At 54.4% G+C, this 55624-nt stretch carries 61 protein-coding genes (1 of these 61 cut by a window edge); 45 read left to right on the top strand and 16 right to left on the bottom strand.

Annotated features, from left to right (window positions below):
- The 3 genes from EKM90_RS03695 to EKM90_RS03685 form a co-directional block, all read left to right on the top strand.
- Positions 1-51 carry the final stretch of a WxL domain-containing protein gene (locus tag EKM90_RS03695; RefSeq protein ID WP_125579796.1) on the top strand. Its footprint begins 627 nt before the window's first position, so only the last 51 of its 678 coding nucleotides appear in the window; its start codon lies off the left edge, out of view; its stop codon occupies positions 49-51.
- 89 nt (positions 52-140) lie between these two features.
- Entirely contained in the window at positions 141-1109 is a 969-nt protein-coding gene (locus EKM90_RS03690) for a DUF916 and DUF3324 domain-containing protein (protein ID WP_125579794.1), read from the top strand.
- Positions 1110-1112: 3 nt separating this feature from the next.
- Entirely contained in the window at positions 1113-1412 is a 300-nt protein-coding gene (locus tag EKM90_RS03685) for an LPXTG cell wall anchor domain-containing protein (RefSeq protein ID WP_125579792.1), read from the top strand.
- Positions 1413-1468: 56 nt separating this feature from the next.
- Here EKM90_RS03685 and EKM90_RS03680 read toward each other — a convergent pair whose 3' ends face one another.
- Positions 1469-2065 (bottom strand): TVP38/TMEM64 family protein, encoded by a 597-nt coding sequence (locus tag EKM90_RS03680; RefSeq protein ID WP_125579790.1) that lies wholly within the window; start codon positions 2063-2065, stop codon positions 1469-1471.
- 196 nt (positions 2066-2261) lie between these two features.
- On the opposite strand from EKM90_RS03680, the gene ruvA reads away from it, so the two are divergent.
- The 22 genes from ruvA (at position 2262) to trxA (ending at position 26586) form a co-directional block, all read left to right on the top strand.
- On the top strand, positions 2262-2840 hold the full coding sequence (ruvA, locus tag EKM90_RS03675; RefSeq protein ID WP_125579788.1) for a Holliday junction branch migration protein RuvA: 579 nt from the start codon (positions 2262-2264) through the stop codon (positions 2838-2840).
- A gap of 10 nt (positions 2841-2850) precedes the next feature.
- The gene (gene ruvB, locus EKM90_RS03670; RefSeq protein ID WP_125579786.1) at positions 2851-3849 is read left to right on the top strand and encodes a Holliday junction branch migration DNA helicase RuvB; all 999 of its coding nucleotides are present in this window, start codon (positions 2851-2853) and stop codon (positions 3847-3849) included.
- A 17-nt stretch (positions 3850-3866) separates the two neighbouring features.
- Positions 3867-4901 (top strand): tRNA preQ1(34) S-adenosylmethionine ribosyltransferase-isomerase QueA, encoded by a 1035-nt coding sequence (gene queA / locus EKM90_RS03665; RefSeq protein WP_125579784.1) that lies wholly within the window; start codon positions 3867-3869, stop codon positions 4899-4901.
- Between the two features lie 360 nt (positions 4902-5261).
- On the top strand, positions 5262-6404 hold the full coding sequence (gene tgt / locus EKM90_RS03660; protein ID WP_125579781.1) for a tRNA guanosine(34) transglycosylase Tgt: 1143 nt from the start codon (positions 5262-5264) through the stop codon (positions 6402-6404).
- 84 nt (positions 6405-6488) lie between these two features.
- On the top strand, positions 6489-6884 hold the full coding sequence (gene yajC, locus EKM90_RS03655; RefSeq protein WP_125579779.1) for a preprotein translocase subunit YajC: 396 nt from the start codon (positions 6489-6491) through the stop codon (positions 6882-6884).
- A gap of 378 nt (positions 6885-7262) precedes the next feature.
- The gene (gene adhE / locus EKM90_RS03650) at positions 7263-9869 is read left to right on the top strand and encodes a bifunctional acetaldehyde-CoA/alcohol dehydrogenase (RefSeq protein ID WP_125579777.1); all 2607 of its coding nucleotides are present in this window, start codon (positions 7263-7265) and stop codon (positions 9867-9869) included.
- A 112-nt stretch (positions 9870-9981) separates the two neighbouring features.
- Entirely contained in the window at positions 9982-10626 is a 645-nt protein-coding gene (locus EKM90_RS03645) for a metal-dependent transcriptional regulator (protein ID WP_125579775.1), read from the top strand.
- A 33-nt stretch (positions 10627-10659) separates the two neighbouring features.
- Positions 10660-12138, top strand: coding sequence for a glucose-6-phosphate dehydrogenase (zwf, locus tag EKM90_RS03640; RefSeq protein ID WP_125579773.1), 1479 nt, complete (start codon positions 10660-10662; stop codon positions 12136-12138).
- A 190-nt stretch (positions 12139-12328) separates the two neighbouring features.
- Positions 12329-13426, top strand: a complete 1098-nt coding sequence (gene dinB, locus EKM90_RS03635) for a DNA polymerase IV (protein WP_125579771.1) — start codon at positions 12329-12331, stop codon at positions 13424-13426.
- A gap of 91 nt (positions 13427-13517) precedes the next feature.
- The gene (locus tag EKM90_RS03630) at positions 13518-14843 is read left to right on the top strand and encodes a DRTGG domain-containing protein (protein WP_125579769.1); all 1326 of its coding nucleotides are present in this window, start codon (positions 13518-13520) and stop codon (positions 14841-14843) included.
- Positions 14840-15787, top strand: coding sequence for a DHH family phosphoesterase (locus EKM90_RS03625; protein ID WP_125579955.1), 948 nt, complete (start codon positions 14840-14842; stop codon positions 15785-15787). Before EKM90_RS03630 ends, EKM90_RS03625 begins: the two co-directional genes overlap by 4 nt.
- Before the next feature lie 4 nt (positions 15788-15791).
- On the top strand, positions 15792-17132 hold the full coding sequence (locus tag EKM90_RS03620; RefSeq protein ID WP_125579767.1) for a DEAD/DEAH box helicase: 1341 nt from the start codon (positions 15792-15794) through the stop codon (positions 17130-17132).
- An 18-nt stretch (positions 17133-17150) separates the two neighbouring features.
- Complete coding sequence (locus tag EKM90_RS03615; protein WP_125579765.1) at positions 17151-18071, top strand: hypothetical protein; 921 nt, start codon at positions 17151-17153, stop codon at positions 18069-18071.
- A gap of 15 nt (positions 18072-18086) precedes the next feature.
- Entirely contained in the window at positions 18087-18242 is a 156-nt protein-coding gene (locus EKM90_RS12750; RefSeq protein WP_164507838.1) for a hypothetical protein, read from the top strand.
- Between the two features lie 303 nt (positions 18243-18545).
- Complete coding sequence (gene alaS / locus EKM90_RS03610; protein WP_125579763.1) at positions 18546-21185, top strand: alanine--tRNA ligase; 2640 nt, start codon at positions 18546-18548, stop codon at positions 21183-21185.
- A gap of 229 nt (positions 21186-21414) precedes the next feature.
- A complete protein-coding gene (locus EKM90_RS03605; protein WP_125579761.1) occupies positions 21415-21675 on the top strand; it encodes an IreB family regulatory phosphoprotein in 261 nt (86 codons plus the stop codon).
- Positions 21675-22100, top strand: a complete 426-nt coding sequence (ruvX, locus tag EKM90_RS03600; protein WP_125579759.1) for a Holliday junction resolvase RuvX — start codon at positions 21675-21677, stop codon at positions 22098-22100. Before EKM90_RS03605 ends, ruvX begins: the two co-directional genes overlap by 1 nt.
- A gap of 16 nt (positions 22101-22116) precedes the next feature.
- On the top strand, positions 22117-22434 hold the full coding sequence (locus tag EKM90_RS03595) for a DUF1292 domain-containing protein (RefSeq protein ID WP_125579757.1): 318 nt from the start codon (positions 22117-22119) through the stop codon (positions 22432-22434).
- A gap of 331 nt (positions 22435-22765) precedes the next feature.
- Positions 22766-23011 carry a cell division protein ZapA gene (zapA, locus tag EKM90_RS03590; RefSeq protein WP_125579755.1) on the top strand — a complete coding sequence of 82 codons (246 nt, stop codon included), beginning with the start codon at positions 22766-22768 and terminating at the stop codon, positions 23009-23011.
- Entirely contained in the window at positions 23004-23537 is a 534-nt protein-coding gene (locus EKM90_RS03585) for a CvpA family protein (RefSeq protein WP_125579753.1), read from the top strand. The genes zapA and EKM90_RS03585 overlap by 8 nt, the downstream gene beginning before the upstream one ends.
- A 240-nt stretch (positions 23538-23777) precedes the next feature.
- Positions 23778-26135, top strand: coding sequence for an endonuclease MutS2 (locus EKM90_RS03580; protein ID WP_125579751.1), 2358 nt, complete (start codon positions 23778-23780; stop codon positions 26133-26135).
- A gap of 136 nt (positions 26136-26271) precedes the next feature.
- Positions 26272-26586 (top strand): thioredoxin, encoded by a 315-nt coding sequence (gene trxA, locus EKM90_RS03575; RefSeq protein ID WP_125579749.1) that lies wholly within the window; start codon positions 26272-26274, stop codon positions 26584-26586.
- Between the two features lie 77 nt (positions 26587-26663).
- Here trxA and EKM90_RS03570 read toward each other — a convergent pair whose 3' ends face one another.
- Positions 26664-27131, bottom strand: coding sequence for a DUF2507 domain-containing protein (locus EKM90_RS03570; RefSeq protein WP_125579747.1), 468 nt, complete (start codon positions 27129-27131; stop codon positions 26664-26666).
- Positions 27132-27294: 163 nt separating this feature from the next.
- Here EKM90_RS03570 and racE point away from each other — a divergent pair, with 163 nt between their 5' ends.
- From racE to EKM90_RS03555, 3 genes are read left to right on the top strand one after another with little or no spacing between them, the layout of a single operon-like run.
- Entirely contained in the window at positions 27295-28761 is a 1467-nt protein-coding gene (gene racE / locus EKM90_RS03565; RefSeq protein WP_125579745.1) for a glutamate racemase, read from the top strand.
- Positions 28739-29257: a YfcE family phosphodiesterase gene (locus EKM90_RS03560; RefSeq protein WP_125579743.1), complete on the top strand. Its 519-nt coding sequence runs from the start codon at positions 28739-28741 to the stop codon at positions 29255-29257. Before racE ends, EKM90_RS03560 begins: the two co-directional genes overlap by 23 nt.
- A gap of 28 nt (positions 29258-29285) precedes the next feature.
- Entirely contained in the window at positions 29286-29645 is a 360-nt protein-coding gene (locus EKM90_RS03555; protein ID WP_125579741.1) for a PASTA domain-containing protein, read from the top strand.
- 88 nt (positions 29646-29733) lie between these two features.
- Here the strand turns inward: EKM90_RS03555 and EKM90_RS03550 are convergent, their stop codons facing one another.
- Complete coding sequence (locus EKM90_RS03550; protein WP_125579739.1) at positions 29734-30465, bottom strand: MIP/aquaporin family protein; 732 nt, start codon at positions 30463-30465, stop codon at positions 29734-29736.
- A gap of 352 nt (positions 30466-30817) precedes the next feature.
- Between EKM90_RS03550 and cbpB the strand changes: the two genes are divergently transcribed.
- A complete protein-coding gene (gene cbpB / locus EKM90_RS03545; RefSeq protein WP_125579737.1) occupies positions 30818-31300 on the top strand; it encodes a cyclic-di-AMP-binding protein CbpB in 483 nt (160 codons plus the stop codon).
- A gap of 58 nt (positions 31301-31358) precedes the next feature.
- Here the strand turns inward: cbpB and EKM90_RS03540 are convergent, their stop codons facing one another.
- From EKM90_RS03540 to EKM90_RS03530, 3 genes are read right to left on the bottom strand one after another with little or no spacing between them, the layout of a single operon-like run.
- A complete protein-coding gene (locus EKM90_RS03540) occupies positions 31359-31853 on the bottom strand; it encodes a GNAT family N-acetyltransferase (RefSeq protein WP_125579735.1) in 495 nt (164 codons plus the stop codon).
- Positions 31854-31883: 30 nt separating this feature from the next.
- Positions 31884-32789 carry a DUF368 domain-containing protein gene (locus EKM90_RS03535; RefSeq protein ID WP_125579733.1) on the bottom strand — a complete coding sequence of 302 codons (906 nt, stop codon included), beginning with the start codon at positions 32787-32789 and terminating at the stop codon, positions 31884-31886.
- A gap of 24 nt (positions 32790-32813) precedes the next feature.
- Positions 32814-33695: a mechanosensitive ion channel family protein gene (locus tag EKM90_RS03530; RefSeq protein ID WP_125579731.1), complete on the bottom strand. Its 882-nt coding sequence runs from the start codon at positions 33693-33695 to the stop codon at positions 32814-32816.
- Positions 33696-33803: 108 nt separating this feature from the next.
- Between EKM90_RS03530 and EKM90_RS03525 the strand changes: the two genes are divergently transcribed.
- The 3 genes from EKM90_RS03525 to EKM90_RS03515 all read left to right on the top strand — a co-directional run bounded on the left by EKM90_RS03525 (position 33804) and on the right by EKM90_RS03515 (position 35630).
- Complete coding sequence (locus tag EKM90_RS03525) at positions 33804-34547, top strand: GNAT family N-acetyltransferase (protein WP_164507837.1); 744 nt, start codon at positions 33804-33806, stop codon at positions 34545-34547.
- A gap of 93 nt (positions 34548-34640) precedes the next feature.
- The gene (locus EKM90_RS03520; protein ID WP_125579727.1) at positions 34641-35072 is read left to right on the top strand and encodes a DUF948 domain-containing protein; all 432 of its coding nucleotides are present in this window, start codon (positions 34641-34643) and stop codon (positions 35070-35072) included.
- A gap of 12 nt (positions 35073-35084) precedes the next feature.
- Positions 35085-35630 carry a YtxH domain-containing protein gene (locus EKM90_RS03515; RefSeq protein WP_125579725.1) on the top strand — a complete coding sequence of 182 codons (546 nt, stop codon included), beginning with the start codon at positions 35085-35087 and terminating at the stop codon, positions 35628-35630.
- A gap of 146 nt (positions 35631-35776) precedes the next feature.
- Here the strand turns inward: EKM90_RS03515 and EKM90_RS12745 are convergent, their stop codons facing one another.
- Together EKM90_RS12745 and EKM90_RS03510 are read right to left on the bottom strand one after the other, a co-directional pair.
- A complete protein-coding gene (locus EKM90_RS12745; protein WP_164507836.1) occupies positions 35777-35920 on the bottom strand; it encodes a hypothetical protein in 144 nt (47 codons plus the stop codon).
- Positions 35921-36318: 398 nt separating this feature from the next.
- Complete coding sequence (locus tag EKM90_RS03510) at positions 36319-37422, bottom strand: M24 family metallopeptidase (protein WP_125579723.1); 1104 nt, start codon at positions 37420-37422, stop codon at positions 36319-36321.
- A 212-nt stretch (positions 37423-37634) separates the two neighbouring features.
- Here EKM90_RS03510 and ccpA point away from each other — a divergent pair, with 212 nt between their 5' ends.
- Positions 37635-38636 (top strand): catabolite control protein A, encoded by a 1002-nt coding sequence (gene ccpA / locus EKM90_RS03505; protein ID WP_125579721.1) that lies wholly within the window; start codon positions 37635-37637, stop codon positions 38634-38636.
- Between the two features lie 94 nt (positions 38637-38730).
- On the opposite strand, the gene EKM90_RS03500 is transcribed toward ccpA, so the two are convergent.
- Positions 38731-41247: a transglycosylase domain-containing protein gene (locus EKM90_RS03500; protein ID WP_125579719.1), complete on the bottom strand. Its 2517-nt coding sequence runs from the start codon at positions 41245-41247 to the stop codon at positions 38731-38733.
- Between the two features lie 140 nt (positions 41248-41387).
- Here EKM90_RS03500 and EKM90_RS03495 point away from each other — a divergent pair, with 140 nt between their 5' ends.
- Positions 41388-42068: a YjjG family noncanonical pyrimidine nucleotidase gene (locus EKM90_RS03495; RefSeq protein ID WP_125579717.1), complete on the top strand. Its 681-nt coding sequence runs from the start codon at positions 41388-41390 to the stop codon at positions 42066-42068.
- Positions 42069-42118: 50 nt separating this feature from the next.
- Here EKM90_RS03495 and EKM90_RS03490 read toward each other — a convergent pair whose 3' ends face one another.
- The 3 genes from EKM90_RS03490 to EKM90_RS03480 all read right to left on the bottom strand — a co-directional run bounded on the left by EKM90_RS03490 (position 42119) and on the right by EKM90_RS03480 (position 45706).
- Positions 42119-42868, bottom strand: coding sequence for a biotin--[acetyl-CoA-carboxylase] ligase (locus EKM90_RS03490; RefSeq protein ID WP_125579715.1), 750 nt, complete (start codon positions 42866-42868; stop codon positions 42119-42121).
- Between the two features lie 48 nt (positions 42869-42916).
- Positions 42917-44317, bottom strand: coding sequence for a dipeptidase PepV (gene pepV / locus EKM90_RS03485; RefSeq protein WP_373301099.1), 1401 nt, complete (start codon positions 44315-44317; stop codon positions 42917-42919).
- 90 nt (positions 44318-44407) lie between these two features.
- Complete coding sequence (locus EKM90_RS03480) at positions 44408-45706, bottom strand: glycerophosphodiester phosphodiesterase (RefSeq protein ID WP_125579712.1); 1299 nt, start codon at positions 45704-45706, stop codon at positions 44408-44410.
- Positions 45707-45835: 129 nt separating this feature from the next.
- On the opposite strand from EKM90_RS03480, the gene EKM90_RS03475 reads away from it, so the two are divergent.
- The 9 genes from EKM90_RS03475 to EKM90_RS03435 all read left to right on the top strand — a co-directional run bounded on the left by EKM90_RS03475 (position 45836) and on the right by EKM90_RS03435 (position 51760).
- Positions 45836-46150 (top strand): hypothetical protein, encoded by a 315-nt coding sequence (locus EKM90_RS03475; protein WP_125579710.1) that lies wholly within the window; start codon positions 45836-45838, stop codon positions 46148-46150.
- Positions 46116-47201, top strand: a complete 1086-nt coding sequence (locus EKM90_RS03470) for a YibE/F family protein (protein ID WP_225422704.1) — start codon at positions 46116-46118, stop codon at positions 47199-47201. The genes EKM90_RS03475 and EKM90_RS03470 overlap by 35 nt, the downstream gene beginning before the upstream one ends.
- Positions 47198-47929, top strand: coding sequence for a YibE/F family protein (locus EKM90_RS03465; RefSeq protein WP_125579708.1), 732 nt, complete (start codon positions 47198-47200; stop codon positions 47927-47929). Before EKM90_RS03470 ends, EKM90_RS03465 begins: the two co-directional genes overlap by 4 nt.
- Positions 47926-48543: a metallophosphoesterase gene (locus EKM90_RS03460; protein WP_125579706.1), complete on the top strand. Its 618-nt coding sequence runs from the start codon at positions 47926-47928 to the stop codon at positions 48541-48543. Before EKM90_RS03465 ends, EKM90_RS03460 begins: the two co-directional genes overlap by 4 nt.
- A gap of 62 nt (positions 48544-48605) precedes the next feature.
- Positions 48606-48851 carry a hypothetical protein gene (locus tag EKM90_RS03455; RefSeq protein WP_125579704.1) on the top strand — a complete coding sequence of 82 codons (246 nt, stop codon included), beginning with the start codon at positions 48606-48608 and terminating at the stop codon, positions 48849-48851.
- Positions 48852-48951: 100 nt separating this feature from the next.
- On the top strand, positions 48952-49755 hold the full coding sequence (locus EKM90_RS03450) for a hypothetical protein (RefSeq protein WP_125579702.1): 804 nt from the start codon (positions 48952-48954) through the stop codon (positions 49753-49755).
- Positions 49756-49864: 109 nt separating this feature from the next.
- Entirely contained in the window at positions 49865-50338 is a 474-nt protein-coding gene (locus tag EKM90_RS03445; RefSeq protein WP_225422712.1) for a YutD family protein, read from the top strand.
- 17 nt (positions 50339-50355) lie between these two features.
- Positions 50356-51132, top strand: a complete 777-nt coding sequence (locus tag EKM90_RS03440) for a TIGR01457 family HAD-type hydrolase (protein ID WP_125579698.1) — start codon at positions 50356-50358, stop codon at positions 51130-51132.
- Between the two features lies 1 nt (position 51133).
- Positions 51134-51760: a TIGR01906 family membrane protein gene (locus EKM90_RS03435; protein ID WP_125579696.1), complete on the top strand. Its 627-nt coding sequence runs from the start codon at positions 51134-51136 to the stop codon at positions 51758-51760.
- A 51-nt stretch (positions 51761-51811) separates the two neighbouring features.
- Here the strand turns inward: EKM90_RS03435 and EKM90_RS03430 are convergent, their stop codons facing one another.
- From EKM90_RS03430 to EKM90_RS03420, 3 genes are all read right to left on the bottom strand, one after another.
- Positions 51812-52456 (bottom strand): VTT domain-containing protein, encoded by a 645-nt coding sequence (locus tag EKM90_RS03430; RefSeq protein ID WP_125579694.1) that lies wholly within the window; start codon positions 52454-52456, stop codon positions 51812-51814.
- Positions 52457-52564: 108 nt separating this feature from the next.
- Positions 52565-53068, bottom strand: coding sequence for a phosphatidylglycerophosphatase A family protein (locus EKM90_RS03425; RefSeq protein WP_125579951.1), 504 nt, complete (start codon positions 53066-53068; stop codon positions 52565-52567).
- A 36-nt stretch (positions 53069-53104) separates the two neighbouring features.
- Complete coding sequence (locus EKM90_RS03420) at positions 53105-54088, bottom strand: NAD(P)/FAD-dependent oxidoreductase (protein WP_125579692.1); 984 nt, start codon at positions 54086-54088, stop codon at positions 53105-53107.
- A gap of 151 nt (positions 54089-54239) precedes the next feature.
- Between EKM90_RS03420 and EKM90_RS03415 the strand changes: the two genes are divergently transcribed.
- Both EKM90_RS03415 and EKM90_RS03410 read left to right on the top strand, forming a co-directional pair.
- Positions 54240-54815 (top strand): peptidylprolyl isomerase, encoded by a 576-nt coding sequence (locus EKM90_RS03415; RefSeq protein ID WP_125579690.1) that lies wholly within the window; start codon positions 54240-54242, stop codon positions 54813-54815.
- A gap of 72 nt (positions 54816-54887) precedes the next feature.
- Positions 54888-55268: a CvfD/Ygs/GSP13 family RNA-binding post-transcriptional regulator gene (locus EKM90_RS03410; protein WP_125579688.1), complete on the top strand. Its 381-nt coding sequence runs from the start codon at positions 54888-54890 to the stop codon at positions 55266-55268.
- A 143-nt stretch (positions 55269-55411) separates the two neighbouring features.
- Here the strand turns inward: EKM90_RS03410 and EKM90_RS13005 are convergent.
- A partial coding sequence (locus EKM90_RS13005; protein ID WP_225422702.1) for a hypothetical protein occupies positions 55412-55624 on the bottom strand: 213 nt, incomplete at its 5' end.

The following is a 55624-nucleotide window of genomic DNA, read 5'->3' as shown; positions in this document are numbered from 1 at the left end:
GTAACATGGACACTCGGGGCAGAGCCAGCAGCTGATGCGCCGGGTGCATAAACAGCGAATTAGGCTTACTTCTTTCTGCTGAGACGGAATCTAATTTTTGGCCAAGTTACCCCAGTTTTGTAGCGAGAGGGGGTGCGGTGATGAAACGATGGTGGTGGCTTTTCCTCCTGCTAGGCCTGTTCTGGCCAGGTCAACCAGTGGCCGCGAAAGGGGCGGGCTTCACGGTAACGCCGGAGTTGCCAGCGAACCAAATCGGTGGCGACAGCGGTTGGTTCAATTTGCTAGTTAAGCCGGGTGAAACCCAGAACCTAACAGTGACAGTGGCCAATCAATCCGATCAGAATAAACAACTGAATCTGGAGCTGACCAATGCTTTCACCCAAGACAATGGTCAGGTGGGATACGCGCCGAACCAGAAAAAAGCCGTTTCTGCCAAGCTACAACTGACGGCCATCGGGTCGAAACCCATCTCGCTGACCCTGGCCGCGCACCAGGGGCGGAAGGTGACTTTTCAGGTGAAGCCGCCAGCAGAGGGTTTCTCGGGTCAAATCCTAGGCGCGGTGTATGTCCGCGATGAAACCCCACCGGCAGAAGCTTCTGGCAGTGGCTTTGCGGTCACCAACGCTTTTGCGATGGTGGTAGCCGTGCAGCTGCAAACCAGCGAAAAGCTGGTACCACCAGCGGTGCAGTTGGATGCCGTGAAGGCCACCACTGAGCACATTCAAGCGACCCTCCAAAACACCGCCCCGCGGCTGTTTGGCAAAATGACGTTGCAGGCGAAAGTGCTGCCGGCTGGGCAGAAGACCGCCGTTTACACCCAAAAGAACACGGATTACGCGATGGCGCCGACTTCAGCGTTTAACTACCAACTCACCCCGACCAAAACTTTGGCGGCAGGCGAGTATCAGCTGGTGATCGACGCCAGCGCTGGCAACTACAAGTGGCATTTGACGAAGAACTTCACGTTGAAGCAGGCCATCGCCGCGGCCCCAGCACCGGCGCCGGAAGTTAACCCGCCGGTCTGGTGGCCTTGGGCCGTTGCGCTCGTCGCGGTGCTGCTGCTCGGCATCGGGCTCGGTTGGTGGCGTGGCCGTAGACAGCGGGGGTGACCTATGAAAAAAGTGGGATGGTTCTTAATCGCCTTGCTGGGCCTGAGCTTTTACACCGCGCAGCCGGTGCAAGCTGATCAGATGCGTAGCACGGCAAGCTTCACCCTCGTCGCGTCGCCGCCAACCTGGCCAACACCGGAGGCACCAACGGAACAGCCGCCCAAGCGGCCAACGCCTGGTCCGCTACCGGCCACTGGGGAGACACAGGACGCGCTGGTGGTGTGGCTGGGAGTTGGCCTGCTGACGGCACTGGGTCTTAATCAGCGTCGGGTTAACCGGCGGCGGCTGAGACAAATAGGGTAAACAAAGAGGCAGTGCTTGCATGAACGCAAGCACTGCCTCTTTCATTTTGGCTTCAGTTACCCGAACAAGCGTAGGAGCCAATGCGCGCCGAAAATCAACGCCCAGCTGTAAGCCGCAATCGTAATGGGTTTGCCCAGAATGATGATCCAAGCGAACATCCGGGTTTTCATATGGGTCAGGCCGGCAATCAGACACAGCACATCGTCGGGTGCAATCGGCGCGATGATGGCGACGGCGAAGAACATGTCGAACTTCTGTTGGTTCTTGGCGTAGGCCATGTATTTTTCAAAGACTTTTTCCGGCACGATATGGAGAATGAAAGGTTTGCCATAGCGGCGGGCCAAGAAGAAGTTGATGAACGAGCCGATACAGATACCAATGTAGTTATATAAAAAGCCTTGCCAGGGGCCGAACAGGAGCACCCCCGCTGCGGTGCTAACGCCGCCGGGAATGATGGGGATGACGACTTGAACGATTTGAATGGCAATGAAAATCAATGGCCCAACAAAACCAGTGCCGTTGAGGTAATTCTGGAGGTTGCTGAGGTTTTTGAAGACCCCGATGCGATACCAGTAGATCGTCACGGCAATGATTGCCAGCAGGCTCAACAAGGCGGTAATGTTGATCAGCCGGCGTGAGGTCGTTTCGCTCAAAAGCGTCACCTTCTTTCGAGGATAATTTTATCAGCTTGAAGCAGTGCTGCCTAGCACTGCGCGCGAACAGTTTCGTCACTTGGCGCTCGGGCTTAAGTCGTAGAACGCCGGTAAAACAGGCTTAGCGTGCATGGGCGAAAGCCGGCTTTTATGGTAAACTGGGTTGCAAACATATGTACTGAAAAGAGAGGGCACTATGTACGAATACTTGAATGGCACCGTCGCTGATGTCGCGCCAGGCTATGTGGTGCTGGATGTGCAAGGCGTGGGCTATCGCCTGCTGATGGGCAACCCTTATGCTTACACGATTGGCCAGCAAGCCAAAATCTATGTGCAGCACATTATCCGCGACAACGACCAGGCCTTGTACGGCTTTGAAAATCAAGCGGCCAAGCAAACCTTTAACCAGCTGCTGACGGTGACCGGGATTGGGCCGAAGTCCGCGCTGGCGATTTTGGCCAATGCCGACACCACCGGCTTGGCGCAGGCCGTGGCTAGCGGAGACGTGGGCTTTTTGACGAAGTTCCCTGGTATTGGCAAAAAAACCGCGCAGCAGATTATTTTGGACCTGAAAGGCAAGCTGCACCTGACGCCAGAGGCCGACCCGACGCCGGCAATGGCAAACGTCGACCCGGCCTTAGCGGACGCGATGGCCGCCTTGGTGGCTCTGGGCTATCCAGACAAAGCGGTGGCGAAGTTAGAAAAGCCGTTAACCGCCAGTGGGGCGACGACGACGGATGAGTATTTGCGCCGCGGGTTACAATTATTGAGCTAGGAGGATTGTTGTGGCAGACGAGCGAATCGTATCAAAGGACGCTGAGCCGGATGACGACGCCATTGAGCTGAGTCTGCGGCCGCATCAGTTAGCCGACTACATCGGCCAAACGGCGGTGAAGTCCCAGCTCACCGTCTATATTCAAGCGGCGTTGAAGCGCGAAGAAGCCATGGACCATGTGCTGCTTTATGGCCCGCCTGGTTTAGGGAAAACCACGCTGGCTTTAGTGATTGCCAACGAACTGGGCGTGCACATTCGCACCACCTCGGGGCCGGCGATTGAAAAGCCGGGCGATTTGGTGGCGATGCTGAATGAGCTGCAACCAGGCGATGTCCTGTTCGTGGATGAAATTCACCGCTTACCGAAAATCGTCGAAGAAATGCTGTACTCAGCGATGGAAGACTTTTACATCGATATCGTAGTGGGTGAAGGCCCAACCGCGCATCCGGTGCATTTTCCCTTGCCGCCGTTTACGCTGATCGGTGCCACGACCCGAGCTGGAATGCTGTCGGCGCCGCTGCGCGACCGCTTCGGGATCACGGAACACATGCAGTATTACAACGAAGATGAGCTGAAGCAAATCGTGCTGCGCTCGGCTTCGATTTTCAATATGGCGGTGCCTGACAGCGCCGCGCTGGAAGTGGCGCGCCGCTCACGAGGCACCCCGCGGATTGCCAACCGCTTGTTGCGGCGCATTCGCGATTTTGCCGATGTGGCGGACTCCGACTTGGATGTTGCCTTGGTGGATCACGCTTTGGCTCAGTTACAAGTGGATGACCGCGGTTTGGATGCCATCGACCGCAAGCTGCTTGGCATGATGATTCGCGATTATGATGGCGGACCAGTGGGGCTGAACACCATCGCTGCGAACATCGGCGAGGAAACAGCAACCATCGAAGAAATGTATGAACCCTATCTCCTGCAAATTGGTTTTCTCAAGCGCACGCCGCGTGGCCGCATGGTGACGCCGGCGGGTTATGACCATTTGCACATTCCCTTTACCCATTAAATGATTGGAAGGATAACATGCTCACTACCGAAGACTTTGACTATGATTTGCCTCATGAATTGATTGCCCAGACGCCGCTGAAGGAACGTGACGCCAGCCGCCTGCTGGTGTTGAACGCGGAAACTGGCGCTTATGAGGATAAGCATTTTTACGACATTCTGGATTACCTGAACCCCGGCGACGCGGTCGTCATGAACGACACCCGAGTGATGCCAGCGCGGCTGTACGGCGTGAAAAAAGACACCGGCGCTCACATGGAAGTGCTCCTGCTGCACAACACAGAAGGCGACCAATGGGAAACCTTGATGAAGCCAGCCAAAAAAGCGCCGGTCGGCACCGAAATCGACTTTGGGGATGGCTTGTTGAAGGCCACCGTGAAGGAAGAACTGGATCACGGCGGTCGCATTATCGAGTTCCATTACGACGGCATTTTCATGGAGATTCTGGATCAGCTTGGCGAAACCCCGCTGCCGCCATACATCAAGGCTAAGCTCGATGACCCTGAGATGTACCAAACCGTTTACGCCAAGGAAATGGGCTCGGCTGCCGCGCCAACCGCCGGCCTACACTGGACTCCAGAACTGTTGCAAAAGGTCAAAGACAAAGGCGTGAAGCTCGTTTACCTGACGCTCCATGTCGGCTTGGGCACCTTCCGCCCTGTTTCGGTTGATAACATTGAAGACCACAAGATGCACAGTGAATTCTACCGCTTCTCTCAGGAAGCCGCGGACACGCTGAACGAAGTCAAAGCCAATGGCGGCCGCATCATCGCCACCGGCACCACCTCGATTCGCACCTTGGAAACGATCGGCACCAAGTTTGACGGTCAGATCAAACCTGACTCCGGCTGGACCGATATCTTCATCAAGCCCGGCTACCAGTGGCGCTTGGTTGATGCCTTCATCACCAACTTCCACCTGCCAAAGTCCACGCTGGTCATGCTCGTCGCCGCCTTCACCGGTCGCGAAAACATCCTGAACGCCTACCACCACGCGATTGAAGAAAAGTACCGCTTCTTCAGCTTTGGCGATGCTATGTATATTCACAAATAAGGCTGCGGAAGGTGGCCGCACTTAGCCGGATGATTAGCCTAGCCAGATGGTTTGCCACTGGTTTTTGGTGGCGGGCCAGCTGGCGTAGCTAAACGGTCCGGCGTTGGCCACCTGGAGCGCAACTACAACCGGCTCCCGCGCTGTCCCACGCAAAAAGGCTCGGTTCACACCGAGCCTCACCACGTGGTCCGCGGCGGGAATCCGCAACCAACTACGAAAACGAACAACCCAAGATTTTCTTTTAACGCATCGCTGCGTGGAACATCCATCGTAAATTTCGATCACGAGAAAAGCGGATTCCCTAGCTTGAGGATAGCACGTAGCGCGACTTTGTTGCAACGAAACGACCTAGGAGGCATTATGGCACCTGCAATTTCATACCGCTTGATTCACCAAGACAAACACTCCGGCGCGCGCCTGGGCGAGTTAATCACCCCGCACGGTACGTTCCCGACCCCAATGTTTATGCCCGTGGGCACGCAAGCCACGGTCAAAACGCTGGCGCCTGAGGAGCTGGAAACGATGGGGGCAGGGGTCATTTTGGCCAACACTTACCATCTCTGGGTGCGCCCTGGCGAGGAAATCGTCCAGGAAGCCGGCGGCCTGCACCAGTTCATGAACTGGCATAAGGGGATTTTGACTGACTCCGGTGGCTTTCAGGTGTTCTCGTTGGCCAAAAACCGCGACATCACCGAAGAAGGAGTGCATTTTAAAAACCACATCAGTGGCGCCAAAATGTTCCTCTCGCCGGAAAAAGCAATTGGTATCGAAAATGCCCTTGGCCCAGATATCATGATGAGCCTGGATGAGTGCCCGCCGTTTTTTGAAAGCTATGATTACGTCAAAAAAAGTGTTGCTCGCACCAGTCGCTGGGCCGAACGCGGCTTGAAGGCGCACCAAAATCCGGCGACGCAAGGGCTGTTTGGTATCGTGCAAGGGGCGGGGTTCAAAGATCTGCGCCAGCAAAGTGCCAAAGACCTGGTCAGCTTGGACTTCCCAGGTTATTCCATCGGCGGCTTGTCAGTGGGGGAGTCGAAAGAGGAAATGAACCACGTCCTTGATTTCACCACGCCGCTGCTGCCGGAAACCAAACCGCGCTACCTGATGGGCGTGGGCTCACCAGATGCCTTGATCGATGGGGTGCTGCGCGGCATTGACATGTTCGACTGCGTACTGCCCACTCGCATCGGCCGCAAAGGCACCGTGATGACGTCGCATGGCCGCTTGGTGGTGAAAAACGCCAAGTACGCGCACGACTTCACGCCGCTGGATGATCAATGTGATTGCTACGCTTGCCGCAACTACACCCGGGCCTACATCCGCCATTTGCTGAAGGCGGATGAAACCTTTGGCGAACGGTTGGCCAGTTATCACAACGTTTACTTCCTGCTCCATCTCATGAAGCAGGTGCGAGAAGCCATCGCGAAGGATGAGCTGAACGAGTTCCGCCAAGCGTTCTTTGAGGAATACGGCTACTTCAAGCCTGACGCCAAGAACTTCTAGTCTAGCGATTGCGGTGATTCTTTGGTACAGTGTTACTGAACAAATAAGAAAACGAGGTAATTCATTTTGAGTAGTGGATTTTCAATGATCATTTTATTGGTGCTGATGTTCGGGGTCATGTACTTCGGCATGATGCGCCCCCAGAAGAAGCAGCAACAACAACGCATGGAAATGCTGAAGGGCCTGAAGAAAGGCGACAAAATTGTTACCATCGGCGGCTTGCATGGGGTGATTGATTCCATCGATCGCGCCGGCAACACCGTTGATTTGGACCTGGACGGCGTTTTTCTGACCTTCAGCTTGTCTGCCATTCGCACAGTGACGCCAGCGGCTGCCCCAGTTGAGGACAAGCCATACAGCGAACCAAGCAGCGATGATGTCACCAGCAGCGATGCTGGCAGTGACAACGCTGATAGCGAAGCGGCCAGCGAGGATACCCCTGCTGACAGCGACAAGCAGGACGATTCCGAGAGCAAATAAGCACCAACCTCTAGCTTCCAGTTGAGCGGCCACCGCTCACTGGGAGCTTTTTTCGTGGGCTTAATTAAATTGTTCATCGGGTCACATGAGCTCACCAGGCTAATTGACGATTTGACGCTCATCGCGCTAGGGGCGGGGATGAAGCCATGCGCAGGGGTGAATCGAGAAGCCGTTAAAGGTCGAAATGAACACGGTTACGCTCACTTGATAACGAAATATTTTTAACCGAGAACGCCTTGATATCAGTCTTTTTGTCACCTTCAAGATTTTTCGTGAAAAATTTCACCGAAACTTGTTTACAAATTCACAATCATCGGGTATATTATTGTTTGTGAAATGGTTAACAAAAATTGAAGCCTATCTTGTGGAGGGATATCAATGCTGAAAGACAAACCGGAAACCCAAACCGACATTGAAGCGAATATTGACCAACTCGTTGCCAATGCTCAGGAAGCGCTCAAAGTGCTGAAGACTTATGACCAGGAGAAGATCGACCAAATCGTGCACCGCATGGCGATTGCCGGTCTTGATCATCATATGGAATTGGCCAAGATGGCGGTTGAGGAAACCGGCCGCGGCGTTTATGAAGATAAAGCCATCAAGAACATGTTTGCCACTGAAGAGATCTGGCACTCCATCAAGGATGACAAGACGGTGGGTGTGATTTCAGAAGACAAGCAAAAGAACATTGTCCAGATTGCGGAACCAATCGGGGTCATTGCTGGGGTAACACCTGTCACAAACCCAACTTCCACGGTCATGTTCAAATCCGAAATTGCGATTAAGACCCGGAACCCGATCATCTTCTCCTTCCACCCAGGCGCACAGAAATCATCTGCCCGGGCCTTGGAAGTGATCCGCGACGAAGCCAAGAAGGTTGGCCTGCCCGATGGTGCCTTGCAGTTCATCGCTATCCCAAGCATTGAAGCTTGCCAAGCCTTGATGCATCACCCAGGCATCGCCACGATTTTGGCTACTGGTGGCCCTGGCATGGTCAAATCCGCTTATTCCTCAGGTAAGCCAGCGCTGGGCGTTGGGGCCGGGAATGCGCCAGCTTACATCGAAGCCACCGCTAACATCAAGCAGGCGGTTAACGACATCGTGCTTTCCAAGAGCTTTGATAACGGCATGGTCTGCGCGTCTGAACAAGGCGCCGTGGTTGACGCCGCGATTTACGACGACGTGAAGAAAGAATTCACCGCGCAAGGCGCCTACTTCGTTAAGCAAAAAGACATCAAGAAGCTCACCGAAACCGTGATCAACACCGACAAGATGGCGGTTAACCCGCGGATCGTTGGCCAAAGCGCTTGGCAAATTGCCAACTGGGCTGGCATCGATGTGCCAAAGGATACGCCACTGCTGATTGCTGAACTCAAAGGCGTGGGCGACAAATTTCCTCTGTCTCACGAAAAACTGAGCCCAGTTTTGGCCATGTTCAAAGCTTCCGGCCATGAAGAAGCCTTTGAAATGGCGGAAACCATGCTCGACATCGGCGGCTTGGGCCACACCGCTATCATCCACACCGCAGATGATGATTTGGCCCTGGATTACGCCGACAAGATGCAAGCTTGCCGCGTGCTGGTCAACAGCCCATCCACATTCGGGGGCATCGGCGATCTGTACAACGAAATGATCCCATCCTTGACCCTGGGCTGCGGCTCTTACGGTGGTAACTCAATTTCACACAATGTGGGGACGATCGACTTGCTTAACATCAAAACTTTGGCAAAACGCCGCAACAACATGCAATGGGTCAAGCTGCCACCGAAGATTTACTTCGAACGCAACTCAGTACGCTACTTGGAAAAGATGGACGGCCTTGATCGGGTGCTGATCGTCGGCGACCGTGGCATGGAAAAACTTGGCTACGTGCGCATCGTTGAAGATGTTTTGAAGAACCGCACCAACAACGTCGATATCCAAACTTTCTTGGATGTTGAACCTGATCCTTCCAGCAACACGGTTTACAAAGGCACCGCGATTGCTAAGGACTTCAAGCCAGACGCGATTGTTGCCATCGGCGGCGGGTCCGTCATGGATGCGGCTAAAGGCATCTGGTTGTTCTACGATGGGGATGGCGACTTCTTCGGCGCCAAGCAGAAGTTCTTGGATATCCGCAAGCGGACTTACAAGTTCCCGAAGCCAACTAAGTCTAAGCTGGTCTGCATCCCAACGACCTCTGGGACTGGGTCTGAAGTCACCCCATTCGCCGTGATCACCGACTCGGACACGGGGATCAAGTACCCACTGGCTGACTACGCTTTGACGCCAGATGTTGCGCTGGTTGATCCGCAGTTCATCGAAACTGTACCGCCGAAGGTTGTTGCCGATACCGGCCTGGATGTCATCTGCCATGCCACCGAAAGTTTTGTTTCCACCATGGCTAGCTCTTACACCAAGGGTCTGTCGCTGCAGGCTTTGAAGTTGGCCTTCGACAACTTGGAACTCTCTTACCAAGGCGACCTCGATGCTAAGGCGAAGATGCATGACGCCTCCACGATTGCCGGGATGGCCTTTGCTAACGCGCTGCTGGGCATCAACCACAGTATCGCTCACAAGCTTGGCCAGACTTTCCACCTGCCTCACGGGCGCTGCATTGCGATCACCTTCCCACACGTCGTTCGCTATAATGCTAAGACCCCGAAGAAGCGCGCCGTTTGGTCCAAGTACAACTACTTCCGCGCTGACGAAGATTACGCTGAAATCGCTCGTTACCTGGGTCTGAAGGGCAACACCACTGCTGAATTGGTGGAAGCCTTTGCCCAAGCCTACATCGACCTGGCTAACCGCGTTGGCGTCAAGATGAGCCTCAAGGAACAAGGCATCACGAAGCAAGCCGTTGACGAAAGCGTTGATCGTTTGGCCGAATTGGCTTACGAAGACAACTGCACGGTCACCAACCCAGTTGAACCTTTGATTGCCGACATGAAGCAAATCGTGCTCGACGAATACGAAGGCACCGCCTCTAGTGACAGCGTGAAATAAGCGCTGCTTCAAACAGTCATGTTAATCGGAAAACACGCCAGTCAGGCGTGTTTTTTTTGCTCACTTCATGCATAATAGAGAGTGTGTGTACAAACTGAAAGTAAGGATGACTATGACCCCGAATAAAGAAGACTACTTAAAAATGATATTTGAACTCGGCGGCGATACGGCTTTGATTTCCAACAAGCAGATCGTCGCTGGGCTGTCAGTGTCTGCGGCTAGTGTCAGTGAGATGATCACCAAACTGGTGGAGCAGCAATACGTGACCCACACGCCATATCAAGGGATCAAGCTCACCGCCAGTGGCCAGCGGCGGGCAGCTAGTTTAGTTCGCAATCACCGGCTGTGGGAAGTCTTTTTGGCCAATGACTTGGGTTATCCCATCGACAATGTCCACGCCGAAGCCGAAATGCTGGAGCATGCCACTACAGCCGAAATGGCGGAGCGCATGGCGAAGTTCTTGGGTAATCCCAAATACTGCCCGCACGGCGGTGTGATTCCTGATGAAGACGGCCATTACCTCGACCAAAGCCGGGTGACCTTGAGCACCGTGCCAGTCGGAGCCAAAGGGCATATCGAACGCATTGTCGATGAGGCTAGCTTGATTGACTATGTCTTCGGCCTGGGCCTGCATATCGAGGACCATTTTGAAGTGTTAGCAAAAGAAGATAAGACGATCACGATTCGCCAGCGCGAAACCGGCAAAGACCTTGCTGTCGATGCCGTGCGCGCCGAGCATATTTTCGTGGAGTTGTGACCGCTGAAAAGCAGAAAGTAGTGACAAGCGATTATGAGTAATGAAGTCAATGCAGTGATTATCATGTTTGGCGGGTCAGGCGATCTGGCCCACCGGAAACTGTATCCGGCATTGTTCGGATTGTACCGTAAAGGCGTCTTGAAGGACCATTTCGCCGTGATTGGCACCGCGCGCCGGCCTTGGAGCGATGATTACTATCGCAGCGTCGTCCGCGATTCCGTGGCAGGCAGCGAAGGAGAGAACGAGGCCGAAGCCGAAGCGTTCGCCAGCCATTTTTACTATCAATCGCATGACGTGACGGATTCATCGCATTACGTCACGCTGAAGCAATTGGCCCAGAAGCTAGATGATCAATATGCCGTTGGCGGCAACCGAATGTATTACATGGCGATGGCGCCGCAGTTCTTCGCCACCATTGCCACCCACCTCAAGTCGGAAGCCCTGCTGACCAAGACCGGCTTCAATCGGTTGATCATCGAAAAGCCTTTTGGCCATGATTATCCTAGCGCCAAGGAGCTCAATGATGCCTTGACCGGCACCTTTGCCGAGGAGCAAATTTACCGCATCGACCATTATCTGGGCAAGGAAATGGCACAGGCCATTTTGGCCCTGCGGTTCGGCAATCCCTTGCTCAAGACAGTGTGGAATAAGGCTTACATCAAAGACATTCAAATCACCTTGGCCGAGGCCGTGGGCGTGGAAGAACGCGCGGGTTATTACGAAACCGCCGGCGCCTTACGGGACATGGTGCAAAATCACGTGATGCAACTGCTGGCCTATCTGACCATGGATGAACCGACTGCCATGACCTCAGAAGCCGTGCATGAAGTCAAAAGCCGCGCCTTCGATCAGCTGCATCGCTATACCGAAGAAGAGGCCGCGGCTAACTTTATCCGCGGTCAATACACCGCCGCTGACATCGATGGCCAAGCAATCAAAGGCTACCGCGCAGAAGACGGTGTGGCCAGCGACTCGCTGACGGATACCTTTGTGGCCGGTCGGATTATGACCGATGCGCCAGCTTTTGCTGGCGTGCCGATTTTCATTCGCACTGGTAAGCGCCTGACGCGCAAGTCCACGCAAGTTACCGTGACCTTCAAAGGCGGCAAGACGCCGTTTGGCGAAGGCCAGGATGCCCATTTGACGATTTACATTGAACCGTCGCAAGGCTACACCTTGGAACTCAATGGCAAGCAGCTCGGCGAAGGCAACATTTTGACCCCAAACCGGCTGGACTTCCGGCATGATCCAGCGGCGATTGCTGCGGCGCCAGAAGCCTATGAACGCTTGATTGGCGAGGCTTTGGCCGGCGATCAAACCAACTTCAACCACTGGCGGGAGCTGGCCCAGACCTGGCATTACGTTGACGTCATTACCGCCGCTTGGCAGAAACAAACTGGTATTGACACCTATCCGGCAGGCACCATGGGCCCCCAAGCGGCCTTTGACCTGCTGGCCAAAGACGGCCACCAGTGGTACTGGCAGCCAACTAGAGTGAGAATGGCAGATTAAGCGGGCTGCGCCAGAAAGTGATTTTAGCCCAAAGGATAAGACGGACGCCCTGCCAAACCCGCATTTAGGTTTGACAGGGTGTTCGCCTTATCAAGCTGGGCGTTGCTTTGTGGCGCGTAACACTGCAGGAATAGTTGTGACCCTGATGACCAAGATGATTTTTGTCTTGGTCATTTGAATCGGAGACCGTATGCTCGAAATACCGATGCAAAACGATACCCATCGTAAAATCATTCACGTGGACATGGACGCGTTTTACGCCTCCATTGAGGAACGGGATGATCCGAAACTCAAGCGCCGGGCCTTGGTGATGGCGCATGATCCGCGCCAAACCGGCGGTAAAGGGGTGGTGACCACGGCGAATTATGTGGCCCGCCAATTTGGCGTGCACTCTGCCATGCCGGCCAATGAAGCCTTGCATCTGGTGCCGCGGCAGCTGCTGACGTTCAAGACCCCGGACTTCACCAAATATCGAGCGGTGTCGCAGCAGATTCACACTTTGTTTCACCAAGTGACAGACTTGATCGAGCCAGTTGCGCTGGATGAAGCCTATCTGGATGTCACCGCCAATCATGATTTCAATACCACCATTGAGCTGGCCCTGTGGCTGCAAGATCAAATCCGGCAAACGACTCAGCTGTCGTCTTCCATCGGGCTGTCTTACAACAAGTTTCTGGCCAAGGAAGCCTCCGAGTATAACAAGCCCCGCGGCCGGACCGTGATTTTGCCAGAGCAGGCGCAGCTGTTTTTGGACCGGCTGCCGATTGAAGCGTACCGCGGAGTGGGAAAGAAAACCGCGCCAGTGCTGCAGGCGATGGGTATCACCGATGGCTTGAGCCTGCGGGCGTTTAGTCAAGAGGCGCTTATTGCCAAGCTCGGCAAAATGGGCTTTGAATTGTATCGCCATGCCCGCGGCGTCGATAATCGGCCGGTGCAAGTGCGGGATGCCAAGTCCATCGGCAAAGAACGCACCTACCGCGCGGTACTGACCACGGACGCAGCGGTTGAAGAACAGCTCGCTTACCTGGCTGACTTGGTGGCGGCCGCCTTGGCTAAGAAGCAAAAACATGGCAAAACCGTCGTGCTCAAGCTCCGTGACAGCGACTTCAACACCCAAACCAGGCGCAAAACCCAGGAAACTTATTTCAATGGTCGGGATGCCATTTACCAAGCGGCCCTTGCCCTGTGGCAGGAGGTGCCGGTCAAGCCTAAGGCAGTGCGGCTGCTGGGCATCACGATGACCGCCTTGGATCTGCAGCAATACGAAAACATCGATCTGCCGCTGTAACAGGCTCACGCTGTGTTATAATACAGTTAGACTGAAAAGGGTGCGCCGCTTGCCGCAAGCCGGCATCTTTGCGCACAAAGGGGCAAAACAGATGGCAACGAAACACGAACAGATTCTCGATTATATTGGCAGCTTAGCGGTTGGCACGAAGATCTCAGTGCGCTCGGTCGCCAAGCACCAACATGTGAGCGAAGGCACGGCTTACCGCGCGATTAAAGAGGCCGAAACTACTGGCTTGGTGTCCACCATTGAACGGGTCGGCACCATTCGCATTGAGCAAAAGCCAATGAGCAATATTGACTCCCTGACTTTTCGCGCCTTGCTGAAGCTGATTGACGCCAAGGTCCTCGGCGGCTCGGCTGGCCTAGCCAAGCGCCTGGATAAGTTCGTCATTGGGGCGATGACCCCAGACGAAATGCTGCGCTATATCACCAAGAATTCTTTGGTGATTGTCGGCAATCGCGAAGATGCCCAGCGTCTGGCCTTGCAAAATGGGGCGGCAGTGCTGATCACCGGGGGCTTTATGACCTCAGATAACGTCATTCGGCTAGCCAACCAGATGGACTTGCCGGTGCTGCAAACTAGCTATGACACCTTCACCGTGGCCACGATGATCAACCGGGCGCTGTCGGATCAGGCCATCAAGCAAGACATTTTGACCATTGCGGCGATTTACACGCCGCTGAGCGATGGGGTGCAAACTGGGCTGGCGGATCAAACCGTGGCTGATTTTACCCGGCTGCGGGCCGGTCGCAATGATTTCGCCTTGCCGATTATCACGCCCACGGGCCGGTTGATTGGGATGGTCACGCGTAAACAAGTCGCCGGTAAAAAAGGCACGACGCTGCTTGAACGGGTGATGGCCAAAGACCCGCTGACGGTGCGCCCGTATCTGGGCGTCACCGCCGTGGGCCATACCATGCAAGGCCGCAGTATTTCAGTGCTGCCCGTGGTGGATGACTCATGGCAGCTGCTGGGGATCGTCACCCGTAGCAGTGTTTATTCCGCTTTGGCGGAGCTAGGCACCAATTCGCAAGGGACCACGATTGCCGATCAGGTGGCCGCCCAAATGGCGCTGGTCACGCCGGCGCCAGCTGAAGGGCCGGCTTTCACGCTGACCACGACCCCCATGATGATGAACAAGCTGGGCACGTTGAGCTTCGGCGTCATGAGTGAAGTTGTGAATTACAGCATTACTTATTATTTGAACCAAAAAGGGCGCCGGAACGTGCTGATTGATCAGCTGTCGCTGCACGCATTTCGGCCGGTGCAACTCGAATCCACCGTTCATATTAACGTCGCGCCGCTGGAGGTAAATTCTCATGAAGGCACCTTCGATGTCAGCCTCTTAACCGATGGGCTCTTGGTCGCCAAGGCCCTTGTCACTTGTCAGTTATTGGAAAGGACAACACGATGATTCAAGACCAGATTATTGCCACCATTGAAGCGTACGACAAGATTATTATCCACCGCCATGTGAAACCAGACCCGGATGCGCTGGGCTCCCAAGGTGGGCTCGCGGCGACTTTGCGCGCGGCGTATCCGAGCAAGCAGGTGTATCAAGTCGGCGGCTCTGTCGGCGATTTGGATTGGCTCAGCCAGATGCAAACCATTCCCGATGACCTGTATCAAGGCGCGCTGGTGATTGTCGTCGATACCGCCGATCGTCCCCGGGTGTCGGATCAGCGCTTTGACCAAGGGGCGAAGTTGATCAAAATCGATCATCATCCCAATGATGATGCCTATGGGGATCTGCAGTGGGTCGATGAAGACGCCAGTTCGGTGTCGGAAATGATTTTTGACCTGATTCAGCAGACACCGAGCTTGAATCTGAACGCCAAAAGTGCGCGGCTCCTTTATGCCGGCATTGTTGGCGATACCGGTCGTTTCCTGTATAATAACACGACCCCCCACACGCTCGAAGCGGCGGCGCGGCTCATTCGCGAGGACTTTGATCCCACCGCTTTGAACAACAAAATGGGGGCGCTCACCTTCGCGCAAGCCAAGTTGCAAAGCTATATCTTTAACCATCTGACCATTACGCCCGCCGGCGCTGCCACAGTGACGATTCCACTGGCCGTGACCTTGGAGCTGGGCTTGACGCCTGACCAAGTGCATGCCGGCGTCGGCACCCCAGGGCGGTTAGGGGAAGTCATTGCTTGGGCCTTGTTTGTGGAGCAAGCCGATGGCGAACCTTACCGGGTTAACCTGCGCTCCAAAGGGCCGATCATCAATGGTCTAGCCAAAGCCCATCATGGCGGTGGTCATCCACTGGCTAGCGGGGCGAAGGCGATGGATCAAGCCGAAATAACGCAAATCACAAAGGAGCTCAGCCAGTTAGTGGCTGACTGCGGAAAGTAGAAACATGCCAACAAATCAATTTAAACAATATGCTCTGGCGCCCTTTTTAATTGACGCCCTTGATGCCACGCACATCACGACGCCTACGCCGATTCAGGAGCAAGTGATTCCAGCGCTGCTGCGCGGGGAAAGCGTGATTGGCCAAAGCCAAACCGGCTCTGGGAAAACGCACGCCTTCCTGCTGCCACTGCTGTCGCGAGTCGATGCGGCCAAAGATACCGTGCAGCTCGTCATCACTGCGCCGTCGCGAGAACTGGCGGACCAACTGTATGAAGTGGCCAAATCCCTGACCGCCGCCAAGGACCTGCGGGTGCAGCGCTATGTTGGTGGCACCGACAAGAGCCGCCAAATCGAAAAGCTGCAGCACCAGCAGCCGCAAGTCGCCATTGGGACGCCAGGGCGCCTGTTGGACTTAATCAAGGCTGGCGCTTTGGCCGCCTATCCGGCCAAGATGTTCGTGGTTGACGAAGCGGATATGACGCTGGACATGGGCTTTTTAACCACCGTGGATCAAATCGCCAGTTTGTTTGGCGAGGATCTGCAAATGGCAGTGTTCTCTGCCACCATTCCCCAAAAATTGCAGCCATTTTTGAAGAAGTACATGCAAAATCCCACCACCATCGAGCTGAAGCCAAAGTCAGTGATTGCCGATACCGTGGCCAACTGGCTGCTGGCAGTGCCAAGTCGCGACCGCAATGCCACGATTTATAAACTGCTGACAATGGGTGAGCCATTTTTGGTGCTGATTTTTGCTAATACCAAAACCAGCGTGGATGCCATTCATCAGTACTTGACGGACCAAGGCCTGAATGTGGCCAAAATTCATGGCGGCATTGAACCACGCCAGCGCCGGCGCGTCATGAAGGCTGTGGCGGATTTGAAATATCAATATGTGGTGGCTACAGACCTGGCTGCCCGCGGCATTGATATTGACGGGGTGTCGATGGTCATCAATGCCGAGCTCCCAACCGATAATGAGTTCTTCATTCATCGCGTGGGCCGCACCGGCCGCAATGGTCTTTCCGGCACTGCGGTGACCTTGTACCAGCCAGGCCAAGAAGCGCAGATTGCCGAGCTCGAACACCTAGGCATCAAGTTCCAGCCGAAAGCGCTGAAAGACGGCGAAATCGTGGACACCTATGATCGCAACCGCCGCGCGCGGCGCGTGCCGAAGGCCGATTCGCGCAGCGGGAAGATCAAATCCTTAGCCGCTAAAGAGGCCAAGAAGAAAATGCCTGGCTACAAGAAGAAGATTAAAAAGGCCGCGGCGAAGGAAGCTTGGTTCAACAATCGGGTCAACAAACGCAATGAGGCCCGTGCGGCTCGCAAAGCCAAGAAGCAGTAAAACCCAGGGGGTGACAACATGCCCAAAGTCGATTTGATGCTTGGCGACTGGAATCAGTTATCTGACGAACGCCGCCAATTTATCGCGACCCAGCTCAGTCGCTATTTTCTCAGCCCGTTGCTGAGCGTTGATGCCATTGTGCCAGTGGGAGTGGATTATTTTGGCCATCACCTCAGCACCTTCGACATTCTGATTGGCGGCGAGTGGCTACGTTTTGTGCCCGGCCTGCGCGCCGTGCCGCTGGGCATTGAAACCCCAGCGCCAGCCGCGATGGCCCCGGTGCTGGCGGCCATGGGTGTAGCCGCGGCGGCTCATTTGAGCCCGAGCGCAACGGTGGATATGCCGCCGATGCTGGTGGCACGCGCCAGTGTGGCCAGCGATGAGGAAATCATTGGGACCATCAATCTCACCACGCAGGTGTTTGCCGGTGACCATTTTGCCTACATGCCGGTAAAAGGCGAAGTCTTGGGGCTGCTCAGCCAGGGCTCACCGGATCCTTTCACGCCCGCAAGCTGGGCGCCGACCTTAACTGGTGAACATGTGGTGCTGCGCCTGGCTGGCGAGCATCAGTATCAAGTGGCACTGAAGCAAAATTGGAATCAGGCGCAGCTGGAAAAGCGGCTCAGCGGTTTTGGTTTTGCCTTGCCTGATGAAAGAGAGTACGAGTATCTCATGAGCGGTGGCCTGAACACGCTGTTTGGCTGGGGTAATCGTCTGCCAGATGCGACCATGCAGTATGTGCCGAACCGTTTTGGCCTGACCGTACCGGTGGTGCGGGCCGGCGCCGAAGTTGTGCGCGGTGCCTACGCCAAAAGTGCACCAGTGGCAGCTGGCGCCAGCGGGGTAGGATTGCTACCGTTATCGCCGTTTTACCGCACCACGGCCGGTGACTTTAGCCAGATGCGGTATCGTAAAATTGCTAAGATTGAGCTGACTTAATCGGAGGAAACGACCATGAAAAAAGTGAAAGCGGTTGGCGCTAAGGCAGGTAACTTGCTTTTAGATGGCGCGATTGGTGAAATCGTGGGCCCAATTCTCGTGATTGGTCTGCTGATTGCGGCACCGGTCTCGGCGCTGAAGAAACGGTTTGGAGCAAAACGAGAACAGTAAGCGTGAGGATATTGACTAGGCTATCCATCCTGCCAGTCCGACCACTTTTCGTGACCTGTATTGACACTGTTGGCCCTTGTTCGTATAATTGCAACCGTTAGGATATGCAACCTGCTTAGGCTTTTCAGAAAGCTGCCCGGGGATGAGAGGGTGGTAAGCGGCGCAGGTTGTGCTCCCTGATTGGATTAATCAAACACGTAAATGAAGAGGTAAACGATCAACATCGTTGCAACCAAGGTGGTACCGCGCGTGAGCGTCCTTGGATCTGCAGGGGTGTTTTTTATTTGCACAGGAGGCAAAAGTATGAAGCAATTGAGTAGTGGCGAGATTCGCCAAATGTTTCTCGACTTTTTCAAGTCGAAGGGCCATGCGATTGAACCTTCCGCCAGCCTGATTCCCGTTGATGATCCGACGTTGCTGTGGATCAACTCTGGGGTGGCGACATTAAAGAAGTACTTCGATGGCACCGTGGTCCCGAAGAATCCACGGATTACCAATGCCCAAAAGAGTATCCGCACGAACGATATCGAAAACGTCGGTAAAACGGCGCGGCATTTGACCTTTTTTGAAATGCTGGGGAATTTCTCTGTCGGCGATTACTTCAAAAAAGAAGTCATTCCTTGGGCCTGGGAATTTCTGACGTCCGACCAGTGGCTGGGCTTGGATAAGGATAAGCTGTACGTGACGGTTTACCCAAAGGACCAAGACGCTAAGGCGATTTGGGAACAAACCGGGGTGCCAGCTTCACATATCTTTGAAGTGGAAGACAACTTCTGGGATATCGGTGAAGGCCCCTCTGGCCCAGATACGGAAATCTTCTATGACCGCGGCCAAAGCTTCAGTGACCTGCCTGAAGATGACCCAGAAAACTATCCAGGTGGCGAAAACGAGCGCTACGAAGAAATCTGGAATATCGTGTTCTCTCAGTACAACCACCTGCCAGATGGCCGCTATGTCGACCAACCCCATAAGAACATCGATACCGGGATGGGCCTGGAACGCCTGGTTTCAGTTATCCAAGGCACCAAGACGAACTTTGAAACCGACTTGTTCATGCCGATCATTAAAGCGACAGAGAAAATGTCCGCGGGCCATGTGTATGGTGAGGATAAACAAGCTGATGTGGCCTTCAAGATTATTGCCGACCATGCGCGCACGGTGACCTTTGCCATTGGCGACGGCGCCTTGCCTTCCAACGAAGGCCGTGGCTACGTGCTGCGGCGCCTCATTCGCCGTGCCGCCGTTAACGGCAGTCGGTTGGGGATTCAAGGGGCCTTCCTCTACAAGTTGGTGCCAGTAGTAGGCGAAATCATGGCCAGCTACTATCCGGAAATCAACCGCAACCAGGACTTCATCGAAAAGGTCATTCACTCCGAAGAAGATCGCTTCCAGGAAACTCTGAACGCCGGCATGGCGCTGCTGAGTCAAACCATTACCGAGCTGAAGGCTAAAGGTGAAACCGGAATCCCTGGTGCCACGGCATTCAAACTGTTTGACACTTTTGGCTTCCCAGTTGAGTTGACCAAGGAAATCGCCGGCGACCAAGGCGTTGACGTTGACATGAAAGGTTACGAGCAAAACATGCAGGCTCAGCGGGAGCGTGCGCGCGCTGCCCGTGGGGATGCCCAGTCCATGGGTAGCCAGGACAAGACCTTGATGGCCATCAAGACGCCAAGCAAGTTCACCGGCTGGACCGATTTGGCGGACCAAGCAACCTTGGTGGATTTGCTGCAAGACGATACCGAAAAAGACCGCGTGGAAGCCGGCACGGCGCAGCTGATTTTTGACCAGACGCCGTTTTACGCCGAAATGGGGGGCCAAGTAGCCGACCATGGGACCATTCTTGATGACAACGGCACGGTGGTCGCCAAAGTGGTTGATGTTCAACACGCCCCGAATGGTCAAAACTTGCATACCGTTGAAGTGGAAAACACCTTGAAAAAAGGCGCCACCTACACGCTGCAAGTCGACACCGACCGTCGCCGCAAAGTGTCCATGAACCACACCGCGACGCACTTGCTTGACCAAGCATTGCGGCAGGTGCTGGGTGAACATACTCACCAGGCCGGATCCTTAGTGGAGCCGACGTACCTGCGCTTTGACTTCACCAACTTCGGCCAAGTGACACCAGAACAGTTGCGGCAGGTCGAACAGGTCGTCAATGAGCAAATCTGGCGGCAGCTCCCGATCACTTGGCGTGAAATGCCGATTGAAGAAGCCAAGAAGCAAGGTGCCATTGCCATGTTTGGCGACAAGTATGGCGACACCGTGCGCGTGGTCACGATTGGCGATTTCAACCGCGAATTCGATGGTGGCACGCATCCCACTAACACCGCGGCGCTTGGTTTGTTCAAGATTACCGGGGAAAGCGGCATTGGGGCTGGCATTCGTCGCATCGAAGCGGTCACCAGCCAGGAAGCCTATGAGTATCTGACCCAGCAGCAGGATGAACTGGCGCAAGCCGCCAACACCCTGAAAATTGACCAGGTCGCCAATGTGCCGGCCAAAGTCGAGCAGTTGCAGGCCGAACTCAAAGCCAGTCAAAAGACGGTGGAAGGCTTACAAGCCAAATTGGCGGCTCAGGAGGCTGCTGGCATTTTTGATCACAGTGAGCAAGCTGGCGCCCACACCTTGATTGCCAAGGCCGTCAAGGTGGCTGGGATGAACGAACTGCGGCAGTTGGCGGACCAATGGCGGACCAAGCAAGCCTCTGATGTCTTGGTTTTGGCCACGGCCAATGACGGCAAGGTGTCCTTGCTGGTCGCGGCCAGTGAAGTAGCCAACCAAGCTGGCATCAAAGCCGGTGCGCTGATCAAAGCCATCGCGCCTGCCATCGGTGGGGGCGGCGGCGGCCGGCCTGACCTGGCTCAAGCTGGTGGGAAGAACCCGGCCGGGATCGCAGATGCTTTGGCCCAAGCCAAGCAGGTGCTGGCCCAAGCCTAATTGAATGATTGAACTGACGCACAGCGCTGTTAACGGCGGTGTGCGTTTGTGTCTCATTCCCTTGTCATCAAATTGTAATACGTGAAGCAATGTACAACCGGCGGGCGGCGGGTTGGGGTTAGTTGACGTTGCTAACGAAGCAGCCGCGCCAGCGGGACCGCCAACCGTTGTACTTTCCCGGCCTATCAAGTAAAATAGAGGATAGCTAGAAGGAATAGAGGTGTTAAGAATGGGCACATTAGACCAAACCGTTCATTTTGATTTTCCGGAAAACAGTCCCAAAAACGTTCATGAAACGCTGGCCACTGTGTACAAGTCACTTGAAGAAAAAGGCTATAATCCGATCAATCAGATCGTTGGGTATCTGATTTCAGGCGATCCGGCTTATATTCCGCGGTACAACGATTCACGGAATTTGATTCGCAAGTATGAACGCGATGTGATCATCGAGGAGCTTGTTCGCAACTACCTCGGTAAGGAGAAAAAGTAGTGCGGTTAATGGGGTTAGACGTGGGCTCACGCACGGTGGGTGTCGCGATTTCCGATCCATTGGGCTGGACCGCCCAAGGCCTTGAAATCATTCGGATCAACGAGGACAAAGATGACTTTGGCCTAGACCGAGTGGCAGAATTGGTCAAGCAGTATGAAGTGACAGCATTCGTTGTCGGTCTGCCCAAAAACATGAACAACACTGCAGGGCCGCGGGTGGAGAAATCCCGCGAATACGGCGAGAAGCTGGCGGCTCAATTTGGCTTACCGGTTGACTATACGGACGAGCGCCTGACCACGGTGGAAGCATCGCGGATGCTCGTTGAAGAAGCCGACGCCTCACGCAAGCGTCAAAAACAAGTGATCGATAAACTGGCAGCCCAGCTGATTTTGCAAAACTACCTGGATCTGCACAGTCGCAGCTGAAACATGGAGGGCCCTCATGGCAGAGAAGAATGAGAACGTACAACCAGGTGACGACGAACAACTGATTACCTTGGTGGATGATAAGGGTAACGAAGAATTATACAAGGTGCTATTCACCTTCGATTCAGAAGATTATGGTAAGAGTTACGTGCTTTTGTACCCAGAAAGTGCGAGTGATGATGAAGAAGTGGATATCCAAGCCTTCTCCTTCACCCCAGATGACAACGGCGATGCCTCCCAAGGCAACTTGTTCCCCATCGAAGACGATGATGAATGGGATATGGTTGAAGAAGTGCTCAACACTTTCTTGGCCGATGACGACGACGCTGAATAGTCACACTGAGCCCTGCCAGCGATGGTGGGGCTTTTTGTTTGGGGTCAAGCACAGTTGGCTTAGCAGCCTGTAGATGCGCTGCGGTTGACCAACGCCGGAGTGGATAGCTACGGCCAAGGCCTCGCCGTCCAAGTGCGACGGCAATACCTTGACCTAGGCTACCCATCCGGCTAAGTGCGGCCAACCTCCGCAGCCTGTAGATGCGCTGCGTGAAGGCAACGCCGAAGTGGCTTGATCAGCAGGCTAAGTGCGGCTCTACTCCGCAGCCTGTGGTCGGTAGCGCGTGCTTATGCTAAAATAGAGCGCAGTAACATTTTGAGGGGGACTTGTGGTGACAGACCAAAAGCGACGGTTTAAGGCCGTAATTGGCGATAAAGAATACACAATTATCGGGCCAGGTAGCGTGGCCCAGTTTGAAACAGTCACGGCGCTGTTAAACGAACGCTTGACGGCAATCCAAGCTGCAGATCCTCATATGACGACTGAATCAGCGGCGGTGCTGTTAGCATTCAATGCGTTATCAGAATTAGTCGCGGCCCAAGCTGCCGCGCAAGCTCCGGAGGCGCCGCATGCTTAGTTTGGCAATTTTGCTGGCGTTAGCGTACTTCTTTTATGAAGGCGCCGAGCGCGGCATTTGGCTCCAGCTTTTTCATACGGGCGGCTACCTTTTGAGCATCGGTCTGGCCAGCCTGTTATATCGGCCGATTGCGGGGATGATTGCGCTGTGGGTGCCGTATCCTTCCGCCACGCAGCAGAGCCAGTTTGTTTTTTTTACGAATAAAGTCGGCTTGACCTTGGATGAGGCGTTTTATCGAGGGGTCGCGTTTATTTGTGTCCTCGCGTTAGGCTGGCTCATCACGCGGTTTGCCGCGCTTTGGGTGCATGACCTGAAGTACAAGCGTGCTGACCGCATGAGCTTTATCACCGGCGGCCTGCTCAACCTGCTGATGGGGTATGTCTTTATTTTCCTGCTGCTGTATCTGGTGGCGTTGGTGCCAATGGCCGGATTGCAAAACCTGTTGGCCAATTCCTTTATGGGTCGAACGATGGTGCGCTATTCGGTGGGCCTGACAAGTTGGATCACGCAGCTTTGGATCGGTTAGGGGCTGTGACAAAAGGCGGGTTTGGAGCCGACAGGTAGCCTTTCTAGCGCATGTCGGCCCGTACGCGCTGCGCTACGGGCCGATCAAGCCCACCACCAAGTCCGGACTTTGGACTCGGTGGTGGGCGTAGCTAACTGCTCGGCTCCGGCCTTTTGGCACGTAACTCTGCCAGAACAGTGGAAGTGAAAAGGACCGTGATAGCTGTCGCGGTCCTTCTGTCGCATTAAGGAGTATTTAGATATGAATAAAAAAATATTAACGACGCTGGGGTTTGATCAAATCCGCACCGCGTTGTTGCAGTATGTGGTGACGGCGGCGGGGCATAACCGCGTGCGGGCCTTGACGCCCACTGCTGATGCCAAGACGGTGCAAACTGCGTTAGACGAAACGGCGGACGGGGCGAGCATTTTGCGGCTGCAAGGCGGGATTCCCATTCCCGAGCTTGAAGACATCGGCCCGGCGCTGAAGCGGGTGGAAATCGGCGCCACGCTGAATGGCCATGAGTTTGCGGCGCTGACGCGGGTGCTCCGCACGGTTTCCGCGGTTGATGATTTCCTGACTGGGTTAACTGAAAAAATCGATCTGCGCCGCGTGTATCAACTGCAAGAGACCCTGACCCGGCTGCCGCAGTTGACGCGGCGTCTGTATACCGCCGTCGACGAAGAAGGTAATGTCACCGACGAAGCGAGCGAACAGCTCAAGGCGATTCGCAATCAGATCAGACAGCTGGAAGCCAATATTCGTTCGCGGATGGATAGTTATATCCATGGCAATACCGCTAAGTATCTCAGCGACCCGCTGGTAACGCTACGTGATGATCGGTTTGTTTTGCCAGTGCGGTCCGATTCCCGCGGGCAAGTGCCTGGGGTGGTGCATGATCAAAGTGCTTCAGGCGCCACGTTGTTCATCGAACCACAGGCCGTGGTCGACATGAACAACCGGCTGCGCGAGGCCCAAATCGAAGAGAAAAATGAAGTGGCGCGGGTGTTAGGGGAACTGTCTGAAGAAGTAGCCCCATACACCAAGCAAATCGCTCGCAATGCCACGATTCTCGGCCATTTTGATTTCATCAATGCCAAGGCCCGCTACGCGCGAGCCATCAAGGCAACCGAACCGCTGGTGTCCGCGAAAAATGAAGTTGATTTGATCCAGGCGCGCCATCCGTTGCTCGATCCCCATCACGTGGTGCCGAATGACATCACCCTGGGCAAAGACTACCAGGCGATTGTGGTCACCGGGCCGAATACCGGTGGGAAAACCATCACTTTGAAGACACTTGGGCTGATTCAGTTGATGGGCCAGGCCGGGCTGTTCATTCCGGCACATGAAGAAAGTCAAATTGGGATTTTCTCCGAGGTGTTTGCCGATATCGGGGATGAACAATCCATCGAACAAAGTCTCAGTACCTTCTCCGGTCACATGGCCAACACCGTGGAAATTCTCGATCATATCGATGACCACGCCTTGGTGCTGTTCGATGAGCTCGGCGCCGGGACGGACCCGCAGGAAGGCGCAGCGCTGGCGATTGCCATTTTGGATGAAGTGGGAACGATTGGCGCCGATGTCGTGGCGACGACTCACTATCCGGAACTGAAGCTATACGGCTACAACACTCCGGGTACCATCAATGCTTCGATGGAATTCGACGCGGCGACCCTGCAGCCGACTTACCGTCTGTTGATTGGGGTGCCAGGGCGGTCGAATGCCTTCGACATTTCGCGGCGCCTCGGGCTGGATTCGGCCATTGTCGATCGCGCCAAGGCCTTGATTGCCGATGACAGTCATGATCTCAACAATATGATTGCCGATCTGGAAAGCCAGCGCAAAGCGGCCGAAACCGAATATAAAGCCGTGCGCCAGGAGCTCAACGCTGCCCAAGCCTTGCACGACGATTTGGAAAAGGCCTATCACACCTTCGAGACCCAGCGTGATCAGCAGCTTAAGCAAGCGCAAAGTCAGGCCAATTTACTGGTCGAAAAAGCGCAAACCAAAGCCGATAAAATCATCAAGCAACTGCGCGCCATGCAGCAAAGTGGCGCCGGCAGCGTGAAGGAAAATGAGCTGATTGACGCCAAGACGGCGCTGAAGCACCTGACGCCAGAGTCGGCGCCGAAAAATCGGGTGCTGCGGCGCGAGAAGCGTAAGCAGGCCTTGCATCCTGGCGATACCGTCAAGGTGCTCAGCTATGACCAAACCGGTGATCTGTTGGATCAGGTCGATAACGACCACTGGGATGTCCAGTTGGGCATCATGCGGATGCGCATAAAAACCTCAGACATCGAAAAAATTGCGGCGCCCAAGGCTGAAACTCCGAAACGCCGCGTCGTTGCGGTGAAGGGCGGCAGCGCTAGCGGGCCAAGTACGACGCTGGATTTGCGCGGGGTGCGCTATGACGACGCCATGCAACAGCTGGATAGTTACATCGACTCGGCGCTGCTGGCCGGGTATCCGCAAGTAACCATTGTGCATGGATTGGGGACTGGTGCTATTCGCAACGGGGTCACCCAGTATCTCAAGCGCAACTCCCAAGTCAAAAAGTTCGGCTATGCCCCGCAAAATGCCGGCGGTTCAGGCGCTACGATTGTGCAATTCAAATAATGAGTTGCCTGCAATTAAGTTGAGCCGGCATGGTGAATTGTGCTATAATGATTCTAGTTACAAATAGTAAGGACTTAGCAGCGGCTAAGCCCACCCAGACTGCTTTTGGTGGCAGCCGAAACAAGGAGGAATTCGCATGGTTAAAGTCGTAACTGATCAAGATTTTAAACAAGAAACAGACACCGGCGTGACCCTGACAGACTTTTGGGCAACTTGGTGTGGTCCATGTAAGATGCAAAGTCCAGTGATTGAATCATTGGAAAATAGCCGTTCTGACGTCAAGTTCACCAAGATGGACGTTGATCAGAACCAAGGCACCCCATCTGAATTTGGCATTATGGCAATTCCAACGCTGGTCATCAAAAAAGATGGCGCTGTGGTGGAAAAGCTCGTGGGCTACCAAACTAAGGACCAGCTGAACGCTGTGCTGGACAAGTATACTAAGGCTTAACTTAACCAACCCCTCGCCACCAGGCGAGGGATTTTGTCATGCAAAAAAAGCCACCAGCGCACTGGTGACTAAAACGGCTAAAGTCGCACATGCATATCTGGCCGCGGGACTTCAGCTTTGAGGTCCATGGCGGCAGTGAGATGCACTTTTTGTTTGTGGGTATCAATGGTGGCGTTGGCTTCAACCACCACCCCGAGGGCTTGCTGGAGGCTTTCCGCCAGAAAGCCCGCTTCCAACTGAAAATCCGGCTGGGGGAAGTTCGCAATCCGCGTGGCAACCACGGTGCCAGCTAAGGTATAAACGCGTTCGTGGCGTTTAGCGGCTTCCGCTGTCAGCTCGCCAAAGCCGACTTCGGCAAACAGCTGGGTGAGCTCGGTTTCGTCGACTGGCAGTTTCCGGGCCAAGGCGCGGCCGGCCCAATACGAGATGTTCGAGGTTTCTTCACCTAATAACTCAGGCAGCAGCAAGTCTCTGAGCATCAGCTGCCCGAATAAGGGGCCTTCTGCGGGCAGAGCCAGTAAGTCTTGATATGTTCCTTTTGCCATTGAGGCGCCTCCAAAACTGCGCAAACGCTGCGCAATGATCTTTTTCATTATAGCGGAAAAGACCCCAAGACAACAGAGGCGAAAGACTGCGCTGACTTGAATTTTTGCCGCGTAGCGTCCACAATGGAGGTTCAAAGTCATTTAACGAAAGGCAGATTGGGTTATGAATACACAACCGATTGGCTTCATTGATTCAGGCGTCGGGGGCCTGACCGTCGTCAAAGAAGCACTGCGGCAGCTGCCGAATGAAAATGTCGTCTTCCTGGGCGACCAAGCACGCTTGCCTTATGGGCCGCGGCCAGCCGCGCAGGTGCGGGCATTCACCTGGCAGATGGTGAACTTTTTGCTTCAGCAACAGATTAAAATGCTGGTGATTGCATGCAATACGGCCACCGCGGCCGCTTTGCCTGATATTCGCCAGAAGCTGAACATTCCGGTGGTCGGGGTGATTGTGCCAGGCTCGCGCGCAGCGATCAAAGCCACCAGCACCAACCATATCGGTGTGATTGGCACGGAAGGCACAGTAAAGAGCAACGCCTATGCCGACACCATTCATGGCAAAGCCGCTCACATCAAGGTCACCAGTCTAGCGGCTCCGAAGTTTGTCCCGCTGGTTGAAAGCAACGAAATGACCTCACCAGTGGCCAAGCGGGTGGTGGCGGAAACCCTGCAGCCGCTGCTCCACCAAGGCATTGATACCCTGGTGATGGGCTGCACGCATTACCCATTGCTACGGCCGCTGATTCAAAATGTGATGGGTGATGACGTCACCTTAATTGACTCAGGCGCAGAAACCGTCAGCGAAGTGTCGATGTTACTGGATTACTTCGACATTGCGGCTGGCCCCAAGACGCAGGCCACCCGCACCTTTTATACCACCGGCAATGCCAAGATGTTTGATGTCATTGCCGGCAACTGGTTGGGGCTGAAAGTGGCCGCTCAGCATGTGTCAATTGACAGTGAGGCCACGGATCATTTGCCCGCGGCCGCGCCGCAAACCGTGGTGATCGCCTCGAAAAACGCTGGCAAAGTCAAGGAACTGGCAGCGATGTTTGAAGCAGATGGCTTGACCGTCAAAAGTCTGGCGGATTTTCCTGACTTGCCGACGGTGCCGGAAACTGGCGAGACCTTTGAGGAAAATGCGCGGCTGAAGGCAGACGGTTATGCCAGAGCCTTGGAGCTGCCTGTGGTGGCCGATGACTCGGGCCTGATGGTGGATGCCTTAGATGGTGCACCAGGCGTATTTTCCGCCCGCTACGCTGGCCGTGGTCATAATGATGCCGCCAATAATGCCAAGCTGATTGCCAACCTGGCAGAAGTGGCACCAGAGCAACGCACTGCCACTTTCCATACGACCTTGGTGTTTGCCAAACCGAACGATCCGGACCATGACCTCGTGGTGAATGGCGAGGTGAAAGGCCAAATCACTGGCATACCAGAAGGGGACAACGGCTTTGGCTATGATCCTTACTTCTTCCTGCCGGCGCTAGGTAAAACCATGGCGCAGCTGACGAGCAGGGAGAAAAACCAGGTCAGCCATCGCGGCAACGCAATGCGCGCCTTGGAGCAGCAGTGGCAGCAGTGGTTCACCGGGAAAGGAGCTTCGCATGAAACTCGTCGCAGTGAGTGATACGCATGGGGATCATCAGATCCTTGAGACAATTTTGACCCAGCAGCCAGACGCCGATGCCTATTTTTACGCCGGCGATTCCGAGTTTGCCGCTGATGATCCGATTTTTGACCATTATGTGGCGGTCCGTGGCAACATGGATTTTGATTCGGCTTTTCCGCTGACCGTCAGCCAAACCGTGGCTGGAGTGCCAGTGTTCATGACGCATGGCCATCGCTTTGGGGTGAACTTCAGTTTAAATCAATTGCTGGACGCTGCGGCTAAGGCCAAAGCTCGAATTGTCATTTTTGGCCACACTCATCAGTTAGGGGTGGAGCAGCACGATGGCATGGTGGTGCTGAACCCTGGGAGCATCTCCCAGCCGCGCGGCCAGTTTGCAAGGATGGGTGGCACTTATGCGGTGATTGAAGCGACTGATGAGACGATCACGGTCACCTACTATCTGCGCAGCGGCCAGCCGGCGCCGGATCTGAAGCGGCGCTTTGCGTTGAAATGATGGCATCAGCCGAGGGGAGGCGAAGGCGATGCCGCTCGTCCCAGATTTGCGCGCCTGGCCGCTGGCTGAGGCACAGCTGCAGCTCAAAACGTTGGGGCTGATTGGTCGCCCAATCAAAGTCACAGCCGCCGTCCGCTATGCAAACCGCCAGCCGCAAACGGTCCTGAGCATGACGCCACCGCCTGGCCAGCAAGCGAAAACAGCGATCGTCAAACTGTTTTACCTGGATGCCAAGACCCTGGCAGCCAGCCAGCGACAGGCGGAAGTACTGGCCAAAAAGCCAACCGCAACGCCAACTCATCCAGACTTGGCGCAAAAACTGCCGGCGCAGCGGCACCGGCCTCAGCTTTCGGAACCGGTGAAGCCACGGGAACTTTTCAAATCATAAAGCAAGAAGCTGACCAAGTCGTCGGCTTCTTTTTGATTAGCCCCATGAAAAAAGCCCTGAAGCTTCGCGCATCAGGGCCGTTTGTGCTTTATAGAAAGACTGCTTTATATAAGACGATGGCTGTGATGGCGGCCAAAATCGGTGCCACCACAGGCACCCAAGCATAGTCCCAATCAGAGCTGCCTTTGTGCCGCAGCGGCAACAGCTGATGCAGCAGGCGGGGCCCGAGGTCACGGGCCGGGTTCAAGGCCGGGCCGGTGGGGCCACCAAAGCTGGCAACCAAGGTAGCAACAAGGAACCCCAGCGCCATGTGCGCAGTGCCCAGGTTATTCTGGAAGAATGGGGCTTTGGTAATGCCCAGCGCACCGAAGAAAAGAATAAAGGACCCAATGAATTCGTTGATAAAGCCGTTCAATTTGCTGCTGGTGGCGTTGATCGTTGAGAACGTGCCCAAGACGTGGCGCGTGTCGGTGGTCAAGTCGTAATGCGGCTTGTAAGCGGCCACCACCCACAGCTGGCCAAACATGGCCCCAGCAAATTGAGCAATAATGTAAGGTAGCACTTCGCTCCAAGGAAATAACCCTGCCGCCGCCAAGCCAATCGTGAACGCGGGGTTGATGTGGTTCCCCGAAATCCCGCCAATCATCATGGCTGGGATCATGACCCCAGCCCCGTAACCGACTGCAATCAGCATCCAGTCCGAACCATTACCTTTTGTCCCTTTGAGATCGACGTTGGCGACTGAACCGTTGCCTAACGCGACCATGATCGCGGTCCCCATGAACTCAGCAAAGAGTCGGGTCCAAAGATCGTATGTCATTATTGCGCCTCCATCTGCCCTTATTTTCTGAAATTGGACAGTCATATGCTTACCAGTGTAGCAAGGGTTAAGGGCATAGTAAACAACCTTTGTGAAAGAAGCAAGCATTTGCCCTTCACAAATAACAGGCCTGCGGAAAAGCCTTGAAGCCGATTTCACATACAGTGGGAGAGGCATGAAAGTGTGCCGCCGGGCGACCGCAACCGGTTACAAATAACGGCGTCGGTGTGGGCATTTCGGTGGCTGAGGCTGAGCATCACTTTGTTAAATCCTGTCTAAACCTAGGCCATGAAGGTGCTTTCAGCGCGGTAATTCGCTACAATAGTGCTGTACGACAAAAGGAGCGATTTTATTGATAAACCAAGTGATCGAGAACATGATGACGGAAAACCGCAGTCATTTCCTTATTCCTGGCGATATGATTGCCAGCGTCAGCGAAGACAACTCGCTGCGGCACGCGTTTTTGGTTCTGACGAAAGTGCGCTACGCCAAAATTCCCGTGCTGGATAACCAGGATCATTTCAAAGGCTTGATTTCACTGCCACAAATCACCGACAAAATGCTCGGCCTAGATGACATCACTGCCGCCCCGCTGGACCAATATTGCGTGAAAGATGTGATGGAAACCGGCGTGGTCACCATTGATGACCCTTATGATATCGAAGAAGTGCTCCATGCCTTAGTCGATAGCGCGTTCCTGCCAGTCGTGCAAAAAGATGGCACCTTCACCGGCATTGTGACCCGGCGTGAAGTGATGAAAGGTATCAACTACATCGGCCATAATATTGATAAAGAATACGCATTAACTGAGAAGACCCCGGAATTGAAAAACTAAAGAATGACGTAAAAACACCAGCCAACTTCATCAAGTTGGCTGGTGTTTTGCTGACAGGTTAGAACCGCCGCCCCATAATCGCTAAGCTGCGGCGCTGGCCATCCATCAAGGCCACGTCTGGTAGCAGGCCCCACTGGCTAAACTGGTTTTTGGTGAACAAGCCGAGACTTGGGGTGTTGTGGGCGAAGATAAAGGCGACAAGGGCATCCAGGCCCAGCACCGGCAGCTGGCTGAACACATAATCCAGTGCCGCCTGGCCTAAGCCTTGGTGGTGATGAGCGCCATCGATGTAGATGCTGATTTCTGCTGTATGGCCATATGCCGGACGGCCGTAAAAGTCTTCCAGGCCCACCCAGCCGGCGAGGTCGTGATTCTGTTTGATCAGCCACAGCGGCCGGCGGTGCGGGTCAAACGCGGCAAACCAAGCCGCTCTTGAGGCGACCGTGACTGGCTCAAGATCGGCAGTGGCTAAGCGGCTCGGAATGATTTGATTGTAAATGGCGACCACCGCCGGTAAATCGGCTTTGGTGGCAAAGGTAAATTCTGGTTGCATGACTGGCCTCTTTTGGTTTGAATAATCGTATTATACGCCAGTTGCCGCCTCGCTGGGTTTGTCTAAGAAAATCGTGGCTAACACGCCCAGCACGACGCCAGCCACCACCGTGAGGATCACACCGATGCCGGTGCTGGCCGGCCAATAGGGCTTCAGACCAGTTTCCACCAGGATCAACGCGGCAGCCAAAACAATGCCGATGACCGCATAATACACTTGCGCTTCGAAGCGCTTGAGCAACATTTCCATCACTTTGGCGATGACCAGCAGCCCGACGATGGCGCCCAGCATGAAGGGGCCGAGCAAGGCCACCGTCATCAGCTGCTCCTGAAAAGCGGTCCAATTGCCGGCTAACAAGGCGCGTAGCGTTGGCCCAATCGCGCTCACCGCATTATACACAGTGCCATATTGGTCGATCACCATTAACATAATGGAACCGGAGATGCCCGGAATCGCCATCAGTGCGACGGCGAACACGCCAGCGAAGGTCATGGTGCCGGCATCAGCCAATGAGTTGAGGCGGGTGATGGCAATCAGATTCTCAGGCTGCTCACCACCGAGCTTAGCTAAACCGTAAATCGCAGCGAATCCCAGCACCGTCAAGAGCACATACCAACCCTTGAAAGGCACCTGGGTGATTTTGCGGTAGATGAACGGGCCAATTCCCAGCACCAAGCCGATAAAAAAGCTGTAGCTGGGAATTGGCCAGCTCGCGGTGACCAACAAAATGGCCTTAGTGGAAAGCAAAATTCCCAGCACCGCGCCCAGCCCCACTGGAACCAGCAGGCGCAAGTGGGTGCGCGGTGCTTCGCGAAAATGGTTCACCGCCGCGAGCAGGCGGTCATACAGCCCGACCACCACCGCAAAAATGCTGCCGGATAGGCCGGGAATAACAAGGGCGATACCGATGAGGGCACCTTTGATCAGATTTAGCAAAGTCAGTCTCCTTATTGGGCGCGATTAGGATTGGCGTAGATTAAGGGGTGGTGTCGGCAAATCGATGCCAGCATCATGCAAGGCTTTGACATAAGCGGCGAGAAACCGGCGCTGCACGTTGAGCTGTTCACCATTAGCGGTGAGGAACTTGACCTGGTAGCTAAAGGTGCCATCACCGTTATCGGTCAGCCCCAAGACATCGGGGCCTTGGCGAATGGCTTTGATTTGCGGGACGAGGTCGGCGTTGACTTGATCGATCACCGCGCGCACATGCTTGAGATCCGCTTCTGGGCGCATCGGCAATTTAACCAATGCCAGCATGTTGCTGCGAGAAAGATTCGAAACAATGGTAATATTGCGGTTAGGAATGTAGTTCACGGTACCGTCATAGCTACGCACAATCGTCGTCCGCAGCCCCACTGAGGTGACCACGCCGGTAATGGTGCCAAGTGTAACGGCATCGCCGACGTCAATCTGGCCTTCTAATAGAATGAAGAAGCCCGTGACGACATCAGCGACAAAGCCTTGGGCGCCGAGGCCTAACGCGATGCCGACCACCCCAGCGCCAGCCAGCAAAGTCCCCACTGGTACGCCCAGCACGGTCAACACCGCATAAAGGTAGAAGAAAAAGACCGTATAGCCCAGGACATTTTTGCTGAGAGCGTGCATGGTGGTGGCGCGGGTGCTGGAGACGCCAGTGCGCGCTTGGTAAGCGTGAAAACCGTGATTGATCAGGCGTTTGCCAATGGCGTTAATCACCAGAAACAGCACGGTGAACAAAACAATTTCAACCACGGTACTGACGATGGCATCGATGATCTTGCTCCAATCGATGGCATCGAAGTAGCGTCGCCAGGCATTGGGTTCCTCAGTTAAAGTGGTCAGTAGGATGTATGGGTTCAATATAATCGCTCCTTAGTCTGTTATCAGTGTAACAAAATCCACCAACCCGGCCTAGCGCTGGTCTTGAATTTATAAAAAGTCTATATGATTGCCAAGAAAGGAGGTGGCCTTATGCCTAATCGTCTCACGCCCAAGCAAGCCGCGCCGCTTTTTGCCGGCTGGCCAGAAACGCCCATCTATTCGTGCTTAAGCGGCACCATGGGCCAGCTGATTGGTACGGCGCGAGCCGCGGCGGCAGTGATCGGCGACTTTGCATTTTTGGCGGGGCAGCCCGATGCCGCCTTGTTGACTTCAATTGCCGCCCTTCAGCCGCAGATTGTGGTGCCCCGCACCGAAGCCTGGGCGCCGGTGATTACCGCTGCCTATGGCACTCGCGTTCGGCGCTTTGAGCGCTATGCGACGGCGAAAACAACGGCCGGTTTTGATCCGCGCCGCCTGCAGCAGCTCGCCGACCCGCCAGCCGGCGTTCAATTGGTGGCGCTGAACCAGCACTGGTTTAATGTGTGTCAGACGCTCCCATGGGCGGAAGATTTCACGCGACAATTTCGCAATTTTGACCAATTTAATGCGCTTGCTTGCGGCGTATTGGCGCTGCATGAAGGTGAACTAGTGGCCGGTACCAGTGCTTACAGCGCTTATCCTGGCGGGATCGAAATCGAAGTCGATACGCGCGAAGACTACCGGCGCCGCGGGCTGGCCACCGCCTGCAGTGCCCAGCTGATTTTGACCTGCTTGGGGCGGGGCCTTTATCCGAGTTGGGACGCCCACACCAAAACGTCGCTGGCGCTGGCGCAAAAGTTAGGCTATCAGCTGGCCTATACCTATCCGGCCTACCTGGTCGCACCGAGTCGTTAAGGTCGTGAAAAATTTGCCGCGGCTTGGTAATGATGATATTCTTGTTGTATACATATGCATCCGTTTTCGTGGGGTGTTAAAGGAGGGTGTTGCATGTCAGGAGCAGAAGTTGCTGGGGTGATTGCGGCAGTGGCGTTTTTGATCATTGCCTTAGCCGTAGCGATCATTGCCATTCGTTTATCATCTGTCACCAAGGAAATTAAAAACACAGTCGCCGAGGTTAACCAAACGCTCGCTACGGTCAACGGTGAAATCAAACCGTTGACCAACGAGATTGAGGCGCTGCTGACCAAGTCCAACACGTTGCTCAACGACGTGAATGGTAAGGTGGCCGCCATTGATCCCGTGTTTACCGCCATCGGTGAACTTGGAGAAAGTGTTTCTGACTTGAACACCTCAACGCGAAACCTCGCGGCTAAAGTGTCGACTGGCGCCAAGAATTCCGCCAAGGTTACCGTCGCCGCCAAGGTGGGGCAACGAGCCGCCGCTATGTTTTCCAAGAAAAATGAGCAAACCACAAAATAGGAGGTTTTCATTATGGCAAAAAAGAGTCATTTCTTGTTAGGTTTCGTACTGGGTGCCGCTAGTTCGTTGGCCGCAACCTATCTGCTGACGCCGCAAACCAGCGATGAGCTGAAGGAAAAATTCAGCAAGACCAAAGATGATCTGTCTGACCGGGCTGCTGACTATTATGATTACGCCCGTGACGCCACAGCCGAATGGCGCGAATCCGCGCAAGGCTTGGTTGAAGATCTCAAGCAGCGTGCGGCCAGTGCCAAACACGATGAAGGCGATGTGGCCAGTTATGATGATGCCACTCAGGCCTTGAAAGACGAACTGACAGACGCCCCAGAAGTGCCAGCCAGCGAAGAATTCGATGATATCGTGCTGGATGGCAAGAGTGCTTTTGCCCAAGCCAAGGACGATGCTGAGACCGCCGCCGATGATTTAGGCGAAGTGGCCACTGAAGCAACGGCTGATCATGATGAAGCAGAAGACTTCGATGATGCCGCCACCAACGACATCGACCCCAGCGTGCCAGACGAAGCGGCGCGGGCAGATCAGGATAAGCCAGAAGCATAACGGGCTGTGACAAAAGGCGGTTTTGGCGCGTAACGCTGCTTTAACAGCCATCATGGCTATAAGAGGGGACGGTTGCTGTCTCCTTTTTGTTTGCACAAAAATAGCGTTGAGCCGCGGCTCAACGCTGGTTTTATCTAATGGTAAAGTTACTTGTTGTTCTGTTTAGCTTCTTTACGCACCCGCGCATGTTCGGCAACTTGCTCGATGTGCTGGTGCATCAACTTTAACATCAGATCATTTGGTAAACCCATTTGTGGGGTCATCGCACGTTCGATATCAGACACAGGCATAATTCTGTTCCTCTTTTCTCTTCTTATTTTTCATCTTAATCATATGGGCTAGCCCCTAGATGTGCAAATAATAAATACATGAGATATTTCATGTTCTTAAATCGTGAACATATGTAGACTGCCGACAGTATGAACGTTGATGCACTTGGGTTTCCACTTTGGCTTTCTAGCACCGATTTTGGCTTAAAATCACGCTTGCTTAGACTCACAGAAATGCCTAATCGTTCATTTTTGAGCAATCTAAGCCTGTCAAACCAGGTCTTGCCCCGGTTTTGATACACTCATATGAATAAATAATAAATAACGTATGCACAGTTCTGATGGTAAAAGGCCTAAACCAAGGCATTCTTATCTTTGCGAGCATACAAAAAGCGCTGATCGCAACCAGCGCCTTAAAGTTAATCAATGACCGTGTAGTCTTTTGCGGTATGCGTGAAGGGTTCGCAGCCGGTGGCGGTCACGTGGACACAGTCTTCGATGCGGACACCAGCCACGCCTGGAATGTAAATCCCTGGTTCAATCGAGAAGCACATGCCCGGCTTCAATTCCATGTCATTGCCTGCCATGATGGAAGGAAATTCGTGGGTAGACATGCCGATGCCGTGACCCAGGCGGTGATTGAAGTATTCGCCATAGCCGGCCTTATCGATGATGTCACGGGCAATTTTGTCCAGATCAGAAGCCCGCAGCCCAGGCCGCACCGCGGCTTGGGCGGTGAGTTGGGCTTCTAAGCAGACCTTGTGGATTTCTTGGGCTTTGGCCGAAACGCCAGCACCGAAGGCAACCGTGCGGGTGGCATCGCTCATGTAGCCGTGGTTGTCCGTGCCGAGATCAAACAGCACCAACTCGCCGGGCTGCACCGCGGTGGCTTCTGGGCCGCCATGGGGATCAGCGGCGTCGATGCCGGCCTGCACAATGGTGTCAAAGCTCATGTGCATGACGCCTTCCTTCATCATGGCGTATTCGATTTCCGCCACGACGGCTTGTTCGGTGATGCCGGCACGCAAAGCCTTGAAGCCGGCGGCAAAGGCGCGATCGGCTTGGCGCCCGGCTTCTTCCATTTTGGCAATTTCATCAGGCGTCTTGATCAGTTGTAGGGTTTCAATGAAGCGGCTGGCGTCAGCTGGGAACGTCGCAGTCGGGAACTGCCGCATGATGGCCTCGAACTTGAAAACGGCGAGGTCGTCTTTTTCGATGCCCCATTTGATGGGATTGGCCACGCGCTTTTTGATTTCGGCGGCAATCAAGGCAAATGGCTGCTCATGATCGAGGTAGCCGGCAACCCCGTATGGCCAGCCGGCTTTTTTCACAGCTTCGATGGACAAGGCCGGAACGAACAAGAAGGGGTCTTGGTCAGGGAACACAAACAGGCCGGTGATCCGTTCTTCAGGGTCACTGAAAAAGCCGGTGAAATAATTGATATTGGTGTAATTGCTGATATAAGCGACATCCAGCGACTGGGCTTGCACCCAGGCCTGGAGCTGCTCAAGATGGACGTTCATAAGCTTTCCTCCTGAAATTCTCCCACGGTCAGGGGAGTAATGACTTGCGGAACCAGTATACCACAGCGGGGTGTCGCGACTGGCTTTCTGAAAAATGGTAATGAAAATTACAATGAAAAATTCAGTAAAACGCTTGCATTGCTGTTGTTAGTCTGCTAAAGTATGTTGGAAATCACGAGAACCAAAACGTTCGCGTAAGGAGCAAACTAACAATGGAAAAACAAACAATTACGATTTATGATGTGGCCCGTGAAGCCAATGTCTCCATGGCCACGGTTTCCCGCGTGGTTAACGGCAACCCGAATGTGAAGCCGGCAACCCGCAAGAAGGTCCTTGAAGTCATCGACAAGCTGGACTACCGGCCAAATGCGGTAGCGCGCGGCTTGGCCTCCAAGAAAACCACCACCGTAGGGGTCATCATTCCTGATGTCACCAACATGTTCTTCTCCAGCCTAGCGCGGGGGATTGACGATGTGGCCACGATGTATAAATACAACATCATTTTGGCCAACTCCGATGAGAACAGCCAAAAAGAAGTGCAGGTGCTCAACACCTTGCTGGCCAAGCAGGTTGATGGCTTGATTTATATGGGCAATGACATTTCCGATAGCATTCGCCAAGAGTTCTCTCGGAGCAAGACGCCAATCGTGCTGGCCGGTTCCGTTGATCCTGACGAACAAGTGGGTTCCGTCAACATCGATTACGTGGCCGCCGTTGAAGCCGCGACGACGCAGTTGATCAATTCTGGCTCCAAGCAGGTGGCTTTGGTCACCGGCCAACTGGCCCAGCCGATTAACGGCCAATATCGCCTCAAGGGCTACAAGCAGGCACTGCAAAAGGCCGGCTTGCCTTACGATGAAAGTCTGGTCTTCGAAAGTGAAACCAGCTACCATGCTGGTTTGGCCCTGTTTGCCCAGCTGCAAAAGGCCGGCGCGACGGCGGCAGTAGTTGGCGACGATGAAGTCGCAGTGGGTATTCTCGATGGCGCGCTGGATGCTGGCGTCAAGGTGCCAGATGATTTCGAAATCATCACTTCCAACAACACCAAGCTCACCGAAATGGCTCGGCCGCAGCTGACCTCCATTGATCAGCCGCTGTATGATATCGGGGCCGTGGCCATGCGCCTGCTGACCAAGATGATGAATAAAGAAGATATCGACGCTAAGACCATTCGCCTCGGCTTTGATATCACCACGCGCAAGTCAACGCGTTAAACTTGTGCCAAGCGAAAAATCCCGTAGCTGATGCTGCGGGATTTTTGAATCCAGCCACGAAAAAACCGCGCTGAGTTTCCGCGCGGTTAACTGATTATTGATTGGCTTCAGTGGTGGTTGGCGCAGTGCTTGAGGCGCTGGCAGCGCTGGAAGAGCTGCTGCTGGCAGCTTCATCAGATTTCGCGGCATCGGTTTGGTCTGCCTCATCGCCGCTCTTCTTTTCCCCATAGCTATCATCGTTACCGCCTTGCAGGGAGGCCCAGAAGTCGGTGTAGTTGGCAGTGGTGCCGCCAATGCCAAACTGGGCCTGGGTGACGCCTGGGGTGTAGCCATAGGACAGGGCTTCTGCGGTGCTACCCGTGAGGCTAAAGGTCTTACCGTTATAGGTGACATCCCCATTTTTCAAGCCGGTTTCGGCATTGACGGTGGTGGACTTGACGGCGCTTGGCCGCTGCATGGTGTCGCTTAAAGCAAAGCGCTTAGGGTCAAGGGCGTATACCGCATTGGCCAAAGCCGCCCAGTACCGCTGGTTGATGGCGCTCCCGCTGGAACTAAGGGTGTGGTTAGCGCCATTGGCATTGTCGTAGCCCATCCAGCTGGCCATGGTGATGCCTGGGGTGGAGCCGATAAACCAGAGGTCTTTGTAGTCGTTAGAAGTCCCGGTTTTGGCAATCAGATTGCTAGCGTTGAAGTTGACATTTTCCCCGGCGTAAATCCCGGTCCCGCTGGTCACAGTTTGATGCAGCATTTGCGTCAAGATGTAAGCCGTGGCCTTCGAGAAGACATGACGGGTTTCCGTTTTGTGCTGGTAAATAACCTTGCCTGACGGATCTTCGATGCGGTCGATGACGTAAGGGGAGACGTTGCTGCCGCCACGCGCAAAGGTGGCAAAGGCGCTGGCCGCTTCTTGCACCGTTTCACCATAGTCGGTCCCGCCAAGCGCCAAGCCCAAGGTGGCGTAGTCGTTGTCGGTTAAGGTCGTGACGCCCATTTTGGTCATGTAGGCTTTCACATCCACGCTTTTACGCAGCTCTTGGTATAAGTTGACGGTGGGAATGTTTAGCGAGTTTTTCAGCGCCGTGGTAGCGTCCACGAACTTATTCAAAATCGTGTTGCCATAGTCAGTGACCGAATAACCGCCGCCAAAGTCTTTCTTGAAGTCCGCGAGCATGGTGCGACTGCTAATGATGCCGCTATCGATGGCCGGGCCGTAAACCAGTGTTGGCTTAATCGAGGACCCAGGCGAGCGCTTCGTATAAATGTGATTGACCTGACCAGCAGTGCCGCCGACGAAGCCCAAAATCGCCCCGGTTTGATTATCCAGCAACACCGTGCCGTTTTGCACTGGCGCCGACGTCTTGGTGTAGCCGCCGGTGACACTGTCTTTAACGTAGCCGGTGTAGGTGTAGCCAAAGCTGCCTTTATAGTTGGCCACCACTTTTTGCATGGCGTCGTAAATGGGTTTGTTCAAGGTGGAGTGCACTTGGTAACCCTTGGTGGCGAGCAACTTGCCGGCATCTTTGTCATAGGTTTGGGTCAAACTGGAGCTGCCTTCAAGCTGGGTTTTCGTATAACCATCAGCTTTGGCCAATTGCTGGGCCAAAATGGTTTGCGCTTCGCTTTGGACCATGGTGTACACATAGTCATCCGAGCTGACAGTACTTTCGGCATTGCCAGGCTTGAGTAAGGCGGCCTTGAGATCAAAGGCTTTGGCCTCGTCATACTCGGCCTTGGTGATGGTGCCAGCGCGATACATGCGAAACAGCACGGTTTTTTCGCGGTTAAAGCCGGCTGAGAGATCGGACTTGAAGGCCCCGGTATTGGTGTAAGGCGTATAGACGGAAGGACTTTGCGGCAGTCCGGCAATGTAGGCGGACTCGGCCAAATTCAGGTCCTTGGCGTGCTTGCCGAACAGCCCTAGCGCCGCGGTTTCCACGCCGGCAATATTTTGCCCGGTGTGATTGCGGCCAAGGGTGATGATGTTCAGGTATTCTTCTAAGATCCGCCCCTTACTGTAGTGGTGATTGAGCCGCAGCGCGTACATGATTTCGACGGCCTTACGTTTAAAGGTGGTTTGCGAATTCAAGAATTGCAGTTTGACGACCTGCTGGGTCAAAGTCGAGCCCCCAGTTTGGCTGCCCAATCCGGTGACTTCCGCAAACACGGCGCGAATCAGTGCTTTCGGGACGACGCCATGGTTGGTCCAGAAATCCTCGTCTTCGGTGGCAACAATGGCTTTTTGCAGCCAAGGCGACACCTTGTCTAAACTGACGGTATCGCGCAGAAGGTCACTTTTAACATGGCCAATGGATTGATTGTTGGCATAAAACAGCTGAGTCGAGGTATCGACATTGGCCAAGGTGCGGGTCATTTCGGCCTTGGTTGGGACTGCAGTATCATTAATGATGGAAGCAAAATAGCCGCCGAGCAGGCCCACGCCAAACGCCAGTAAAATCAAGGCCAAGCCGACGCCGTAGTAAATTAACGACCGCAGGGTATGCAAGGCGACCCGCAGGTATAAGGGCCAAGTGGCCTTGCTGAACGGCGGCAAAGCGACTCTTTGCGCCTTGGGTGCCTGCTGCTTTTTTTGGTGATGCTTAGACTCTCGCACGTTTGAAATCCCCCAGATTACAACTAATTACGCATCATTATACCCCAAATTAACCCCTCGGTCATGCCGCTGCTGGTGGTGCCAATCGCCGATGCATTCTCGCGGCTGGCATGCTAGACTAGCGATATGGAGGCGACGGCATGTATCGAACGATTTTATTTGATGTGGATGACACCTTGCTCGACTTTGAGGCGGGGGAACTGGCTTGCTTAAAGCGGACGATCGAAGACTTTGGCGCGCGGTACACACCGCGGCTTGAGGCGCGGTATCTCACCATCAACGCCGGGCTGTGGGTGGATTTTGAAGCCGGCCGCATTCCGCGCCAGCAGATTTTTGCCCGCCGGTTCACCCAATTGTTCAAAGAGTTTGCCATTGAGGCTGATGGGCTGGCGGCGGAGAAGCATTATCATAAAATGCTTGATCAACAGGCGATTGTGCTTCCGCATGTGGCGGAAACGCTTGAGGCCCTCAGTGATTACCGGCTGTATGTGGTGTCCAACGGCGTGATTGAAGTGCAACGCCAGCGCCTGGCCAAAGCCGGGCTGATTGATGCCTTCGCCGACATTTTTGTTTCGGATGCTATCGGGGCCCCCAAGCCAACCATGGCCTTCTTTGACTATGTGGCCAAACATATTCCCAAGTTTGACGCGGCCACGACCTTGATTGTCGGTGATTCGCTGACCTCTGATATCCAAGGCGGCCGCAATGCCAAAATCGATTCGGTATGGTTCAACCCGCATTTCAAACCCAATCGCACCACGGTATTACCGGTTTACCAAATGAGCGAATTTAGTGATCTGACGAAAATCGCCGCTGAATAGTGCAAACGAAAGGCGAGTGGCCGTAGTGGCCACTCGCCTTTCGTTTGTGCTTAAACCAGCCGGATGCTGCCGGTGGTGGTGGTGATCAGCCCCTCCGACGTCAGAAGCTGCAGCGCCCCATCATCAGTGAAGCCCTGAACGATGCCACGTCGGTTGTCGCCGGCGCCGGTGAGGGTCACGCTGCGGCCCAGCCAAGCGGCATGCTGCCGGTAAGCCGGCATGATTTGAGTTGGCCTTTGCAGCAGCTGGGTGAAATGAATGAGCCACTGGGCCAGCAGGGTCGGCCGCAGGTCAGTCGCCGGCGCAGCAGTCAGCAGCGCACCGATGGGCAGCCCGAGTTTGGTTTCGTGCCGCTCGGCGCTCGGGGTGAGGTTAACACCGACCCCGATCAGCACCGTGGGCTGCGGGTCAGGGACAAAGGTCGCCATGATGCCGGCGACTTTGCGGTCGTTCACCAGCAGATCATTGACCCATTTAATCGTGGCGGTGACCTGGACCACTTGGCTGACGGCTTGCTGCAAGGCGACGCCAGCAGCCGGCGTCAGCAGTGCGGTGGCAGTCGGCGCGGGCATGGCATAGGTGAAATACAAACCCGCAACCGGTGGCGAATCAAAATGATGGCCGCGTCGGCCAATGCCAGCCGTTTGTTGATCAGCCAGCAGCAAAAACGGGGCGCGGCGACCACTTTGCATTTGGCGCTCTGCTGCCAGCATCGTCGAGTCCAGGGTCGTGAAGTGTTCGATGGCCATTGTCGCCAAGGCAGGCGGCAGTTGCGCTTTGATGGCATTAATGACGGACATGCTTTCTCCTCACAGAAAAACCGCGGCTCACCCGCGGTTTTAGTTTCGTTATTGCGCTAAGCGACTGATGGCATCGGCGTAAATGGCGACCGCCTGGATAATGCTATCGACAGCCATGTATTCGTTGGCTTGATGCATCACGTTTTCCGCATCTGGCATCAAGGCGCCGAACGCCACGCCGCGGGCGATGATACGGCCATAAGTCCCGCCGCCAATCACTTGTTCAAAGCCGGGTTGGCCAGTGTGATCTTGATACACTTGCAGCAGGGTTTTCACCAGCGGGTCGTCGCCGGCCACGTAATGCGGCGCCTGGGCATGGCCGTTCACTGTGACCGTCACGGTGTCCGCCCCTAAAGCAGTGGTAATGCCGGCAATGATGGTGTCTGGATCGGTGCCTTGCGGGTACCGCACGTTCAGCAAGACCTGCTGCTTGCCTGCTGGTTCGTAGGTTAACAAATCCGGGCTGGCGGTTAATTCACCCATGACGGCATCTTTGTGGTTAATGCCCAGCAGGTGGCCGCGCGAGTCTTCATGCATGTGGGCGGCAATTGCACTGACATATTGCTTGCCGGCTGGATCCAGTGGCAATTGATTGAGCAAGGTCGCTAGGAAGGTGGCGGCGTTGATGCCGTCGCTTGGTTCCTGGGCATGCGCGCCTTTCCCCGTCATGGTTAAGGTGATGCCATTGGCCGCCGGACTGGTTTCAACGTGAATGCCTTTTTGCTGGTTGGCAGCTGCCAGTAGCGAGTCCAAGCTCGTTGGGATCTTCCCTGCCAAAGTGGCGGTGGCGCTTTGCGGCACCATGTTCACCCGCAAGCCTGCGCTAAATGAGGTCAGCTGCAGGTCGCCGGTGGTTGGCTGCGGCTTGAAATCAATGGCAAAAGTGGCAATGCCTTTTTCCCCATTGATGATTGGGAATTCCGCATCCGGTGAGAAGCCAAAGTCAGGAGCGGGTTCGGTTTCTAGGTAACGATGGATGCCGACCCAATCAGACTCTTCGTCGGTGCCGATGATGAAGTGAATCTTCTTGTTGATCGGGCACTTCAAATCGCGCACCAGCTTCAACGCATAGTAAGCCGCGATGCTTGGCCCTTTATCATCAGAGGACCCGCGGGCGTAAAGCTTGCCATCTTTAATGACGGGATCAAAGGGATCGGTGTCCCAGCCTGGGCCGGCCGGGACGACATCCATGTGGCCAAATAAGCCAAAGATCTCGTCGCCTTGGCCCAATTCGATGCGGCCGGCCACATTGTCGACGTTCAAGGTGTTAAAACCATCGCGTTCCGCCATGGCGAGCATGGTGTTCAGCGCCTTGGCGGGGCCAGGGCCAAGCGGGGCGGCGTCGGTTTTGTGGGCGACGTCGCGCTGTGAGTCGATTTTCAAAAGGGTGGTCAAATCTTCAAGGAGTTGAGGACGGATCTTTTCTGCTTCAGCTTGCCAATTGGTCATGGTCATCCCTGCTTTCTTTAGTTGATTAATTAAACCATATCATATTGCCATAAAAGACAACTAGTGAAAACGATTAGAAATGCCTACTTTTTACGCGCCAAGGCTGGTCGGAATCAGCAGGCTTGAATTTGGGGTCAGGCGCAAGGCCACTTGCAGGTGCGGCATGGCAGGCGCATCAAGGGTTGAGGTCAGGCGCAGCTGCAAGGCACTGGCCTTGAGCCAGCCTTGGGCCACATGCAGCCAAGGCGTGCCGCCGGTGAGATGCACAGCATCAATGGTGACTGGCGTATTGTTGGCCACCAAGGCACATTGGCCGCTACTCGTTTGGGGCAGGGGATGCAGCGCCGCGCCTAAACCTTCGTGGTGAATCCAGGCGGTTTGGCCAAGGAGTTGATTAGCCCAGCCAGCCGTCGGCGCAAAGTTAACGGTCAAGGCCGCAACAAATTGATTTTGCGAGAGTTGATAGAAGGTTTGGCCGCCACTTTTGACTTCCTTAATCACGTCGAAGGTCGCCGCTGGGGCAATCGTGCGCTGCGTGGGGGTTGGGGTGTACGGATTTTGATAGATGGGTAAACTGGCCAGGGAAGAGTTGCTGGCGAGGCCGCTGCGGTTCACCATGGTGGCTTCCGCTTTCAAGGTGGCGTATTGATGGGCAATGGCCGGGTAGTTGGTGACCACGCCATCGATATTCAAGTTCACCAGCCATTGCCACTTGGCCGGTGTCTCGGTCATTTCATCCCAGGCGAACACTTTTTGGCCAATGGCATGCAGCGAGCTGACCAGCGGCTTGGTCAGCAGATCGGTGGAAACGTCGATACCGTTGACCCACTGAAAGACGCTGTAGTTGATGCGTTTTAACGAGCCGACAATGAACAGGCGCGGACAGTTGGGCAGCAGTTTTTGCAGGCGCTTGAGACTACTTAAGGAAAAAGAATGAAACATGACCCGGTTTTGCATGCCATACTGGGTCACAAGGGCGGCAATTTTCTTTTCCAGGTCTGGATGGGGCTCGCCTTTGACGATTTTAGTTTCAATCAGAAACTTTTGCTGGCCGCTTTGGTAATGCGCGAAGAGTTCCTGCAGACTGTGAACCGGTTCGCCATTTTTGGTATGATAACCATGCAAAACGGCATAAGGCGTCTGGGCGATAATGGCATTGTGACCGGTCATGCGTTGAATGTTATCATCGTGTTGAATGACCAACACGCCATCTTGGCTTTCATGGACATCCAATTCCACATAATCACTGCCGCGGGCAAATGCGGCATCATCGCTTTGAAATGTTTCTTCCGGCGCATCGATTGGATCACCGCGATGACCCACGACGGTAAAGCCGGCAGTCAGCAAATACAATCCAATCAAGGCGCCAATCCATAACCGTTTCGGCATGAGGCGCTCCTTTCATTCGTTGGCCGCAGTGCGACCGCTACCAAAACCTTAGCACAAAAAAACCGGGATGAAAAACCACACCGACTGCCGGTGCATCAGGATCTCGCTGTATCAGTAAAGGAGATTATTATGGCGCAAAAATATGAAACTTTTGATTTACTCCAAGAAATCACATTAAATGATGGCCGCCGCTACATTGAGCTTGGCAATATCATGATGAATGGGCGCGCGGAAAAAGCGGCGATCAAAGGTCTGATCAAGCGCGTCCGCATTTTGCAGCTCAATATCCCGCACTCCAACGCGGTGAAGGTGTATGAACAATACGTCAATGAGCACTACGAATTCCCCCCGTTCGACCTGGACCAGTGGGAAGAATGGGCGAAGCCAGAAGGACCGGTGAAACAAGCGTATGATGAAATCTTACGCCAAAACCATATTGGCTAAACCCTGGCGCTGGCTGTTGCCAGTGCTTAGTTTTTTCGTGGTTTTGGGGCTCACGCGGCTGGATGCCCCGTTATACCACCAGCCGATTGTGCAGGTCACAGCCGTCCACACTGGCAAAGCCCAAAAGCAAGTGGATAACTTTGATAATCATGACGTCACCCATCGCCAGCAAGTGCAGGCCAAGTTCCTGAACACCGCGCGGCGCGGGCAAGTCATCACCTTGAGTAATATGTATTCCGGCTCAGGGGCGCTGGATACCCCGCTGCGCCGCGGTGACCAAGTGTTTGTCGAACGGCAAGCAGGCCGCTATCAGCTCAAAGATGAAAAAAGAGATGGCGCAGTGTTGGGCCTACTGGCCGCCACGATTTGTCTCATGGCCCTGGTGATGAAAAAACGGGTCTGGCTGACTTTTGGCAGTATTTTGGCCAATGTGGTATTGCTGCTGGTGACCTTGCATGTGGAAACCACCAGCAATCAAAAACTGGCTTATGTCTTGTTTAGCCTGATGGCGGTGTTGTTTACTGTGGTGACCACGGTGTTTATTGCCGGGATCAAGCGCCAAGCTGCCGTGATTGCAGTGGCCACTTTAGGGGCGACAGCGTTAGCGTTGGCGCTAGGTTACGGCTTGTTTGCGGCGACGGGCTACCGGGATTTACACATCGAGGCGGTGGCATATGTGACCCAAGTGCCGCAGCTGTTGTTTTTTGTGCAGATCATGATTGGCTCGCTGGGGGCGGTGCTGGATGAAAGCAACGACATCGCCGTGGCGGTGATGCAGCTGCCAGCCGGCTTCAAGCAGCGGTTTCAGGCTGGCATGGCGATTGGCCGCAATGTCATGGGCCCACTGATTGCGGTGCTGTTCATGATTTTTATGGCCGATACCTTCACCGAAAGCATTTTGTGGTTGCGCAATGACAATGCCATTTCGCAAACCTTTATCTGGGTGATGGGCCTGGGCTTTGCCCAGGCGCTGATTTCGGCGTTTGGGATTGTGCTGGCGGTGCCATTAACCAGCCTCCTGGCGGCCTGGCCAAAGAAGGTGCAAGCATGAATACGTTTGAAGCGCTCCTCCTGGCTTTGCTGGTGTTGATGGTGGCAGTCGGCGGCAAGCAAGGGTTCAGTAATTTTCTCGCGGTGATGATTAATTTCTTGTTGATGATGCTGGCCGTGATTTTGATGGCTGGCGGGTTTAATGCCATCGGCGTGGCAGCCGTGCTGGGCTTGGTGGTGCTGGCCACCACGATTTTCCTGTCGACTCGAGATGGCGATGTGGCCCAAACTGCTTTTGTGGCGTCGCTCCTGGTGATGCTTGGCATGCTACTGGTGATTGGCATCGGTGTGCGGTATGCGCATGTGGCCGGTTTCGGCACCGAAGATTCTGAGGCGCTGGAGGGTTACAACTTGTTGATTGGAGTTAGCTTTCCGCACATCTTAATCGCCACAGCGCTGTTTTCGACCCTCGGCGCCATTGCTGAAGCGGCAGTGGCGGTGGCCGCAGGGATGAAGACGTTAGGTGCGGCCGCTTCTGAAGCGGGACTCACGCAAATGGCCGCCGAAATCATTGGCACAGCGCTGAACACCTTGTTCTTTGGCTTTTTCCGTGGCTTTGCCGGGCTATTTCTGTGGTTCACGCAGCTGCGCTACCCGTTCTGGCAGGTGCTGAACAATCAGATTTTTGCCCGGGAACTGATTGAAGTCTTGTTTTCGATGATTGCCGTGACGCTGACGGTGCCTTTTACCATGTGGATCGTGCAGCGGCGGCAGGGAGGCCGTTCGTGAATTACTTTATTTCAGATACTCATTTTTTCCATGCGGACCTGCTTGGCCCCAATGATTTTGCGCCGCGGCTGTTTGATTCGGTAGCGGCGATGAACAACGCCATGATCAGCGCCTGGAATGCGCGCGTCGACGACGAGAATGACCGGGTCTATCATCTGGGCGACATTGCCATGAACCCAGAGGCGATGCCTACCGAGCAGGCGGTCCTGGCGGTGCTGACGCAGCTGCATGGCCAAATTGTCTTCATCAAAGGCAATCATGACTATCAGGCCCGCTTCAAGTTTCTTCGCCGCCAAGATCCCGGCTGGCATGGCCAGCCCAAGTTCCTCTTTCATGACGTGGGCACCATCATCAAAGATGATCACACTCAGTTCATCATGACCCATTACCCGCTGCTGTTGGGCATCACCCAGCAGACCCTGAATTTGCATGGCCATATCCACAACAGCATGGTGCCGATTGCCGAAAACATCAACGTCGGGGTGGATGCCCCAGAACGCCGCCTGGTGCCGAGCATCCAGGCCTTGCCTTGGGGCAGCCCATTGTCTGCGGCCGAGGTGCATGAACTGGCGGCTGCCAAGAAAGCTTATTTGCAAAAACAGGGTCAGAATTAGAATGTTCACATTGATTTTTAATCTAAACCCCGGTAAACTGTTAAGCAAAGCGGGGTGGGGGATTGGAAAAACAAGTCAAAACAGAGCTCCAGGCGCTGCGGCAAGCACTGTTGGCCGCAGCTGACCCCAAAGCAGCAGGGCAAATCAACGCGCTAGTCACGCTGGGTTTTCGCAAGCTGCAACAAGGGGATTTTACGGCGGCGTATGTCACTTACAGTTTTTGGCCCCAGTTGGCCGTTTTCTTACCAGAGGCGGTCCAGCCAGCGCTCCATGCGCAGCTGGTGCAACTGGAACAAGGGGAAGCATGATCGGTAGCGGCAGGGGAGCCGCTTCTTTTTTGCTGCTCCGAGTAAGCGTTTTCTTTTTCAACTTGTTTTTCGTATAATCTAGGCAAAAGGAGTGGTCAAAATGAAAAAGCAATGGTTAGGACTGGCCGTGCTGGCCGTCATCGTGTTGGGTGGTTGCGGCCAGAAGCAAGCATCCAAGCCATCCTCAAGCAGTGCCAAGTCGAGTCAGACTAGCAGTCAAAAAGCCAAGGCCAAAGCCAAGTCCAGTCAAAGTAGCAGTCAGGCCTCAAGTTCAACCACCGCGCCGGCGCAGACGCATCTGGCGACGCTGCAAAGCGCTTTGCGCAAGCAAATTCCCGGGGCTAAATTTCCGCAGCAGGATCCTGCCACCAATGGGCAAGCCCTGAACGTCGCCGCGGAAGGCACGGCGGCCAGCTACAAGTTGTATTTCAGTTTTGGCGCCGCCGCTTTTCAGGCGAGCGCGCTGCCGCGGGCAAATGCCTCATATGTTTTGACCAAAACCACGCCAGAATCGACTGCAGCGGCCAAAGCAGCGGATGCCGCTATCAATTACCAGGCCCTACAGGCGGGGTTGCCGACTGTTGCACTGGGGGATGGCTTGACCGGCACGAAGGAAGGCGCAGCCGGGTCGACCTATGTGACTTGGCACGAAGGCCGCTGGTCCTTGGTGGCCAGCGGTGTCAATCAGAATCAGGAAGATCCCGTTGCGCTAGCTAAGCAAGCCGTGAGCTTTTTAGCTCAAGCCAGCCTACCGATTCCAGCCACGCATGGGGCGGTGGTCCTGCATGTGGCCAAAAGCAGTGACCGGGTGAACACGGTGGCCTGGCGCGAAAACAGTGCCTACTACCAGCTGAGTGGCATTGATCCGCTGATGACCTTGCGCATGGCGACTTTGCTGCGCTAGGTGGACACAAGCGCCTGTGCTATACTAGAAGCTATTGTAGGTCGAAGGAGGTGGCAGAATGTCTGAACGGACCTTGAAAGAGCGGCCGGTGCGTCAGCCGATAATCCCCATGGCGCAAATCAGTCAGGTTGCCCCTGATTTGATCACGATCGATGGCCGGCGCTATCAGTTGGTGAAGGACCATAAAGCGGGCTTTGATAAGGCCAAGTTTGCCGAGCGCTATATGGATGTGCTGGAAAAATATGACTACATCGTCGGCGATTGGGGCTATGAGCAATTGCGCTTGCGGGGATTTTATCGCGATGACAACCGCCGCGCCAGCAAGGATCAGTTGATCGGCACGCTGGAAGACTATCTTTATGAGTACTGCAATTTTGGCTGCGCCTTTTTCGTCTTGCAACGCCTCGATGCGCCGGCGGTTAAACCCAAGCGGCGCCGCGGCGGCAAGAGTCATCATCGCAAGGCGGCCCCTTATGAGGAAAAAGCCGTGAAAGCCCAGCCCGTCCTTGGCCGCGCTGAAACCGTGGCTAAGGGCAAACCGCGCAAACGCCACTTCACCATTAAAACGCGCGAATCTGATTGAGAAACAGGAGAAGATTTTTGACATATCAAGGTTATATGATTGATTTAGACGGGACGATGTATCGCGGTAAGGAGCGGATTCCAGAAGCGAAGGCTTTCGTGGAGCGCCTCCAGGCCAAGCACATCCCGTTTTTGTTTTTGACGAATAATACCACCAAGTCGCCGGCTGATGTGTGCCGCAATTTGGCCGAAAACCATGACATTCACGCCGACCCGGCGCAGGTTTACACGCCTTCCTTGGCGACGGCGAGCTGGATTCAGCAGCAAAACGGCGGGGATGCACGCGGCAAGTCCGTCTACGTGATTGGGGAGCTCGGCTTGAAGCAGGCTTTACTGGATGTGGGGCTGCGCTTTAACGAATATGACCCTGACTACGTGGTGGTGGGGCTGGATTATGATGTCACGTATCATAAATTCGAGCTGGCCACGTTAGCCATTCAGCGCGGCGGCATGTTCATCGGCACCAACGCTGACACCAATCTCCCGAACGAACGCGGCCATGTGCCTGGCGCCGGTTCGGTGATTGCGTTGGTGGAGCGAAGCACCCAACGCAAAGCCTTTTACATTGGCAAGCCCGAGTCGATCATCATGACCCAAGCCTTGCATAAAATGGGCCTGACCAAGGAGCAGGTGGTGATGGTTGGCGATAATTACAATACCGACATCAAGGCCGGTATTAATGCCGGTATCGACACCTTGCTGGTGTATACCGGGATCTCCACCCGAGCCGATGTTGCTAAGCAAGCGGTTAAACCCACGCATGAAGTCGCCAGTCTGGCGGACTGGGAGGTTTAAGATGAAGCGGCTGGGGCAGCAGGTCTGCCTGTGGCTTTTCATCATCAGTGCGGTGGTGTGGGGCACGATTTTGCTGACTTACGCGTTGTATCCGGTGTTCATGCACCTCGAGGATTTGCCAGCGGTGGCGGGGCTGAGTAGCGGCCGTCTTTATCACAATTATGTGCACCTGCTGACTTACCTGCAGGTGCCTGGCGTCGCATTTGGCCTCCCGGATTTTCGCTGGTCGGCCAGCGGCGCCCAGCATTTTGCCGATGTCAAAAAACTGTTTGTCCTGGCAATTGTGGTGTTTTGGGTGACGGTGTGGCCGGCGTGGCACTGGTTGCGCCAGCTGCGGCAGACGCACCACCGTTACTTGTTAATTCGACCGTTTCAAATTGGGGCGCTGGTGCCGTTAGTGCTGGGCGCTTTGATGGCCGTGAACTTTGACGCGGTGTTTATCAGTTTTCACAAGCTGTTGTTTCGCAATAATGATTGGTTGTTCGATCCCAGCGTGGATCCCATTATCAACGTCCTGCCGGAAAACTTTTTCGCTGCTTGCTTTGCTTTGGCCTTGCTGCTGTTCGAAGCCGTGATGGTCTGGGGGCTGGTGAGTGGCCGGCGGGATGCCAAGCTTCAAGGCCAATAAAAAACGTGTTCGTCAGTTGTGACGAGCACGTTTTTTGCCTATTGGGCTGGTTTAAGCGGCGGTTTTGTTGCGGCCGCGGAGCGCTGTGATCAGCACCGGAATTAGAGAAATCGCAATGATGCCAAGCACCACCACCGAGAAGTGTTCCTTGACGAAAGGCTGATTACCGAAGAAGAACCCGGCGACGCAGCACAGGGTTACCCACAAAAAGCCGCCAATCAAGTTGTAGTGGATGAATTTGGGATAGTGCATGTTGGAGCCACCGGCCACAAACGGGGCGAAGGTCCGCACCAGCGGCATAAAGCGGGCGATGGCGATGGTTTTACCACCATGGCGATTAAAGAAGTTTTCGGCTGATTTCAATTTATCGCGATTGATCAGGCGCCCGAATAGAGAGCTGTTAGAAGCCACCAAACCCAAATGCCGGCCGATTTCATAGTTGACAGTGTCACCAATCACGGCCGCGGCGAAGAACACGCCGAACAGCACCCAAATGTTCAGCCCATAGGCTTCGTTCGCAGCCAGCGCGCAAGCCGCAAAGAGCAACGAGTCACCAGGCAGGAAGGGAAACACTACCAGCCCGGTTTCGATGAACACCATCAAAAACAAAATGAGGTAAGTCCAGTTCCCAAAGCTGGAAACAATGGTCACCAAGTGGGTGTCGATGTGTAGGATAAAGTCGATCAGTTGGGTCATGCTACTCCTCCGAATTTAGTTTGGCTCCAGGTGGCGCTGGCGCACAGTATCTTGCTGCGCTTCATTATACCGGCTCTGGCGCAAGGCAGGCGTGGCCTTTGGATAAGTTTAATAATTATCGTCTTCCAATTCAGGATGCGAATGGGCCAACCGGCTAGCGGCAGCAGCCGCAATCGCGCCGACAATATCGTCCAAAAAAGTGTGGATAATACCAGGTTCATGCGCGTTCAAGACGGCCAAAATGCCGGGCTTGACCCGGTCAATGTAGCCATAATTGGTAAAGCCAATCGAACCGTAAACATTCACCACCGAGAAGGCCAAAATTTCGTCGACCCCATACAGCCCTTCATCTTCTTCGATGATGTGCTGCAGCGGCTGGTCGAGTTTGCCGGCTTCGGCCAGTTTGTCGAGCTGCACGCCGGTCATGACCGCATTTTGGACTTCCCGCTTGCGCAGGACGATCATCACATTTTCGATGGCATCTGGTAAGGTCAGATCAGGGATGAATTTTTCCTGCAGGAACATGACGAGCTCACCAATATCTTTTGGTTCCACCCCGCGTTCATGGAGTAAGGCAATGGTGTGTTCATAGAGTTTTTCTTCGTTGGTGATACTTTGTTGATCTGCCATTTGAATCGCTTCCTTTGGTTAATGATAAAGCTGTGAGCTGTGCAGGGCTTGGCGGCGTTCTGGATACAAGAAGCTCAAGGCTTCGTTGACGGCAATCGGGGCTTCGCCAAAGCCGCTGGCGATTAATTTGAGTTTGCCAGGATAGCTGGCCACATCGCCAATGGCATAAATACCTTGGCGACTGGTGGCCATGGTCGAGGCCACTTTAATGGCATTGCGGTCGAGCTCCACGCCCCAACTGCGCAGTTGCTTGTTTTCACTCATGAAGCCGTAATTGACCAATAGTTTGTCGACGCGTAGCTGGCGCTTGGCATCTCCGCGTACCTGCTTTAACGTGACGTCGATTTGGTGACCAGCTGCCTGCACGGATTCAATCAAAAATGGGGTGTGCAGCTGGACGGGGCTGGCTTTTAATTCAGCCACGCTTGATTCTAAGGCGCGAAATTGATCACGGCGATGAATCAGATTGACCTGCTTGGCGCGCGGCGCAATGGCCAAGGCCCAGTCGATGGCGGAATCGCCGCCGCCGGCAATGGCCACGGTGTCGCCATCGAAGGTCGCAAGGTCCCGCACGAAGTAGAAGACGTTTTTGTCATCCAAGGCGGGATCGTAATCGACGGCCAGGCGGCGCGGTGTAAAGGCCCCGCCACCAGTCGCAATAATCACCGTTTTGGTCAAAATTGGCCCTTGCGTGGTGTCGAGCTGATAGGTACCATCATCAAGCCGGTTGATTGCGGTGACGGTAGTGGCAGTTTTGATGGTGGGCTTGAAGTGGGTGACTTGCGTTTGCAATTGCTCGACCAGCTGCTGGCCGCTAATGCCAGGAAAGCCCCCAATGTCATACAGCACCTTGGCCGGATACAAATTCCCGGTCTGGCCGCCTAAGTCGCTGAGACTTTCGACCAAGGCCACGTCAGCGGCATGCAGCCCGGCGTAAAAGGCGGCGAACATGCCGACAGGCCCGCCGCCAATCACAGTGATTTCATAAGTGTGTGTTGCCATTTGGATTCCTCGTTTCCTCTATGAACTATCTGCTTAACCGTACCATATTTTAGGCTTGGCAACCACGACCAGGTCGCTCCAGTTTCACGCTTAGCCGAAGCGCGATTATGGTATAATGCTCCAGAATAAGATTGCTTAATAGGAGGAAACTATGTACCCACAACTCGAACTTGATACTTTCAACGGCCCCAAAGCCGTTATGGCCACGTCCATGGGTGACATCACCTTTGCTTTGTTCCCAGAGCAAGCCCCGAAAGCCGTGGAAAACTTCACGACCCTGGCCAAGCAGGGTTACTACGATGGCATCACCTTTCACCGGGTGATTCCCGACTTTATGATTCAAGGCGGCGATCCTACAGGCACCGGTGCTGGTGGTGAAAGCATTTGGGGCCAAGCCTTTGAAGATGAATTCAGTGCCTCGGTGTTTAATCTTAAAGGCGCGCTGTCCATGGCCAATGCTGGGCCTAACACAAATGGTAGCCAATTTTTCATCGTGTCCAACGAACACCTCAATCCGCAGATGGCACAGCAATTGCCTGGCGCCGGTTATCCGCAGGCCGTGGTCGATGCCTATCAGCAAGGCGGCACCCCATGGCTTGACGGCCGGCACACAGTGTTCGGGCAGGTCATGGCTGGGATGGATGTGGTTGAAGCCATTAGCCGGGTTAAAACCAGTGCTGACAAACCCGACACCCCAATTACCATCGAGCACATCACGATTGCCTAGTTTGAGTCACGGCTGAGCATTCGTTATACTGAATAGGTAAGCAGACTCACATCATAGAAATGAAGTGGCGCAATGAACTATCGAATCGGTGATATCGTCACCGGCAAGGTCACTGGCATTCAGCCCTACGGCGTTTTTGTTCTGCTTGATGATCGCCACCAAGGCCTGATTCACATTTCCGAGTGTCAACACGGTTTCGTGAAAGCACTGACGGATTTGTTCAAGGTCGGTCAGCAGGTGCAGGTGGTCATTTTGGATATTGATGAGTTTTCGGGCAAAATTAGTTTGTCCGTGCGGGCGTTGCAGCCGGCACCGGCGATGACCACTTACCGGCATCGCAAGCACTATTGGACGAACCGTAAGCTGCATTTAGGTTTTACCCCGATTGCCGAACGCCTCGATGGCTGGGTCAGTGAGTACCTTGGCCTGATGGAAAAGCACACAGACGACTAGTCGTGTGCTTTTTTCGTACATTGAATTTTGATTATTCATTTTCGTTCGGAAATAGGTAAGATGAATAATCATTCTTTGCGCTCTTAGTGGTCAAATTTTCGCTTATTCTGTTTTTTTGGTGAATGTTGAATTAAGTGTTGACGCTAGGGGCTGTTGGCTGGTAAGATACTTGTTGTTGTCAAAACGGCAAGCGCATTGCGCTTCGCCGCCAAATGCTTGGAAGACGAATAATTATTCATTTCATGACATTTTAATTTGACAAGCAAAAAGCCATAAGATATACTGTTAAAGTTGTCTTTTGGACACAGTGGTCCTTTGAAAACTGAACAAAGTTTCGTAAATGTGATAGGGCTTTT

This window comes from Lacticaseibacillus suibinensis (genome assembly GCF_003946175.1).
In the GTDB taxonomy this organism is placed as follows: domain Bacteria; phylum Bacillota; class Bacilli; order Lactobacillales; family Lactobacillaceae; genus Lacticaseibacillus; species Lacticaseibacillus suibinensis.
Note: the sequence above shows the minus strand (reverse complement) of the source record. Positions and strands in the feature narration are given on the sequence as shown.

What these genes read in the sequence shown, in the direction of transcription:
- EKM90_RS03690 (WP_125579794.1), top strand. Translation starts at nt 141, where the DNA reads ATGAAACGATGGTGGTGGCTTTTCCTCCTGCTAGGCCTGTTCTGGCCA.
- EKM90_RS03685 (WP_125579792.1), top strand. Translation starts at nt 1,113, where the DNA reads ATGAAAAAAGTGGGATGGTTCTTAATCGCCTTGCTGGGCCTGAGCTTT.
- ruvA (WP_125579788.1), top strand. Translation starts at nt 2,262, where the DNA reads ATGTACGAATACTTGAATGGCACCGTCGCTGATGTCGCGCCAGGCTAT.
- queA (WP_125579784.1), top strand. Translation starts at nt 3,867, where the DNA reads ATGCTCACTACCGAAGACTTTGACTATGATTTGCCTCATGAATTGATT.
- tgt (WP_125579781.1), top strand. Translation starts at nt 5,262, where the DNA reads ATGGCACCTGCAATTTCATACCGCTTGATTCACCAAGACAAACACTCC.
- yajC (WP_125579779.1), top strand. Translation starts at nt 6,489, where the DNA reads ATGATCATTTTATTGGTGCTGATGTTCGGGGTCATGTACTTCGGCATG.
- adhE (WP_125579777.1), top strand. Translation starts at nt 7,263, where the DNA reads ATGCTGAAAGACAAACCGGAAACCCAAACCGACATTGAAGCGAATATT.
- EKM90_RS03645 (WP_125579775.1), top strand. Translation starts at nt 9,982, where the DNA reads ATGACCCCGAATAAAGAAGACTACTTAAAAATGATATTTGAACTCGGC.
- zwf (WP_125579773.1), top strand. Translation starts at nt 10,660, where the DNA reads ATGAGTAATGAAGTCAATGCAGTGATTATCATGTTTGGCGGGTCAGGC.
- dinB (WP_125579771.1), top strand. Translation starts at nt 12,329, where the DNA reads ATGCTCGAAATACCGATGCAAAACGATACCCATCGTAAAATCATTCAC.
- EKM90_RS03630 (WP_125579769.1), top strand. Translation starts at nt 13,518, where the DNA reads ATGGCAACGAAACACGAACAGATTCTCGATTATATTGGCAGCTTAGCG.
- EKM90_RS03625 (WP_125579955.1), top strand. Translation starts at nt 14,840, where the DNA reads ATGATTCAAGACCAGATTATTGCCACCATTGAAGCGTACGACAAGATT.
- EKM90_RS03620 (WP_125579767.1), top strand. Translation starts at nt 15,792, where the DNA reads ATGCCAACAAATCAATTTAAACAATATGCTCTGGCGCCCTTTTTAATT.
- EKM90_RS03615 (WP_125579765.1), top strand. Translation starts at nt 17,151, where the DNA reads ATGCCCAAAGTCGATTTGATGCTTGGCGACTGGAATCAGTTATCTGAC.
- EKM90_RS12750 (WP_164507838.1), top strand. Translation starts at nt 18,087, where the DNA reads ATGAAAAAAGTGAAAGCGGTTGGCGCTAAGGCAGGTAACTTGCTTTTA.
- alaS (WP_125579763.1), top strand. Translation starts at nt 18,546, where the DNA reads ATGAAGCAATTGAGTAGTGGCGAGATTCGCCAAATGTTTCTCGACTTT.
- EKM90_RS03605 (WP_125579761.1), top strand. Translation starts at nt 21,415, where the DNA reads ATGGGCACATTAGACCAAACCGTTCATTTTGATTTTCCGGAAAACAGT.
- EKM90_RS03595 (WP_125579757.1), top strand. Translation starts at nt 22,117, where the DNA reads ATGGCAGAGAAGAATGAGAACGTACAACCAGGTGACGACGAACAACTG.
- EKM90_RS03585 (WP_125579753.1), top strand. Translation starts at nt 23,004, where the DNA reads ATGCTTAGTTTGGCAATTTTGCTGGCGTTAGCGTACTTCTTTTATGAA.
- EKM90_RS03580 (WP_125579751.1), top strand. Translation starts at nt 23,778, where the DNA reads ATGAATAAAAAAATATTAACGACGCTGGGGTTTGATCAAATCCGCACC.
- trxA (WP_125579749.1), top strand. Translation starts at nt 26,272, where the DNA reads ATGGTTAAAGTCGTAACTGATCAAGATTTTAAACAAGAAACAGACACC.
- EKM90_RS03570 (WP_125579747.1), bottom strand. Translation starts at nt 27,131, where the DNA reads ATGGCAAAAGGAACATATCAAGACTTACTGGCTCTGCCCGCAGAAGGC.
- racE (WP_125579745.1), top strand. Translation starts at nt 27,295, where the DNA reads ATGAATACACAACCGATTGGCTTCATTGATTCAGGCGTCGGGGGCCTG.
- EKM90_RS03560 (WP_125579743.1), top strand. Translation starts at nt 28,739, where the DNA reads ATGAAACTCGTCGCAGTGAGTGATACGCATGGGGATCATCAGATCCTT.
- EKM90_RS03555 (WP_125579741.1), top strand. Translation starts at nt 29,286, where the DNA reads ATGCCGCTCGTCCCAGATTTGCGCGCCTGGCCGCTGGCTGAGGCACAG.
- EKM90_RS03550 (WP_125579739.1), bottom strand. Translation starts at nt 30,465, where the DNA reads ATGACATACGATCTTTGGACCCGACTCTTTGCTGAGTTCATGGGGACC.
- EKM90_RS03540 (WP_125579735.1), bottom strand. Translation starts at nt 31,853, where the DNA reads ATGCAACCAGAATTTACCTTTGCCACCAAAGCCGATTTACCGGCGGTG.
- EKM90_RS03525 (WP_164507837.1), top strand. Translation starts at nt 33,804, where the DNA reads ATGCCTAATCGTCTCACGCCCAAGCAAGCCGCGCCGCTTTTTGCCGGC.
- EKM90_RS03520 (WP_125579727.1), top strand. Translation starts at nt 34,641, where the DNA reads ATGTCAGGAGCAGAAGTTGCTGGGGTGATTGCGGCAGTGGCGTTTTTG.
- EKM90_RS03515 (WP_125579725.1), top strand. Translation starts at nt 35,085, where the DNA reads ATGGCAAAAAAGAGTCATTTCTTGTTAGGTTTCGTACTGGGTGCCGCT.
- EKM90_RS12745 (WP_164507836.1), bottom strand. Translation starts at nt 35,920, where the DNA reads ATGCCTGTGTCTGATATCGAACGTGCGATGACCCCACAAATGGGTTTA.
- EKM90_RS03510 (WP_125579723.1), bottom strand. Translation starts at nt 37,422, where the DNA reads ATGAACGTCCATCTTGAGCAGCTCCAGGCCTGGGTGCAAGCCCAGTCG.
- ccpA (WP_125579721.1), top strand. Translation starts at nt 37,635, where the DNA reads ATGGAAAAACAAACAATTACGATTTATGATGTGGCCCGTGAAGCCAAT.
- EKM90_RS03495 (WP_125579717.1), top strand. Translation starts at nt 41,388, where the DNA reads ATGTATCGAACGATTTTATTTGATGTGGATGACACCTTGCTCGACTTT.
- EKM90_RS03490 (WP_125579715.1), bottom strand. Translation starts at nt 42,868, where the DNA reads ATGTCCGTCATTAATGCCATCAAAGCGCAACTGCCGCCTGCCTTGGCG.
- pepV (WP_373301099.1), bottom strand. Translation starts at nt 44,317, where the DNA reads ATGACCAATTGGCAAGCTGAAGCAGAAAAGATCCGTCCTCAACTCCTT.
- EKM90_RS03480 (WP_125579712.1), bottom strand. Translation starts at nt 45,706, where the DNA reads ATGCCGAAACGGTTATGGATTGGCGCCTTGATTGGATTGTATTTGCTG.
- EKM90_RS03475 (WP_125579710.1), top strand. Translation starts at nt 45,836, where the DNA reads ATGGCGCAAAAATATGAAACTTTTGATTTACTCCAAGAAATCACATTA.
- EKM90_RS03470 (WP_225422704.1), top strand. Translation starts at nt 46,116, where the DNA reads ATGATGAAATCTTACGCCAAAACCATATTGGCTAAACCCTGGCGCTGG.
- EKM90_RS03465 (WP_125579708.1), top strand. Translation starts at nt 47,198, where the DNA reads ATGAATACGTTTGAAGCGCTCCTCCTGGCTTTGCTGGTGTTGATGGTG.
- EKM90_RS03450 (WP_125579702.1), top strand. Translation starts at nt 48,952, where the DNA reads ATGAAAAAGCAATGGTTAGGACTGGCCGTGCTGGCCGTCATCGTGTTG.
- EKM90_RS03445 (WP_225422712.1), top strand. Translation starts at nt 49,865, where the DNA reads ATGGCGCAAATCAGTCAGGTTGCCCCTGATTTGATCACGATCGATGGC.
- EKM90_RS03435 (WP_125579696.1), top strand. Translation starts at nt 51,134, where the DNA reads ATGAAGCGGCTGGGGCAGCAGGTCTGCCTGTGGCTTTTCATCATCAGT.
- EKM90_RS03430 (WP_125579694.1), bottom strand. Translation starts at nt 52,456, where the DNA reads ATGACCCAACTGATCGACTTTATCCTACACATCGACACCCACTTGGTG.
- EKM90_RS03420 (WP_125579692.1), bottom strand. Translation starts at nt 54,088, where the DNA reads ATGGCAACACACACTTATGAAATCACTGTGATTGGCGGCGGGCCTGTC.
- EKM90_RS03415 (WP_125579690.1), top strand. Translation starts at nt 54,240, where the DNA reads ATGTACCCACAACTCGAACTTGATACTTTCAACGGCCCCAAAGCCGTT.
- EKM90_RS03410 (WP_125579688.1), top strand. Translation starts at nt 54,888, where the DNA reads ATGAACTATCGAATCGGTGATATCGTCACCGGCAAGGTCACTGGCATT.